Annotated in this window: 37 protein-coding genes (1 of these 37 running past the window's edge); 28 read left to right on the top strand and 9 right to left on the bottom strand. The window is 62.8% G+C overall.

The window, feature by feature from the left end:
* Positions 1 to 7,283: the 3' portion of an amino acid adenylation domain-containing protein gene (locus tag ACFQ6H_RS22015; protein WP_378648594.1), read on the top strand. 7,039 nt of this gene lie to the left of the window's left edge; the window shows 7,283 of its 14,322 coding nt (coding positions 7,040–14,322); its start codon lies off the left edge, out of view; it ends in the stop codon at positions 7,281 to 7,283.
* Positions 7,284 to 7,808: 525 nt separating this feature from the next.
* On the opposite strand, the gene ACFQ6H_RS22010 is transcribed toward ACFQ6H_RS22015, so the two are convergent.
* Positions 7,809 to 8,462, bottom strand: a complete 654-nt coding sequence (locus ACFQ6H_RS22010; protein WP_378547899.1) for a GNAT family N-acetyltransferase — start codon at positions 8,460 to 8,462, stop codon at positions 7,809 to 7,811.
* A 123-nt stretch (positions 8,463 to 8,585) separates the two neighbouring features.
* Here ACFQ6H_RS22010 and ACFQ6H_RS22005 point away from each other — a divergent pair, with 123 nt between their 5' ends.
* The 5 genes from ACFQ6H_RS22005 to ACFQ6H_RS21985 all read left to right on the top strand — a co-directional run bounded on the left by ACFQ6H_RS22005 (position 8,586) and on the right by ACFQ6H_RS21985 (position 15,066).
* Positions 8,586 to 9,983: an MFS transporter gene (locus ACFQ6H_RS22005; protein WP_378648588.1), complete on the top strand. Its 1,398-nt coding sequence runs from the start codon at positions 8,586 to 8,588 to the stop codon at positions 9,981 to 9,983.
* Positions 9,980 to 11,542 carry a pyridoxal phosphate-dependent decarboxylase family protein gene (locus ACFQ6H_RS22000; RefSeq protein WP_378648586.1) on the top strand — a complete coding sequence of 521 codons (1,563 nt, stop codon included), beginning with the start codon at positions 9,980 to 9,982 and terminating at the stop codon, positions 11,540 to 11,542. Before ACFQ6H_RS22005 ends, ACFQ6H_RS22000 begins: the two co-directional genes overlap by 4 nt.
* Positions 11,543 to 11,669: 127 nt before the next feature.
* Positions 11,670 to 13,001, top strand: coding sequence for a class I SAM-dependent methyltransferase (locus ACFQ6H_RS21995; protein WP_378648584.1), 1,332 nt, complete (start codon positions 11,670 to 11,672; stop codon positions 12,999 to 13,001).
* 20 nt (positions 13,002 to 13,021) lie between these two features.
* Positions 13,022 to 14,341, top strand: coding sequence for a lipase family protein (locus tag ACFQ6H_RS21990; protein WP_378648582.1), 1,320 nt, complete (start codon positions 13,022 to 13,024; stop codon positions 14,339 to 14,341).
* 53 nt (positions 14,342 to 14,394) lie between these two features.
* Positions 14,395 to 15,066: a DUF1345 domain-containing protein gene (locus ACFQ6H_RS21985; RefSeq protein WP_378538706.1), complete on the top strand. Its 672-nt coding sequence runs from the start codon at positions 14,395 to 14,397 to the stop codon at positions 15,064 to 15,066.
* A gap of 21 nt (positions 15,067 to 15,087) precedes the next feature.
* On the opposite strand, the gene ACFQ6H_RS21980 is transcribed toward ACFQ6H_RS21985, so the two are convergent.
* Positions 15,088 to 15,717: a LysE family transporter gene (locus ACFQ6H_RS21980; RefSeq protein WP_378449596.1), complete on the bottom strand. Its 630-nt coding sequence runs from the start codon at positions 15,715 to 15,717 to the stop codon at positions 15,088 to 15,090.
* Between the two features lie 112 nt (positions 15,718 to 15,829).
* Here ACFQ6H_RS21980 and ACFQ6H_RS21975 point away from each other — a divergent pair, with 112 nt between their 5' ends.
* Positions 15,830 to 16,486, top strand: a complete 657-nt coding sequence (locus ACFQ6H_RS21975) for a nitroreductase family protein (protein ID WP_378648580.1) — start codon at positions 15,830 to 15,832, stop codon at positions 16,484 to 16,486.
* Positions 16,480 to 17,085 (top strand): dihydrofolate reductase family protein, encoded by a 606-nt coding sequence (locus ACFQ6H_RS21970; protein WP_378648578.1) that lies wholly within the window; start codon positions 16,480 to 16,482, stop codon positions 17,083 to 17,085. Before ACFQ6H_RS21975 ends, ACFQ6H_RS21970 begins: the two co-directional genes overlap by 7 nt.
* On the opposite strand, the gene ACFQ6H_RS21965 is transcribed toward ACFQ6H_RS21970, so the two are convergent.
* Positions 17,082 to 17,885: a sulfite exporter TauE/SafE family protein gene (locus ACFQ6H_RS21965; protein ID WP_378648577.1), complete on the bottom strand. Its 804-nt coding sequence runs from the start codon at positions 17,883 to 17,885 to the stop codon at positions 17,082 to 17,084. The two genes, ACFQ6H_RS21970 and ACFQ6H_RS21965, sit on opposite strands and share 4 nt — an antisense overlap.
* Before the next feature lie 93 nt (positions 17,886 to 17,978).
* On the opposite strand from ACFQ6H_RS21965, the gene ACFQ6H_RS21960 reads away from it, so the two are divergent.
* The gene (locus tag ACFQ6H_RS21960; RefSeq protein ID WP_378648575.1) at positions 17,979 to 18,782 is read left to right on the top strand and encodes an AraC family transcriptional regulator; all 804 of its coding nucleotides are present in this window, start codon (positions 17,979 to 17,981) and stop codon (positions 18,780 to 18,782) included.
* On the opposite strand, the gene ACFQ6H_RS21955 is transcribed toward ACFQ6H_RS21960, so the two are convergent.
* The 3 genes from ACFQ6H_RS21955 to ACFQ6H_RS21945 all read right to left on the bottom strand — a co-directional run bounded on the left by ACFQ6H_RS21955 (position 18,760) and on the right by ACFQ6H_RS21945 (position 23,891).
* A complete protein-coding gene (locus ACFQ6H_RS21955) occupies positions 18,760 to 19,209 on the bottom strand; it encodes a hypothetical protein (RefSeq protein WP_378648573.1) in 450 nt (149 codons plus the stop codon). The genes ACFQ6H_RS21960 and ACFQ6H_RS21955 overlap by 23 nt on opposite strands.
* A 46-nt stretch (positions 19,210 to 19,255) precedes the next feature.
* Positions 19,256 to 20,509, bottom strand: coding sequence for a glycoside hydrolase family 1 protein (locus tag ACFQ6H_RS21950; protein ID WP_378648592.1), 1,254 nt, complete (start codon positions 20,507 to 20,509; stop codon positions 19,256 to 19,258).
* Positions 20,510 to 20,636: 127 nt separating this feature from the next.
* Complete coding sequence (locus tag ACFQ6H_RS21945) at positions 20,637 to 23,891, bottom strand: arabinosyltransferase domain-containing protein (RefSeq protein ID WP_378648590.1); 3,255 nt, start codon at positions 23,889 to 23,891, stop codon at positions 20,637 to 20,639.
* A 70-nt stretch (positions 23,892 to 23,961) separates the two neighbouring features.
* On the opposite strand from ACFQ6H_RS21945, the gene ACFQ6H_RS21940 reads away from it, so the two are divergent.
* From ACFQ6H_RS21940 to hisF, 11 genes are all read left to right on the top strand, one after another.
* Positions 23,962 to 24,507, top strand: a complete 546-nt coding sequence (locus ACFQ6H_RS21940) for a hypothetical protein (RefSeq protein WP_378648571.1) — start codon at positions 23,962 to 23,964, stop codon at positions 24,505 to 24,507.
* A 152-nt stretch (positions 24,508 to 24,659) separates the two neighbouring features.
* Positions 24,660 to 25,982 carry a histidinol dehydrogenase gene (gene hisD, locus ACFQ6H_RS21935; protein WP_378648569.1) on the top strand — a complete coding sequence of 441 codons (1,323 nt, stop codon included), beginning with the start codon at positions 24,660 to 24,662 and terminating at the stop codon, positions 25,980 to 25,982.
* Between the two features lie 26 nt (positions 25,983 to 26,008).
* Positions 26,009 to 27,151, top strand: a complete 1,143-nt coding sequence (locus ACFQ6H_RS21930) for a histidinol-phosphate transaminase (protein ID WP_378538689.1) — start codon at positions 26,009 to 26,011, stop codon at positions 27,149 to 27,151.
* Entirely contained in the window at positions 27,148 to 27,762 is a 615-nt protein-coding gene (gene hisB / locus ACFQ6H_RS21925; RefSeq protein WP_003942383.1) for an imidazoleglycerol-phosphate dehydratase HisB, read from the top strand. Before ACFQ6H_RS21930 ends, hisB begins: the two co-directional genes overlap by 4 nt.
* On the top strand, positions 27,759 to 27,908 hold the full coding sequence (locus ACFQ6H_RS21920; RefSeq protein ID WP_230813421.1) for a hypothetical protein: 150 nt from the start codon (positions 27,759 to 27,761) through the stop codon (positions 27,906 to 27,908). Before hisB ends, ACFQ6H_RS21920 begins: the two co-directional genes overlap by 4 nt.
* 89 nt (positions 27,909 to 27,997) lie before the next feature.
* Positions 27,998 to 29,119, top strand: coding sequence for an MFS transporter (locus ACFQ6H_RS21915; RefSeq protein WP_378449661.1), 1,122 nt, complete (start codon positions 27,998 to 28,000; stop codon positions 29,117 to 29,119).
* A gap of 9 nt (positions 29,120 to 29,128) precedes the next feature.
* Complete coding sequence (gene hisH, locus ACFQ6H_RS21910) at positions 29,129 to 29,764, top strand: imidazole glycerol phosphate synthase subunit HisH (protein ID WP_003942389.1); 636 nt, start codon at positions 29,129 to 29,131, stop codon at positions 29,762 to 29,764.
* Entirely contained in the window at positions 29,761 to 30,012 is a 252-nt protein-coding gene (locus tag ACFQ6H_RS21905) for a hypothetical protein (protein ID WP_378648567.1), read from the top strand. Before hisH ends, ACFQ6H_RS21905 begins: the two co-directional genes overlap by 4 nt.
* A 19-nt stretch (positions 30,013 to 30,031) precedes the next feature.
* A complete protein-coding gene (gene priA / locus ACFQ6H_RS21900; RefSeq protein WP_045070169.1) occupies positions 30,032 to 30,766 on the top strand; it encodes a bifunctional 1-(5-phosphoribosyl)-5-((5-phosphoribosylamino)methylideneamino)imidazole-4-carboxamide isomerase/phosphoribosylanthranilate isomerase PriA in 735 nt (244 codons plus the stop codon).
* Positions 30,767 to 30,775: 9 nt separating this feature from the next.
* A complete protein-coding gene (locus ACFQ6H_RS21895; RefSeq protein WP_378449586.1) occupies positions 30,776 to 31,609 on the top strand; it encodes an inositol monophosphatase family protein in 834 nt (277 codons plus the stop codon).
* Complete coding sequence (hisF, locus tag ACFQ6H_RS21890; protein WP_378648565.1) at positions 31,606 to 32,379, top strand: imidazole glycerol phosphate synthase subunit HisF; 774 nt, start codon at positions 31,606 to 31,608, stop codon at positions 32,377 to 32,379. The genes ACFQ6H_RS21895 and hisF overlap by 4 nt, the downstream gene beginning before the upstream one ends.
* Here hisF and ACFQ6H_RS21885 read toward each other — a convergent pair.
* Positions 32,376 to 32,993, bottom strand: coding sequence for a TetR/AcrR family transcriptional regulator (locus tag ACFQ6H_RS21885; protein ID WP_378449660.1), 618 nt, complete (start codon positions 32,991 to 32,993; stop codon positions 32,376 to 32,378). The genes hisF and ACFQ6H_RS21885 overlap by 4 nt on opposite strands.
* 103 nt (positions 32,994 to 33,096) lie before the next feature.
* Here ACFQ6H_RS21885 and ACFQ6H_RS21880 point away from each other — a divergent pair, with 103 nt between their 5' ends.
* Positions 33,097 to 34,578 (top strand): flavin-containing monooxygenase, encoded by a 1,482-nt coding sequence (locus ACFQ6H_RS21880; RefSeq protein WP_378648563.1) that lies wholly within the window; start codon positions 33,097 to 33,099, stop codon positions 34,576 to 34,578.
* 22 nt (positions 34,579 to 34,600) lie between these two features.
* On the opposite strand, the gene ACFQ6H_RS21875 is transcribed toward ACFQ6H_RS21880, so the two are convergent.
* On the bottom strand, positions 34,601 to 35,122 hold the full coding sequence (locus tag ACFQ6H_RS21875; protein ID WP_378648561.1) for a universal stress protein: 522 nt from the start codon (positions 35,120 to 35,122) through the stop codon (positions 34,601 to 34,603).
* A gap of 100 nt (positions 35,123 to 35,222) precedes the next feature.
* Here ACFQ6H_RS21875 and hisI point away from each other — a divergent pair, with 100 nt between their 5' ends.
* From hisI to ACFQ6H_RS21855, 4 genes are all read left to right on the top strand, one after another.
* Entirely contained in the window at positions 35,223 to 35,567 is a 345-nt protein-coding gene (hisI, locus tag ACFQ6H_RS21870; RefSeq protein ID WP_378449583.1) for a phosphoribosyl-AMP cyclohydrolase, read from the top strand.
* Between the two features lie 9 nt (positions 35,568 to 35,576).
* A complete protein-coding gene (locus tag ACFQ6H_RS21865; RefSeq protein WP_378648559.1) occupies positions 35,577 to 35,870 on the top strand; it encodes a DUF1905 domain-containing protein in 294 nt (97 codons plus the stop codon).
* Positions 35,871 to 35,895: 25 nt separating this feature from the next.
* Positions 35,896 to 36,522 carry an SRPBCC family protein gene (locus ACFQ6H_RS21860; protein ID WP_378648557.1) on the top strand — a complete coding sequence of 209 codons (627 nt, stop codon included), beginning with the start codon at positions 35,896 to 35,898 and terminating at the stop codon, positions 36,520 to 36,522.
* 73 nt (positions 36,523 to 36,595) lie between these two features.
* A complete protein-coding gene (locus ACFQ6H_RS21855) occupies positions 36,596 to 36,982 on the top strand; it encodes a DUF2784 domain-containing protein (RefSeq protein WP_378538669.1) in 387 nt (128 codons plus the stop codon).
* A gap of 62 nt (positions 36,983 to 37,044) precedes the next feature.
* Here the strand turns inward: ACFQ6H_RS21855 and ACFQ6H_RS21850 are convergent, their stop codons facing one another.
* The gene (locus tag ACFQ6H_RS21850; protein ID WP_378538666.1) at positions 37,045 to 37,470 is read right to left on the bottom strand and encodes a nitroreductase/quinone reductase family protein; all 426 of its coding nucleotides are present in this window, start codon (positions 37,468 to 37,470) and stop codon (positions 37,045 to 37,047) included.
* Between the two features lie 112 nt (positions 37,471 to 37,582).
* Between ACFQ6H_RS21850 and ACFQ6H_RS21845 the strand changes: the two genes are divergently transcribed.
* From ACFQ6H_RS21845 to ACFQ6H_RS21835, 3 genes are all read left to right on the top strand, one after another.
* Entirely contained in the window at positions 37,583 to 38,005 is a 423-nt protein-coding gene (locus ACFQ6H_RS21845) for an ArsR/SmtB family transcription factor (protein ID WP_378648555.1), read from the top strand.
* Positions 38,002 to 39,063, top strand: coding sequence for a cation diffusion facilitator family transporter (locus ACFQ6H_RS21840; protein ID WP_378648553.1), 1,062 nt, complete (start codon positions 38,002 to 38,004; stop codon positions 39,061 to 39,063). Before ACFQ6H_RS21845 ends, ACFQ6H_RS21840 begins: the two co-directional genes overlap by 4 nt.
* 210 nt (positions 39,064 to 39,273) lie before the next feature.
* Positions 39,274 to 57,671 (top strand): non-ribosomal peptide synthase/polyketide synthase (locus ACFQ6H_RS21835; RefSeq protein WP_378648551.1); only part of this gene is annotated, 18,398 nt, incomplete at its 3' end.

The raw sequence follows: 57,671 nt of genomic DNA, 5'->3' as shown, positions 1-57,671 counted from the left end.
GCGCCGAGAGAGTTGACACGGGTCGACTTCGCGCCACGGTCGCAGAAGTTCTTCCGACGTACATGGTTCCGCATGTCATCGTCGACATCGAGGGCGACCTTCCGATGCGGAACGGCAAGGTCGACTTCGCCGGTCTACCGTTGCCGGCACTCGATGCTTCCCGCATAGAGGGCCCGGACACTGACACTGAGCACCTGGTTGCTGCAGCTTTTGTCGCCGTTCTGGGCGGAGACGGGGACGATCGTGACGCAGACTTCTTCTCGCTCGGGGGCAACTCGCTCTCGGCCGCGGAGGTCACGTCACTCTTGAGTAGTTCTCTGGGACAGGTTGTTCCGCTGAGGACCGTATTCGAGCATCCGACGGTTGCGGCGTTGGCAGCCCGGCTCGATTCGCTCGAGCAGGACGACTCGGTGACCGATCTTGTCCGACTGGAACCGCGCCGCGATCCCACGCCCGCACCCCTGTCACGAAACCAGCGTGCGATGTGGGTACTCAATCAGCGGAACACAGCGAGCGGTGCGTACAACCTGCCGATCTGCATCGAGATCGACGGTGAACTCGACGTGTCCGCGCTGCGTCAAGCCGCGACCGATCTTGTCGGCCGGCATGAGGTCCTCAGAACCCGGTATCCGGGCACTCCACCGGTTCAGGTCGTAGATCCTCCGTCTTCGGTGGCAGTGGAAACGCGACTGGTCGGCGACGTCGAGGTCGAAGTGCTGCTGCGAGAGTTCGGCTCGCGCGGTTTCGACGTGGCCGCAGACTTGCCGGTGCGCTGGATGCTGCTCCAACTGTCGCCGGTCAGACATGTGCTGGCGGTAAGTTTTCACCACATCGCAGTCGACGGGGTGTCGATGCGAACTGTGGTCGGCGATCTCCTGACCGCTTACGGCAAGCGCCGAGCCGGACTGGATCCGCAGTGGCCTCCGCTGCCGATCCAGTACGGGGATTTTGCCGCGTGGGAGGCAGCGAGTGACGTTTCCCCTGTGGTCGAAGAGTTCTGGCGCCGAGCACTCGACGGCGTGACGTCTGTGTCACCGCTGACGGTGGATCACACTGACGACGGACCGGTTTCCGCGGCGCAGCGAGTGAACTTTTTGATACCAGCCGTCGTCACCTCGGCACTGCAGGCGCGAGCAGACCGGATGAAGGTCTCGCTGTTCGCGGTGGTTCATGCGGCACTGTCCGTGGTGCTTGCCAAGCTGAGCGGGAATCCCGACGTCGTGATCGCGACCGCGGTCGACGGACGGCGTACGCCCCAACTCGACGGCGTGGTCGGAATGTTCGTCGATACGGTGCCTCTGCGCCTGCGGATCGACGGGGACATGCCGATCGATCTTCTGTTGGCTACAGCTTTCGATGCTGACGTGGCAGCGTTCGAATACAGCTCTGTTCCTGCCGAATTGGTTGGTGAGTTGCTCGGTGGACGCACTCCCCAAGTTGCGCTGGGTCTGCAGAATTTTGCGCTCCCTGCCGTGGAGGTGGCCGGTCTCACGATCGAGGCTCGTGAAATCGAGACCGCAACAACGAAGTTCCCCATGCATGTCTCGCTCGCACCCGCTGTCGACGGATCATTGACCGGCGCTGTCGTCTATGCCGCGAGCGCGTTCGATCCGTCGAGCGCCGACGCGGTTACTCGACATCTGTCGAGAGTGCTCACCTCGATTGCCGAGGATGTGCCAGTACTCGTTTCGGATCTCGCGGTGGGCGCGGCGCCCAGTTGGACTGCTGTCGAGGTCGATTCGTCTCGGACACTCACCGAGATCTTTGCCTCCACAGCGGCGCGATTCCCGAACAACATTGCTCTCGACGACGGACAGAGCACGGTGTCGTATGCCGAACTCGACTCTGCCTCGGATGCTCAAGCCTGGGAACTGGTGGCTCGGGGAGCAGGGCCGGGCGCCGTGTACGAGATTCCGGCAGTGCGAACTATCGCTTACCTGGTCCGAATGTTGGCCATCACGAAAACGGGCGCGGCATTCGTGCCGATCGACCCTGACCTGCCGACGGCACGGTTGAAGCAGCTGCGCACAGTGCTCTCCGACCGCAGTCCTGTTCCCGGCCGGCAGTATCCGGATTCAGTTGCGTACGTCGTTCACACGTCCGGGTCGACCGGTGAACCGAAAGGCGTTGCAGTCACCCACCGAGGACTGGGCCTTCTGACCGACGACGCAATCCGGAAGTACGGGGTGACTTCGGACTCGGTTGTGCTGCACGGATACAAACCGACGTTCGATGCAGCGATCCTCGAGATGATGCTGGCGATCGGTGCCGGGGCTACCTTGGCGGTCGCGCCTCGTGAGGCTTTCGGCGGAAGGGCACTCGAAGAGTTTGTCGCAGAACGCGGCGTCACTCACATGTTGTCGACTCCGGCCGTACTCGACACCATGGCACCGGAGCGGTTCGACTCGCTCGAGGTAGTGGCAGTCGGTGGCGATGTGCTCTCACCTTCCACCGCGCGCGCGTGGAGTCGCCGTGCGCGAATGCTCAATGCGTACGGACCGACTGAATGCACCGTGGTCACGACTGTCGCCGAGGTGGATCATCGGGTCACCATCGGAGTTCCGCTCACCGGAATCGGTGCAGAGGTACTGGATACGCGACTGCATCCGGTGCCGTGGGCCGGGATCGGTGAGTTGTACGTCAGCGGACCCGGGTTGGCGATGGGCTACGCCGGAGATCCCGCCGGCACCGCCAGTTCGTTTGTCGCCGCACCAGGTGGGCGCCGCCGTTATCGGACCGGTGATCTGGTTCACCGCCGCACCGATGACACGCTCGGATTTGTCGGACGCTCCGACCGCCAGATGAGTGTGCGAGGAATCCGCGTCGAGCCTGCCGAGATCGAATCGGCCCTGCGTCGGTGCCTCGGCGTCGAGGCCGCTGCGGTTGTCCTCGTCGACGAGATCGCTGTGGCGTGTGCGGTTGGTGAGTCATTGGAGTCGGATCAGCTGACAATCGAGTTGGCAGCGATGTTGCCTGCATATCTGATGCCCGGCCGAGTAGTCGTGCTGGAGTCGATCCCGCTCACGTCGAACGGAAAGCTGGACGCAGACGCGTTGCGGCGCCATGTGTTCGAGAGCCAGGTACCCGACGCAGCAGTGACGGTTTCGGAGGAACTCGTCACCGCTGTCATGTCGGAACACGTGTCCGGAAGCTTCGGCGCTCTGCACAACCTGTTCGAATCGGGTGGTGATTCGTTGGCCGCGGCCGCGGTGGCAGGTCGACTCGCCTCGATCTTCGCCCGGGACGTGCCTGTTCGAGCGGTCTTCGACAATCCGTCACCGCGAGCGATGTCTCAATGGCTTTCGTCGAGCGCATCCGACGGCACGCGCCGCGAATTGACTCGACGCGATCCCGAGATGCCCGCGCCGCTGGCGCCCTCTCAACAGCGACTCTGGCTGATCAATCAGCTGCAGCCGGAATCGACCGCGTACAACCTGACGTTTGCAGTAATCCTGGCGGACGGCATCGATCGTTCGGTCTTGAGCAGCGCACTCGGTGACGTCGTCGATCGCCACGCCGTACTGCGAACTGTGTTGGTTCCAGGCGAATTCGGTCCACAGCAGGTCGAAATAGATTCTGTTGCATTCGATCTCACCCCGGTGCCGGTCGACGACATCCGTGCGAGCGCTCGAGCCTTCGCGAATGTGCAGTTCGATCTCGAACGAGACCTTCCGTTCCGAGTGCGTGTATTCGCCGAGGATGCAGGAGTCGTCTCTGCAGGATCGACTGTCCTGGTGATCGTTGTTCACCACATCGCAATCGACGGTGCCTCGATGGGCCCGATCCTGGCCGATTTCGCGGCAGCCTTCGAGGCCAGGGCAGTTGGAAGAGAATGGGATCGCTCCGCCGACGGGATCAGCTACGGCGATTACAGTCTGTGGGCGAGAGAGAGTTTGGGTGATCCCGAGGATTCTCTCAGCGTGGCTCACCGGCAGCTCGACTACTGGTCGAACGTCCTTCGTGGCGTCGAGGATGTGTTGGCTCTACCCGTCGACACACCCCGGAGTCCGCTGTCCTCACGATCCGACGAGATGGTGACGGAAGTCCTCGACGGCACCACCTACGACGCGTTGTCGGCGTTGGCCCGCTCGCACGGCGTCACGGTATTCATGGTCGTCCACAGCGTGATTGCCGTGCTGCTCGCTCGTGAGTGCGTCACGGATGATGTCGTTGTGGGAGCAGCGGTGAGTCTGCGCAACGATCCGGCGCTTCGCAATGTCGCCGGCATGATGGTGGGCACCGTCGCGTTGCGCACGAGGATCAACTCCGCCGACCACTTCACGGCAGTCTTGGACGAGGTTCGCCGCGTCGATCTGGAAGCGATGGCGAACGCGGACGTTTCGTTCGACGATGTAGTCGCGAAGGTCGATCCGCCGCGCAGGATGAACGAGCATCCACTGTTCACGGTCATGCTGGCATATCGACGAGCACTCGAGTTGCCGCAGATCGACGGGGTATCTGTCTTCGACCTCGACATCGCAGGGGCATCGACGGGCTACGACTTGACGTGGGATCTGGTCGACGCCGGTGACAGTCTGACCATTCGATTGTTGTACGCCACGGACAAGTTCCGGACGTCGACCGCGGAACTGTTCATGCAGCGGGTGACACGTATCGCCGAATCGGTGACAGCCGAACCCGAGATAGTGGTCGGGGAGATCGAATTGTTGTCCGGATTCGAACGCTCGGCGTTGACCGTTGCGAATCCCCGCAGCGTCGAACCCCTGACGATTGCCGACATTTTCGAACGTGCACTGCGTCAGTCACCCGACGCAGTAGCGCTGGAAGAGAACGGCCGACTCTGGACTTACCGCGACCTGCACGAGGCGTCGTCGCGCTGGACGCGCGAGTTGGTGGGCCGGGGAATCGGGCCTGACGACGTCGTCGCCGTTGCGCTCGGTCGCGGACATCTGTGGATCGTTGCGTTGTGGGCAGTGGCGCGGGCAGGCGCAGCGTGGCTGTCGCTCGATCCGGCGCTGCCGACAGTGCGCCGGCAGACGATGGTCGAGGAGTGCGGTTCGGTTGTCGGTTTGACAGCAGAAGGTGCAGCCGAGAGTTTGCCCGATTGCGTCGAGTGGTTGTCGATGGGTGAATCACGCACTGCGAGTGAGGCTACCGAGGTATCGGCAACGCCGGCTCTTCCCGACAACCTTGCCTATGTCATCTACACGTCGGGTTCGACGGGAAGACCCAAGGGCGTCGAGGTTTCACATCGCGGAATCATGAATGTCTACACCGCGCACGCCGAGATCGCCCAGCTCGATCGTGGCCCCCGTGTCCTGCAATTGGCGTCGTCGACCTTCGATGCGTCGGTGATAGAGATTCTTCTGGCGGCTGCGGGGTGTGGAACGTTGATTCTGGCTCCCGACTTCGTCTACGGGGGAGAGGAACTCACGAGTCTGCTGGTGACTGCCGACGTCACGCATTTGATCGTGACGCCGACCGTCCTGGCCACGGTCGATCCGGATTCAGTGCAACCGTTGATCGTCGAATCGATGGGTGAGCCGCTCTCTGCCCGCCTTGCGTCGGCCTGGTCGAGCCGACATCACATCGTCAACGGGTACGGACCGACCGAATCAACGGTCGCGGCATCGATTTCGCACCCGATCATCGATGGAGACGTCACTGTCGGCACTCCGGTACCTGGTACGACGGCACTTGTTCTCGACCAAAGGCTACGTCCGGTTCCGGATGGCGTGACGGGAGAACTCTTCCTCTCCGGTGAGAATTTGGCACGGGGGTATGTCGCATCCCCAGGTTTGACCGCTGATCGTTTCGTGGCCAATCCCTTTGTCACAAATCCCGCGGCGGTGGGGACTCGGATGTATCGCACGGGTGACCTCGTTCGTCGTCGGCGTCACGACCGAGCGCTCGAGTATCTGGGCCGCAACGACGCACAGGTGAAGGTCCGGGGTGTTCGCGTAGAACCGGCGGAGGTCGACGCGGCTCTGTCAAGCCATGGAGCAGTGACCTTCTCGGTTACCGTTGTCACCGACGACGGGCGCGGGCCCGCTGAGCTTCGGTCGTATGTAACTCTGGCGGAGAACAATTCTGTGACGGACAAGGAGCTGCGTGACTTTGTCTCCGGCTTGCTGCCGAAACACCTGCTGCCTTCCTCGGTAACGGTGGTGGTCCGGGCCCCGTTGCTCGCATCGGGGAAGATCGACGTCGCGGCTCTTCCTGCTCCTGCACCGCAGGTAGGGTCGAGTATGGATCGACCCGTCTCGGCTACCGAACGTCAAGTGGCACAGGCATTCGAGAGTGTCACAGGCGCGGTATCGGTGGGCCGTCATGACGACTTCTTCGAACTCGGCGGTACGTCCATGGGAGCCGTTCAGGTGGCTTCGCGAGTGCGTGAGGCCCTGAACAGAGATTTCCCTGTTCAATGGATTTTCACCGATCGAACTGTGGCCGAACTTGCCTCTCGGTTGGACCTCGATCATGCCGATGACTTGGAGGGTGATTCGTCTCGTTCGGATCCGCTGGACACGATCGTCATGTTGGGCGGCAATCCTGACGACGTACGGCCGCCGTTGTTCTGCGTGCATCCGGTCAGTGGAATTGCCTGGTGCTACGCCGGACTCGTCGGTCGGCTCGAAGGTCGACGGGTGTACGGCATACAGGCAACGGGAGCAGGTGAGCTACCCGGCACGGTGGCGGAGTTGGCGTCGGGGTATGTCGATGCCGTACGGATGGTGCAACCGTCGGGTGAATACCATCTGCTGGGGTGGTCTGCCGGCGGAACGATCGCGCTCGAGATGGCGAGCCAGCTCGAAGAGGCCGGCGACCTGGTCGGTTCTGTTGCAATGCTCGACGCACTGCTGCCGGAGATGATGCCGTCTGTACAAGCAGCCCCGGAGCCTTCCGAACTGTTCGCGCAGATCGGGCTGACTGAGGTTGAAACGGCCACCACAGCAGTGACTTTCGTAGACGTCGCAGCGGAAATCAGAAGGCAGACCGGTATGGATTTCCTCACCGATACGGTTCTCGAATCGGTAGTCGGCCGGGTGGAAAAACTGTCGCGAATCGTCCGGGATCACAGGCCGAGGCCCTTTTCGGGGTCAGTGGAACTCTTTGTGGCGCAGCATGATCTGCCTGAACATCGTCACTTGGTCGAAAAGTGGTCTGAACTGGTGGGCCCGTTGCGGACGTATCTGGTCGACTGCTCTCACTCGGAAATGTCGAGTATGGAGGTTTTGGCGAGCGTCGCAAAAGTCCTCGTCGACAATCGCCGAAGCATCGAATCCGAAGCGGGGGAGCGCAATCACACTGGGGTGCAGTAGATCTGCGGCGCCGGGACTTTGGTCCGGAGTTGTCACCCCCGGGGGTCCCCATGCTTCCGTTCCGCAAGTAGAACCCGTAGCATTTTCCTTGTGGCAGTAAGCCATTCAGAAACTATCTCCGGAGGATCGTATGTTGGGTTCCCTTTTTTCCATCAGCTCTGAAATCGGTGTCCCGTCCGTCGACGCGCTCTTCGAGGCTGCTCGGACCATCATCGGCGCGCTCTTCGGCCTGAGCTGACACGTCGCAGCGACCTTCCCCCGCGGTGAAGAAAGTCCCTGTTCTCCGACAAGGAGAACAGGGACTTTCGTGCAGCCTGCAGGTGAGCGTTTGCGTGGCGGTGAGTGGGTGACCTACCGGCCGTTCTGTTGATACGCGATCGCTGTCAGCGATCCGACTTCGACGTTCACGTCTGCGGTGCTGGTGAGCCCGATCCTGTGGGTCGACTGGCCGGGAGCTTTTGCAGGCACCAGAAAGTCGGAACCGGGGGCCTCGACAAAAGTTGTCGCTGTGCGCGGGTAGCTCGCTCAGTCGATGCCGAGCATCTGCTTGAGCTCGTGCACGCCTGTCACTTCGACGGGATACGGCGGTGCGACAAAGTCTTCGCGACTGAGGGTGAAGAGACGACGCACGGTCATTCGGCCGTCGGCAGCCAACTCCTCTATCGTGCCGTCTGCGCGGTACCCGACTTTGGTCGACACCGTGATCGAGGCGGGGTTGTCGGTGAACGCCGACGACGCGACGCTGCGTGCGCCCAAAGAGTCGAATGCGAATGCGCAGATAGCCTGTCGGGCGAGAGTACCGATACCCCGGCCTTGGAACTCACGCCCGATCCACGAGCCGGTTTCACCGGTACGACTGTTGGGGAAGTCCGTCGCGGCAAACGCCTGACAACCTACGATTTCCCCGTCGACAACGATGGCTGTTTCGAATTTCCAGTCGGCGACGCTCATCGCTCCGCGGACCGACCAGTGATATTGGATGAACCTTCGCGACACTTCGTCCGGCGTGCCCACAGTCCAGGGGACAAGAAAAGGCATCTGTTCGGCAGGGTGAATGCCGGCTCGAACCAGCGCATCGAGTTCGGGGAAATGGTCGTCGCGCACAGGGGTCAAGGTGACGGGCCCACACGTGATCGTTACTCCGTACGGAGGCCAGATCTCGTTCAGTGGATCAACCATCGTGCTCAGACTTTCGTTCGTGTGCGAATCGGGTCACAGTCTGGCATGCCAGGCCCGTCCGAGTGAGCGACTTCTGGTCATCGGGATTCTTTTGCCCTCGCGGTACGGAGTCGTGACATTAGTGTGTGGACGGTGACTACAGACAAACCGGTACGTCTTCGTGAAGGTAGATCGCCTGACAGGCTTTCGCGTGGTGTGGTGGCCGGATACGCAGCGGGAAGTGTCGGTACGGGTGGATTCGGTGTTCTGCCAGGTCTGGTACTGGCGTACTACCTGACCGACACCCTCGGGGTTGCCGCGGCGCTCGCGTCGCTCGTGGTCATCGTTCCGAAAATCGCCGATGTCCTGATCGACCCACTGATCGGGTCGATCAGCGATCGTGGCTCTCACCGAACTGGTACGCGAGTGCCACTCATGCTCGCAGGTGCTCTGGCTCTGCCCTTGCTCTTCATTCTCACGTTCTCGGCTCCCGTGTCTGCCGGCCCTGGAGTCGGGGCGTTGTGGGTGCTCGTCTTCTTCCTGCTCGCGGCCAGTGCCTACAGTCTCTTTCAGGTTCCGTACATCGCGTTGCCGACCGAGTTGACCGGCGATTATCACGAGCGCACTCGCTTGGTATCGGTTCGAATTGCTGTGTTGGCCCTGACAATTCTGGTCATCGGTGCCGGCGGCCCCGAGCTCCGCGATGCCGCCGGGGGTGGGGCGCGCGGCTATCTCGTCATGGCGATCGGGGTGTCGGCGTTGATGTGCGGGGCAATGATCTGGGCAGTTCGCGGAGCAGCGCGCCACACGGTGACTCACGCGGATGCCCCGACCGGCTCGTTGCTTGTGCAGTATCGGGACGGGTTCGACGCGATACGACACACTCGCTCGTTCCGATTGCTGGTCATCGTGTTCGTGCTCCAAGCTCTTGCGACCGCGGTGATGTTGGCTGGTGCGCAATACCTGGCGACGTATGTGATGGGGAACGAAGGTGCACTCACCGGGCTGTTCGTCGCACTCGTCGGGCCGGCCCTCGTCGTGATGCCGCTGTGGTATCGGTTCTCTCATCGGTACGGAAAGCTTCGCGGCTACGTCGTGTCTTCGGTTCTGTTCGTCGTCGCGACGGCGTTGTTGACGCTCGCTGCGCTCGACGCCGGCCCGTGGATCTACGGCGCCGTCGCCCTTGCCGGCGTTGCCTATGCCGGTATGCAGGTGTTCCCGCTGGCGATGCTCCCGGACGTCATCGAAGACGACGCGCGAATCGGTAGTCGCCAGCGTGGTGGCTCGCTCAGTGGTATCTGGACCGCCTCGGAAACCGCAGGCCTGGCCCTCGGACCCGCCGTGTTCTTGGGTGTTCTCGCAGCTACCGGGTTTGTCTCGAAAACAGCGGGGGAGAGCGTCGTACAACCTGAATCGGCGCTCACCGGTATCGCCCTGGGGTTCTCGATCGTGCCGGCAATCCTGGTTGCGATAAGCCTGGTCGTATTACGGAATTACCACACCGAACAAGAATCCACTCACGAGAACGCAGGTGAACGATGAGTTCCACTCAGTCCGAGGCACTTCAGGGCAAAATCCTCGAGAGCTCGAACCTCGAGAGCCGAGCCGCTGACATCTTGGGCCGGTTGCGTTCGCTCCGTGAACAGGATGCTCCGACGCACGGCGGCCGTGTTCTGTCGTACGTGTACGACAGCGGTCTCGCAGCCCTCGACGAGTTGGCAGCGGACGCAGCTCGATTGGTTCAGCCCGTCAACGGTCTCGATCCGACGGTGTTTCCCTCCACTGCGGTCATGGAGCGTGAACTGGTGGCGTTCGCGCGCGAGTTCCTCCATGGAACTTCGGACACAGCGACGGATACAGCCGCAGGAGCAGAAGGAGTGGTCGTCGGTAACGTCACCAGCGGCGGAACGGAGAGTTGTGTGTTGGCCGTCAAGGCCGCTCGCGACTTTCGCGGTCTCCCACCGGGGGAGGGCTCGCTGGTTCTTCCGACCACCGCGCATGCCGCTTTCCACAAGGCGGCGCACTTGCTCGGGCTGGAACTGATCCTGGTGCCGGTGGATCCCACGTCGGGGCGCGTCGACGCACAAGGTATTGCGGCAGCGGTGCGGGACGACACGGTATTGATCGTCGTCTCTGCGCCCAATTACCCGTTCGCGGCGCTCGATCCGATCGCCGAAGTCGCGGAAGTTGCTCGTGCACGGTCGATTCCATTGCATGTCGACGCCTGCATCGGCGGACTTGCGTTGCCGTGGTGGGGTGATCTGCCGCCCTGGGATTTCCGGGTGGCCGGTGTCACCAGCATGTCGGTCGACTTCCACAAGTACGGATACTCACCCAAAGGCGTCTCCGTGTTGCTGCACCGTGGGCGGGATCTGCATCGCAAGCAATATTTCGGACTCACGGACTGGCCGGGCTATCCGGTGGTCAATCCCACTCTTCTCGGTTCCAAATCCGTTGCTGCCCTGGCCGGGGCGTGGGCGATTTCGCAAGTCCTCGGTCAACCCGGGTATGCCGAATTGGTGTCCCGGGCGCAGTGGGCGACCCGTGCGCTCATCGACACGGTCCAGAGCGTCGACGGGCTTCGCGTCGTGGGCTCGCCGGTGGGACCGCTGTTCGCGGTCGCTGCCGACGATTCCGTGCCGCTCGAACGCCGAGTGGATCCGCATCGCTGGGTGAGCGCCGTCGGTGCCCGGGGTTTCGTCCTTCAAGGGCAGCCGGCGTCGACGCAATCCGACGGGACGACGTTGCCTCGAACAACCCACCTCACCGTCACCCCGGTAACGGAGTCTGTGCTCGGTGAGTTGACCAGCGCGCTCGTCCTCGGTGCCGACGACGTTCGCGGCCTGGCGGCAGCGCAGGCACCGCCGGCCCTGGCAGAGTTGGCCGGAGCATTCGAACGTGGCGATGTCACCGTCGCCGATGTACTCGCTTTGCCCAGTGACGCCGTTGCGGCAGCTTTGACGTCGGCGGGGCTGGATCCGCGGGGCTCTTCTGATTCTCCGCTGGACATGGCGGCGGTGCTGGCGGCAGTGGAATCGCTGCCACGCGAGGTAACCAAGCGGTTGTTGGTGGAGTTTCTCGCCGGACTGGTGGAGCCCTGAACTCAGCGACGAACACCGAAACCGTGATGAACACTGCCTAAAACTCGGACAAATGGCGCGAAAGTTTCGTGCATCGGGCGTAAGTTTTCTGTCATCGGCTAACCATCTTTTGTCGGAGGGTTGATTTGTGACTGGCGCCGCGACCAAGATTCTGACAGTTTTCGAGGACATGATCGGGGTTCCGCTTCCGATTCGAGTGCGTTGTTGGGACGGTTCCGAGGCGGGCCCGCCGGACGCCGCTGCACAGGTGCATTTCCGGAATCGGCGTGCATTGCGGCGAGTCCTCTACTCTCCCAACGAATTGGGGTTGGCGAGGGCGTACGTTTCCGGGGATCTTGACGTCGACGGCGATATCTTTGCGCTCCTCGACGTCCCGGACCTCGTCACGCGGCTCGGCGAGAATCGATTGTCGGCGTTGCCGTTGCGCTCGATCGTGCGCGCCGCCGGTACTTTTGCCGGCTTGGGGGCGCTGGGTCTACCGCCATCACCCCCGTCGATCGAGATGCGTCGTAAGCGAGGTAAACGGCACAGCAAATCGCGCGATTCTGCGACTGTCTCCCATCACTACGACGTCGGGAATCGCTTCTACGAACTGTTTCTCGGGTCGAGCGTGGTCTATTCGTGCGGATACTGGCCGGAGGGGGTCGAATCCCTCGAAGCCGCTCAGTTCGCGAAGCTGGACCTGATTTGCCGCAAGCTCGATCTGAAGCCGGGAATGCGACTGCTCGACGTCGGCTGTGGTTGGGGATCGATGGCACTGCACGCTGCCCAGAACTACGGGGTCGATGTCGTCGGGGTGTCACTGAGTAACGAGCAGGTCGAGTACGCCAAAGGGCGAGTTGCCGATGCAGGTTTGACCGACCGCATCGAGATTCGGGTGCAGGACTACCGCGACGTCGATGACGGCCCGTACGACGCGATTTCGAGTATCGGGATGTCCGAGCATGTGGGCCTGGTCAATTTGCCGGTGTACACGGCAAAACTCTACGACCTTCTCGTGCCGCAGGGGCGTCTGCTCAATCACGCCATCGCAGCGGTGAAGTCGTTGTCGGACAAGGCCGAAGACGGACCCAGTTTCATCGACAGCTACATCTTCCCGGACGGCGAGATACTTCCGCTGAGTAAAACCGTTGATGCGCTGGAACTTTCAGGTTTCGAGACACGTGACAGCGAAGCGTTGCGTGAGCATTACGCACTGACGCTGCGAGCGTGGGTGCAGAACCTTCGCGAGAACTGGGACGCGGCAGTCCTACAGGTCGGTGCTCCCCGAGTGCGAACCTGGTTGCTGTACCTCGCTGCCAGTGCGCTGGGTTTCGAGGAGCCACACAGGCTTACGATTCATCAGGTTCTGGCCGTGAAACCAGGGGATCGGGGGGCCAGCGGTATGGCCCGCTCGCGTAAGAGTTGGTACCGATCGATTGAAGTCCCGCAGATCGAAACCGGTCCGCGCATCGACTGAGGCCTATACGTTGGATTTCCATGAGCACCCGGAAGGTCGTCCTCGCGGCAGTGAAGATTTCGGCCGTGGCGATCTCGGCACTGTTGCCCACGTCGCTGCTGTTCACACCGATATCGAATGCCGAACCGGTGAGCGATTTCTACGACGCGAGTCCAGACGACGTCGGTGATCCGGGATCGGTGATCCGGACGGAACCACTTCCGCTTGCCGGCGCCGTCGGCGCAGTGCCTGGTGTGGGGACTCGGATCCTGTACGCGAGTACCGACACCCACGGATCCAAGGTGGCCGTGTCGGGCTCGTTCCTGGAACCGGCCGCCCCGTGGTCAGGGGCGGGGCCGCGCCCGACAGTCGTGATCGGTCCGGGCACGCAAGGCCAAGGTGATCAGTGTGCACCGTCGAGGATGTTCCCCACTGCCGGTCAGCTCCGCCTGGCGGAGCCTGGGAATCCGTCGAACTACGGTGCCGGGGTGGACAGTGTCGGTGTCAACTACGAGTCCGCCTTCGCATTCGCTTTCCTCGCCCAGGGCGTTCGCGTGTTTGTCACCGACTACATCGGACTCGGAACGCCAGGCGTCCACACCTACGTCAATCGCGCCGAGGAAGCCCACGCGATGTTGGACGGTGCACGCGCTGCCCGAACCCTGGCGAAGGCAGGGGCGGACGATCCGATAGCGCTCTGGGGGCATTCTCAGGGCGGCGGGGCCACTGCCGCAGCAACCGAACTGGCGCCCGAATACGCGCCTGAGGTGAATCTGGTCGGGAGCTACGCGAGCGCGCCCCCGGCCGACCTGGCAAGCGTTCTGCGTCATATCGACGGTACCGGTCTGATGGCCGCGATCGGCTACACGATCAACGGCGTCCTCGACCGCTATCCAGCGGCCCGCGAACCGATCGAATCTCGACTGAACGACTACGGCCGGTCCGTGCTCGCAGACGTAGCTGGGCAATGCCTCATCGATTCCCGAACCAAGTACGGGAAGCAGTCGACGGCGTCATGGACCACGGACGGACGACCCCTTGCCGACGTGGTGGAATCGGTACCGGAGATCCAGCAGGTGATCGAGGAACAACGCATCGGGCGTCGAACCCCGGCCTCACCGATCCTTGTCAACGGAGCGCTCAACGACGATTTCATCCCGTACGAGCAAACCCGGCGCCTGGTTCAGAACTGGTGTGCGCGTGGGGCCGAGGCGACGTTGTTCACCGACACCCTGCCCGCGGTGAATCCGGGGAGCGGCAACAATCATCTCGCACCGGCGGTGGCGGATTTCGGCGTCGGATTGCAGTACGTGCTGGACAGATTCAACGGCAAGCCGATAGTCGGCGCGTGCAACGCCTGAGTCGCCGTGTCACGTAACCACCGTCTCACTTCTAACAGTGGTTGACTGAGCCCGTGAACGATCGACCGCACGACCTTCCGATCAAGCCGGTTCCGCGGAGCGCCCTGGGTGCCGGGCCGGCGCTGAGAGTGTCGACGGGTCTGCTGCTCGGTGTGGCCGCAGGTGTCGTCACGGCGTTGGTCGGCTATCCCCGGTTCGCGTTTCTGATCGGCTGGGATGTGGCGGCGATGGTGTTCACGGTGTGGACGTGGATTCTGGTCTGGCCCTTCGACGCGACGCTCACAGCAAGCCACGCAACGCGCGAAGAGCCGGCCCGCAATGTCGCACATCTGCTGATTCTCGGCGCCGCCGTCGCGAGCCTGGTCGGTATCGCGTTCCTGCTCCTGGCGGCGCCCGACGGACATCACTACCAAGTCGTGGCGGCATCGGTTGCAGTCGGCAGCGTCGTGATCTCGTGGCTGGCGGTCCACACGCTCTTCGCCCTCGGATATGCGCGGCTGTATTACTCCGGCCCTGACGGCGGAATCGATTTCAATCAGGAAGAACCGCCGAGGTACAGCGATTTCGCCTACGTGGCGTACACGGTCGGGATGAGCTTCGCGATTTCCGACACCAACTTGAAGTCGTCGGACATGCGTGCGATGGCGCTCGGGCACGCATTGCTGTCGTACCTGTTCGGTTCGGTGATCGTGGCGTCCGTCGTCAACTTGATTGCGGGCCTGTGATCGATCAAGCCGTGTGACCGATCAAGCCGCCGCACGGCCGATGCTCGAGAGAAAGCCTGCAGCGCCGAAGAACAGACCGGCGAACACTCGATTGGTGGTTCGCTGCTGTTTGGGGGAGCGCATCAAGGTGAGCACCCGTGCGGCCAGCCCGGTGTACCCGGTCATCACGATCACGTCGACGGCGCACATCGTTGCAGCGATGATCAGATACTGCGGCAGCAGCGGCGCCGACGGATCGAGGAACTGCGGGAGCACTGCGAGCATGAAAACGACGGCTTTCGGGTTGCTCGCGTTCACGAGAAATCCGCGAAGCATCATCATCGGACCGGAACTGCTCGCGGCGGCTTCGTCGGTCTCCACCTCGGTGGGCGCCGATCGCCACTGCCTGATCCCCAGGTAGACGAGGTATGCGACACCGAACCACTTGATCAAGGAAAAGGCCACGGTCGAGCTGGCGAGAACGGCGCCGACGCCGGCCGCGACAATTCCGATCTGCAACAACAAACCCAACTGCAGCCCGAAAATGTTCCAATATCCGCGCCGCAGACCGTAGGCAAGCCCCGACGACATCGACGCAATGGCACCGGCCCCTGGTGACAGGCTGATCACCCAACTTGCTCCGAAGAACGCCAACCAGACGTGCCAACTCATGTCGAAAGTCCTTTGATCCGTGAATGCTCCCGACACACCAGCCACGTACGGGATCAGAAAAGTGTAGACGGACTGCCCTGCTCACGGCTCGCGACAGTGCAATGATCGGGAGATGACGTCGTATCCCGTGCTCGACCTGACACCCGACGAATTACTGACCACAACGCGAACGGTTCGAAAGCGTCTGGATCTGACCCGTCCGGTGCCCTTGGATCTGGTGAAGGAGTGTCTCCAGATCGCCCTGCAAGCGCCTTCCGGTTCGAATCGCCAGGGGTGGCAGTGGATGGTTGTGACAGATCCGGCACTGCGAGCAGCAGTTGGGCAGATCTACAAGGAAGTCACCGACGAGTACCTTGCTTCTCACGGTTCGGCGGCAAAGCTCTTCGCCGACGACCCCGATCGCGCGCCGATCCAACAGCGAGTAGGCACGAGCGTCGCGTGGCTCGGTGAGCACATGGGCGAGGTACCGGTTCTCCTCATTCCGTGCATCAAGGCGGGTAAGACGTTGCCGGAGGGGAACCAGGCGGGTCTGTGGGGTTCGCTACTGCCGGCCGCGTGGAGTTACGCGCTGGCAGCACGGGCACGTGGACTCGGTACGGCCTGGACAACGTTGCACCTGCAGCGTGAGGCGGAAGTTGCCGAGCTGCTGGGCATTCCGGCCGGATTCCATCAGGCGGCTCTGATCCCGACGGCGTACTTCACCGGCGGGACGTTCAAACCTGCCGCGCGCGAACCCGTCGACAACGTGCTGCACGTGGACCGATGGTGAGCCTGATCTACTCGGCGATCTGCTCGATCGACGGGTACGTGGCGGACAGGGACGGGAACTTCGACTGGGCTGTTCCCGACGCGCAGGTCCATTCGTTCGTCAACGAGCTCGAGAGGGGAGTCGGCACATACCTGCTCGGGCGCCGGATGTACGAGACGATGATTCCCTGGGAAACAATGGCAGCCGAGGACCTCGGGCGTTCGTCAGTGCCAGGAGGTTCTTCAGTTCCGGACGAGTTTGCCGGTATCGAGGCGGCGACCGTCGAATTCGCTCAGATCTGGCGTGGAATCGACAAGATCGTGTACTCCACGACGCTGAACGAGGTGTCGACTGCGCGCACCAGGATCGTCCCGCGCTTCGATGCAGACTTCGTCAGCACGATCAAGAGCGAAGCGGCACAAGATATCTCGATCGGTGGACCGACGGTTGCGGTTAGTGCTTTCGCGGCGGGTTTGGTCGATGAAGTCAGACTGTTCCTGTGTCCGGTCAATATCGGCGGCGGATTGCGAGCTCTCCCGGAAAGCCGGCTTGATCTGCAGCTGCTCGAGGAGAAAACCTTCGACGGCGGCGTGATCTACCTGCGGTACGCCGTCCGCTAGGCCGCCACCATCACTGCCGTGACGACGCAGAGTAGAGCGATGTAGGCGCCGGCATGGACGCGGTCCGGAATAGCACCGATTAGTCGCCGGCTCAGCACAATCGCAGGCAGAGAGCCGGCGAGAAGCGCGCAGACGGCCAGAAGGTCGACAGCGCCGACTCTGCCCGCCGACAGATCCGAAGCAGAGATGTGTCCGGATGCCGCCGTGTACACGGCAGTCGCGACGACGGCGACAGGCAGGCTCAACGGGTTGGCGCTCGCGGCGGCGTCGGCCATTTGAACTCCGCCGCGTCGCATCATCGGCACCGTCATGACGCTGCCGCCTACGCCGAGGAAACTTGCGACGGCACCGATTCCGATCCCGACTGTGCGGACCCCGTTTGGGCCGAGACGGTCGCGAGGTTCGGGAGGCGTCAGAAACCCTTGCCGCAGAAGGCTGTCCAGGATCGTCACGACGAGATAGAGGGCAAACAGGATCCGGACGATGCCGTCGTCGACGTGACCTGCCGCGACCGCTCCGAGCGCTGCTCCGACTGCTACGGGTCCGATCAGAGGTCGGATGTACTCCGTCCGAAGTCGTCCTGATTTCCTGAATGCCACTGTGGCACTGAGTGAATTGACCACCATCACGGCCGCTGAGGACGCGACGGCGACGTGCATCGGATCGGTGACGTCTGGCCGAAGTGCGGACGCAGCGTAAACGACTGGGACGGTGACGAACCCGCCACCGAATCCGAACAGAACAGTGGTGACTCCGGTCAGAGCGCCGAAAGCGAGCAGAATGAGGGCGTAGTGAAGCACGTGATGAACGGTAGCGATTTCCCTGCTGGCTCACATTCGAAGGTTCGCCAGATTCCATTGTCAATCGGACACCGACTCGGTAGGTTCTCTCGGGTGCGCAACATTGCGATCAAGGGCGTCGATCACTCACGTCGCAGTGTTCTCGCCATCGGAACCGACTACCCGCGCGGCCACGCGCTGGCTGCCCACGATCATCGGCGAGCCCAGTTCCTCTTCGCTGTGAACGGTGCGATGAACGTCGAAACCGAAGACGGTGAGTGGACGGTTCTGCCGTCCAATGCGGTCATGATTCCCGCCGGTGTCGTTCATGCGGTGACGATGGACGGCGTCAGCACACGAAGCCTCTACATCGAACCGTCCGCAGTTCCCTGGTTTCCGGTCAGGTGCCGAGTGGTCGCGGTCTCGCCGCTACTACGCGAGTTACTTGTCGCTGCGGTCGATATGGATGTCGAATTGAACGTAGAGGACGACTTCTCTGCTCACGGACGTGAGACCGCAGTAGTTCAGCTGATCCTCCACGAACTTCGCGATCTTGCACCCCTACCTGTGGAACTCCCACTGCCTCGGCACCCGGGATTGCGGGCGTTGTGTACGCGGTATCTCGCAGGCCCGTCGATTCACGACTCGCCCGCGCGGTGGGCCGGGCGACTTCACATCAGTGAACGAACGCTGCACCGCTTGCTGATCTCGGAGACGGGGATGAGCGCGTCGTCGTGGATGCAGCGTGCCTGCATTCTTCATGCGCTTCCGAAACTCTCCGCCGGCGTCAGTGTGACGTCCGTTGCGTCTGAACTCGGATACTCGACGCCGGCTGCTTTCGCGGCGATGTGCACCCGGGTCTCGGGTGCACCGCCCAGTAGCTATCGAGCGCGCGTCACGACACCGACACCGGGATGATGTCGGCGACGACGTCGTGGATGAGTCCGTCACGGACTTCGAAGGTTTCACGAATCTCCACGGTCATGAGGCGAGTGCCACCGATTCCCGCGTCCAGCAGGTAGGTGGTCGAGACGATGTCCCCGGCTTCCGACATCTCGAGGTCGCGTATGCCCTGGATGACGCGGTACTGGATGCCGTTTTCGAGGTCGGCGGTCATCTGCGGTCCGGAGAATCCGGTCTTGATTCCGGCTTCGACGCGCGTCGCGTCCGGGGCGAAATGCACATCGGAGACGTCATGGGAGACGAGGGCGTCGATGTAGGCACGTGCCTGCGCCTCACGGGGCGAATCGGCCGGGTTGGGGGCTGCCGTCGCAGCGCCTCCCGCAGCCAGGATCAGGGCAGCAGTGGCAGCAGCAGTTCCGGCGATCTTTTGCAGTGTTCGCATGGGGCATCCTAACGACGAGGAGTGGTGGAAATTCGGAAAACGGTTGTCATCGAGTAGCCGTGCAGCTGCGTGGAGGGTCGACGAGCGAGCAGAAAGCCGGGGCCATGACGGGCACGTAGTCGGCGCCGACGCCGTTGTCGCGAATGATCCGGCGGTAGGTGTCGACTCCGTCGGTCGGGATTCGGGCCGCGGTGGGATCGCCGAGAACATCTACGGTGTAGAGGCCGAATCGAGGTCGGTACGAACCCCATTCGTAGTTGTCGGTGATGGACCAGTAGTTGTAGCCGATCACGTCGGCACCGTCTTCTCGGGCGCGTTCCATCCAATAGATGTGATCGCGTAGGTGATTCGCGCGTGTGTATCCGTCGGCGCGCGGCGCTCCGTTGTCGGTGGGCATGCCGTTCTCGACGATGTAGAGGGGGAGTTCGGGATACTTGCCCGAGTAACGCATCAACGCGTCGTACAGGCCTTCGGGTTGAGGTGTGACGTTGTAGAACTCGTCGAGTGCGGCGTACGCGGCAGTCGGATTGTTCAGGGCCACACCGTAGTAGTAGTCGATCCCGAGAAAGTCGAGCTTGTCGCGCACTCGATCCGTGAACACCGAATCTATCGCCTCGGACACGCCGGGAATGAAGGAGAAATTACTGCTCACACGAGCGCCGGGATCGAGAACGTGTATCCGGTCGTAGATCGCCCGGTGAACCCGAACCAATGAGTCGAACATCGACGGTGCCTGGGTGAGAGCGATTCCGCCGTAGGTCAATTCGCGCTGAACATACACAGTCGGCTCGTTGATCGTGATCCACAGCGCACCGATCCCGGAGTACCGCTCGACTACCATCTCTGCGTTGACCAGCCAGTCGGCTTCGGTCTTCGGATTTGTCCATCCGCCTTGATCGACAACCCATCCCGGATACACCCAGTGGTCGAGCGTGATCATCGGAGTCATGCCCTGCGCGCGGATGTGCGTCACCACGTCGTCGTAGTACGCGAATTCGGTCTCGTTCCAGTTTCCCGGGGTGGGCTGAACCCGAGCCCACTCGACGCCGAAGCGGAAAACCTTCGACCCCAGATCGGCCGCCCGGTCGATGTCCTCGGCGTAGCGATGGCGGAAGTCGACCGAATCGCCGATCTTGTCGTGGGTTCGTCCGGAGTCGGAATATCGAGACCAGTTGCTGTCCGGCGACGATCCTTCCGATTGGAATCCGGAGGTGGCAACGCCCCAGAGGAAGTCATCCGGGACCTCAGCCGAGGCGGGAGTGGGGAGGGTGAGCGCCCCGAGCAGGCACGTCAGTGCCATCAGCGCGGGCGCGATAGACCGTGACAGGGCTCCCATGCCTGGGAGACTAAGTCATACAAGTGTCCAGTCGCAGGCGTTTCGTCCGATCCGCCCGCGACTGGACCGCGTCACTCAGTCACGCTGCCGCTCAGAAAACCATGGTCATCGATCCCGGGTTCCACGTCCCGGAGCGCTGAACGGTCGCTTCGTCGATCTGGGCAGGCACTGCGCTCGGATCGATCGGTGTGTACTTCTCGATCGAACCCCAGTCGCGAGCCCAGTCGTTGTCGAGGTACGACGGAATGGTCTGAGCGCTGAGCAGCAGATCGATCCACCCCAACGGTCCGCCGCCGTAGTGGTCCTGCCAGGCGCTGGTCACGAGCGCGCCGGAATGGTCGGGAAGGATCCGGTACTCGGGGACCTCGGCGATTCCGACCCGGTGATCGAAGGGGCGTTGGCACGGGAATGCCAGGCCGACAGCCCAATCCAGCATGACGGGCGTCTGCGAGCCGACGACGTCGTTGAGCTTCTGGGTCTTCGGAACGCGCGGCGGGGTAACGGCCACCCATTGGTCGGCCTTGCTGTCGTAGTCGCTGACGACAAGTCGAATGCTGTTGGCTTCGACGGGAATCTGATCCAGTGGCACTCGCAGGTTTCGCCATGACGGTGCCGGCCCGATGTCGAGGGGCGCGATTTTTCCGAGTGTCTCCACATCGTCTGCTTCCGCGTCGTCGACGCCGCGCGCTGTGCCGTACTCGACCTCGACGTTCTGGCCGTAGGTGACGATTCCGTCCTTGTCGACCGATCGGACACGACCAGCCGTTGCAATGGAGATGATGTCGCCACGGGTTGCGTCCTCACCCACGTCGGGGAGTTGGTACCAGTCGCTGATCAGAGTGCCGGGGGACGGTTGACCGTAACTGCCCATGACCGGTGTTGTCGCCGGGTCGAGGCCGAACGGCAACGCGACCGAACTGCCGTTGACTCCGGTCTGTCCGGCGCCACCACCGGTTCCGGCCGAGTTACCGGCGGTGTCCTCGGAGGTGTCGACGGTGTTCGCGCCGCCGGTAGCCGTGGCTTCCTTGTCGGCTCGAAGGTCGGAGGCGACACCATTCGGATCGAATCCTGTCGCCCCACCTGCGGAGAGCGCCGTGGCAACGTTGCCGGAGAGCGGGGTCAGCATCGAGGAGTTCGGATCGGTTTCGAGCAGAACGTCGTTGGCGAGTCCGCAGTGTTGGCCGAGAACGGCATCGACGTTCGCGCGGCCCACCGAATAGGCCGGGTATTGGGTGATCACGCCTTTGGACATGGACAGCACCTCGAAGAGGACCATGGCGCCTGCGGCGATCGTCAGTGGCGAGATGGCAAGCAGTCGAGCGTGCTTCGCGGACGGTTCCTTCCCGGCGGTGTACGGCTCACGGAAGAAGTACCACGCGGCGACGCCGAGCATCAGCACGGTCAATCCGAGGAGGACGGTGCTCGCACCGAGTCCGCCGATCGACACCGGCTTGTCCCACCACGGAACGCTGTAGCTGGACACGTAGTAATAGCTGTTGCTGCCGGTGAACGCGACCGCCAGCAGGAACAGGACTGCCGCCGCGAAGAGGGCCCGATTGCGCGGCGAGCGTAGGAGTTTCGTTCCCACGGCGACGGCCGTCATCATCGCCAGAACGGCGGTGAGTCCGGCAAAGATTCCGAAGTGGTGGGTCCACTTGGTCGGCGAGAACATCAGCAGTGGCAGTGCGCCGATCGTCAGCCCCACGACGCGGCGTGACGGGCCGGCCGCCAGACCGGGAATCCGGCCGCCCTTGCGCAGCATCATCGCGGTGCAGACGCCAAGGCACAGAACCATGACGAACACACCGAATCTGCGGGTCAGGGAACCGTCGACGGAGATGTTGAAGAGGTACTGATAGCGGAGGTACTCGTCGAACCAGGGCTGATTCGGCGAGATCGAGTGGACACGTTGCATCTCGATGACGGCGGCGAGGCTCTGATCGCCGAACGCGGGGATGAGGATCGAGAGTCCGGCAGCCAGCAGTGGCCCGACAGCTGCGACATAACCGGTGGTGCGGGCTCGCTCGATGATGATGCGCATGATCGGGCGTATGCCGGCGATGAGTGCGGCGAAGCAGATGAGGCCGGAGGGCCCGGCAGTCAAGGTGAATCCGGCGATCAGAATCGCGATTGCGACCGGTAGAAGTCGTCTCGTCGCGACGGCGCGTTCGATCGAGCACCACGTCAGCAGGACGCCGAGAGCAACGATCGGTTCGGGGCGCAGTCCGTTGTTGAAGGGAAGCCAGAATGCGAGGAAGACGAGCGCACCGGTCCAGAGAGCGAGCCGGTTTCCGCGAATTGCGGCGCCCAGTCGAGGCGCGACCTCCCGACTGATGACGAGCCAGGTGATGATGCCCGCCAGCAGAGCAGGCAGGCGGACCCAGGGGCTCGCAGTGCTGACGTGCGCCAGGAGTCCGAGGATGTTGTAGTACGGAGTCCCGAACGGGGTTTCGGGGACTGCGAACCACCGGAAGTAGTTGGACATGTAGCCGGATTGCTCGGACGCCCTGGCCATCGTGAACTGGTAGCCGTCGTCGGTCGTGGTAGCGCCGATGAAATGCCACAGCACCAGAGTTCCGACCACGACGCCGTCGAGGACGGTGAACTTCCACCACCGGGCGGGCAGGAATTTGCGTGTGCCCCGGCCGTCGCGGTTGTCGAGACGGTGCAGAGCGAAGAGGGAAACGACAGCAGTGAGCGCCCCGAGAATCATGGCGAGGGTTTTGATCACCGACGGGCTCGACGTGAAGCGAGAGTCTGTCTCGATCGAGACGTTCAAACCGGCTGCTGCCGAATCGAGGTCACTGAAGACGCCGACCACCTGTGGCCGGCTGTCGCCCTCGATGACGCGCGGTTCGGAACCGGTGGCATCGAAGGTGGTTCGAGTCGGCTCGGCTGAAAGTGTGAGCACGCATCCACTCGGCAGATCAGTGACCGGCGTCGAGAGCAACACTTGATCGCGTAGGACCACGTCCACCCGGGCGGGGGCGTCAGCGGATTCGGGGGAGACCGTGGCGACAAATCCGTAGCGCCGCGCGTCGGCGGCACCCGGGGGAGCAGTCGAGACGAGTGTTCCGCCGGCGGCGGTCAACTCGTTGATCGACGCGCACGGAATCGATGCCTCCATACGCAGCGGTGTGTACGAGACCAATGGCGCCTCGACGCTCGCCGTCGATCCGGACTGCGGCCAGTTGACAGCGGCGGTGTCCTGTTCGATCGGCAGGAACGGAACCGATCCGCATAAAACTATGCCGAGGATCGATGCGACAATCGCAACGATCCGCGCTCGGTTCGGTCCGCTGGATCGCTCGGGGGTCGGCAAGGCCGGAGGTGCGGTCGTGGCCACGTCACTGTCTGTCACGACTTTGGACCCTATCTGTGCGTGACGTATTTGTTATAAAAGCGGGAGTAACGGGATGGTCGTGTTCCCGGTGTCGTTCCTCGGGGGTGGGGTTGTCGGCGATCGAGGCGGGGGTGCTGTGCACGAAGTTCACGAGTCCATTCCGCTGAGCCCACTACTGCGGCGGTCGACGGTCGCATTGTGCGTCGTCCTCGGAATTATCTTGGTGATTGTCTGCGGGTTCGCGGTGATCGTGCAACGCGACCCAGCGGGCTACGTCGGGGCTGTGTTGTCCGCAACCCTTTGCTTCGGGTTGGCCACGTACATGTGGAAGGTGCGCGTGATCATCACCACAGACGCCGAACGGCTGACGATCGCGCTGTCTCCAGGGCTGCGTCAGGTTTTTCGGTGGGACGAAGTTGTGTCGGCAACTCCGGTCCATGTCGGGATGGGCTCCGGGATCGGTTATCGGATGACCGGCCCCGGGATGCGGGTAATTCTCGCGTCTCCCGGCGACGGGGTCCGCTTTCGTCTGCATGACGGCCGTGAAATCTCGGTGGCGACACCTCGAAGGGACGAGCTGATCGAACTTGCCAGGCGGCGGGCGCCGGACCTGCAGTGAGCGTCGCAGGTGGACCGGTGAAAAATGGGGTGCGCCTATCCTGGATAATTGACGTCAGTTCTGTGTTTCGGGTCCGTAGTTCAGCCCTGTAATGCCGGACCGGTTTGCTGCCGCTTGCACAGGCACCCCGTTTGCGTACGAGAGGAACTCTCATGCTTGCCCGCACCGACCTGCGTGGTCGTACCCCATCCACGGCCGAACTTCGCGCCGCGCTTCCCCGAGGTGGAGTGGATGTGGACGCGGTACTGCATCAGGTTCGCCCGATGGTCGAAACCGTTCGTGATCGCGGTGCAGAAGCCGCGCTCGAATTCGGCGAGAAGTTCGACGGTGTTCGTCCGTCTTCGGTTCGGGTTCCGGCTGCAGAGCTCGAGCGCGCACTTCGTGAACTCGACCCCGCCGTCAAGGAAGCCCTCGAGGTTGCGATCGAGCGCACCCGCAAGGTGCACGCCGATCAGCGTCGTAAGGACACCGTCACTGAGGTAGTCCCCGGCGGCACGGTCACCGAGCGGTGGGTTCCGGTCGAGCGCGTCGGGCTGTACGTCCCCGGCGGCAATGCCGTGTACCCGTCGAGTGTTGTCATGAACGTCGTGCCGGCTCAGACGGCCGGCGTCGGATCACTTGTTGTCGCCTCGCCGCCCCAAGCCGACTTCGGCGGATTGCCGCACCCGACCATCCTTGCCGCAGCAGCCATGCTCGGCGTCGACGAGGTGTGGGCCGTCGGCGGCGGGCAGGGCGTCGCCCTCCTTACCTACGGCGGCACCGATACCGATGGCTCCGAGTTGGTGCCGGTAGACCTGATCACCGGTCCCGGCAACATCTACGTCACCGCCGCCAAGCGTCTGTGCCGTGGCCTGGTCGGCATCGACGCCGAGGCCGGACCCACCGAGATCGCGATCCTCGCCGACCACACGGCTGATCCGGTTCACGTTGCCGCCGATCTCATCAGCCAAGCCGAGCACGACGTCATGGCTGCCAGCGTCCTCGTCACCACCAGCGTCGAATTGGCCGACGCTGTCGACAAAGCTCTGGCCGCGCAGCTCGAGATCACCAAGCACCGCGAGCGCGTCACCACCGCACTGAGCGGCAGTCAGTCGGGCACCGTGCTGGTCTCCGATGTTTCCGCCGGTTTGCGCGTCGTCAACGCCTATGCGGCCGAGCACCTCGAGATCCAGACCGAGGACGCAACCGGTGTCGCAGCTCAGGTCACCAGTGCTGGTGCCGTGTTCGTCGGCCCATGGGCGCCGGTCAGCCTCGGCGACTACTGCGCCGGCTCCAACCACGTTCTGCCGACTGCTGGGTGTGCGCGTCACTCTTCCGGTCTGAGTGTGCAGACGTTCCTTCGTGGGATCCACGTGATCGACTACTCCGAGTCGGCTCTGAAAGATGTTGCCGGACACGTCATCACGCTTGCCAATGCCGAAGACCTGCCCGCGCACGGTGAAGCTGTGCGCCTGCGATTCGAGGCATTGCGATGAGTAGCTCTGCGATGAGTAGCTCTGCGATGAATAGTGCTCCTGGAGGATCGATTTCGGTCGACGCACTTCCGATTCGTGAGAACCTGCGTGGCAAGTCGGCGTACGGCGCACCGCAGTTGACGGTTCCGGTTCAGCTGAACACCAACGAGAACCCGCATCCGCCGACACAGGCGCTCATCGACGACGTCGCCGAGTCCGTGCGCGAGGCCGCGAAAGAACTGCACCGCTACCCCGACCGCGATGCCGTGGCTCTGCGGACGGATCTCGCTGCGTACCTGTCGAAGCAGACCGGAGTGCCGGTCACCGTCGACAACCTCTGGGCGGCAAACGGATCGAACGAGATTCTTCAGCAGTTGTTGCAGGCGTTCGCAGGTCCGGGACGTAGCGCGATGGGGTTTGTGCCCTCGTACTCCATGCACCCGATCATCGCCGACGGGACCGATACCGAGTGGGTCGAGGTCTTCCGTCGGGACGATTTCGCACTCGACGTGGATGCTGCCGTCACCGTAATCGGTGAACGTCGGCCCGATGTCGTGTTCGTGACCAGCCCCAACAACCCGACCGGACACAGCGTCGGCATCGCGGAACTGCGACGCATCCTCGACGTGGCGCCGGGCATCGTGATCGTCGACGAGGCGTACGCGGAGTTCTCTGCTGCGCCGAGTGCGATGACGCTGATCGACGAGTTCCCGGCCAAGCTGGTTGTCACTCGCACCATGAGCAAGGCTTTCGCGTTTGCCGGTGGCCGACTCGGCTACCTCGCCGCCGCGCCCGCGTTCATCGACGCACTGTTGTTGGTGCGCTTGCCGTATCACCTGTCGGTGGTCACGCAGGCGGCGGCGCGCGCGGCCCTGCGTCACGCCGACGAGACCCTCGGCAGCGTCCATGCCCTGTCGGCCGAGCGTGATCGGGTGTCGAAGGCGCTGGCGGACACCGGTTTCAGAGTGATTCCCAGCGACGCGAACTTCATCTTGTTCGGTCAGTTCACCGACAGTGCGCAGGCGTGGAAGGAATACCTCGACCGCGGAGTTCTCATCCGCGACATCGGCATCCCCGGGTATCTGCGGGCCACCGTGGGGCTCGAGGCCGAGAACGACGCGTTCATCAAGGCCAGCGACGAGATCGCAGGCACCCAGCTGGTCGACACGAATTCAGGAGAGACGGCATGAGCGATCGCATCGCGCGGATCGAACGGACAACTCGGGAATCAAGCATCGTCGTCGAACTGAATCTGGACGGGACCGGCATCGTCGACGTCTCCACCGGCGTTCCGTTCTTCGACCACATGCTCAACGCGTTGGGTACGCACGCCAGCTTCGATCTCGACGTCAAGGCGAAGGGTGACGTCGAGATCGACGCTCACCACACCGTCGAGGACACCGCGATCGTTTTCGGCCAGGCGCTCGGCCAGGCTCTCGGCGACAAGAAGGGCATCCGTCGTTTCGGTGACGCCTTCATCCCGATGGACGAAACGCTGGCGCACGCGTCGGTCGACGTCTCCGGTCGCCCGTACTGCGTGCACACCGGCGAGCCCGACTACATGGTGCATTCCGTCATCGGCGGGTACCCGGGCGTGCCGTATCACGCGGTGATCAATCGTCACGTGTTCGAGTCGATCGCCTTGAATGCGCGTATCGCACTGCACGTTCGGGTTCTGTACGGTCGCGATCAGCACCACATCACCGAGGCCGAGTACAAGGCCGTTGCGCGCGCTCTGCGTGAGGCGGTCGAGCCGGATCCGCGCGTGAGCGGCGTGCCGTCGACGAAGGGCACACTGTGAGCGTCCTCTTCACCTATCTGCTGTTCATCGGTGCGGGAATTGCTGTGGGCGGCGCCTACTCGATGTTCAAGGTCAATAAGCTGGCGTCGGGAATCCTCCTCGCGATGGCGGTTCTGGCCGCGGTAGCGGGCGCACTGCGTCTGTGACGCGAAGAGTTACTGCGTCTGTGACGCGAAAAGTTACCGCGTCTGTGACGGGGAAAGAGGCGGGTCCGGGGTTGCTTCGTACTCCGGGCATGGTCGGTGTCCTGATCATGGCGGCAGCAGCTTTCGGCGGCTGGTCGTTGCTGTTGCCGGTGGTGCCGTTGCTGGTTGCGCAATCCGGTGGATCGGATGCGCTTGCCGGATCGGTGACCGGTGTCTTCATGGCGGCCACGGTCTTGACCCAACTGCTCGTGCCTCGGTTGTTGCGGACGCAGGGCTACCGGCGCGTGCTTGCGGTCGGGTGTCTGCTCCTCGGTCCGCCGTCGTTGGTGCTGCTGATCTCGGCCGACGCCGGTCCTGTTCTGGCCGTTTCGGCTGTGCGTGGCATCGGTTTCGGCATGCTGACGGTGGCCGGCAGTGCACTGGTGGCGGAGTTGGCACCCAAGCGAATTCTCGGCCGTGCCACGGGCGCTCAGGGGATCGCGATCGCAGCGTCGCAGATGGCTGGGCTGCCGCTGGGGCTTGCGCTCATGGAGCGGTGGTCGGCGACACCGGTGTTCGTTCTCGGTGCGCTGATCCCGGCACTCGCACTGGTGGCCATTGCCCGGTTACCGAAGATCTTCGCCCAGCCCACCGGGGAATCCGCTCGGTTGAGCGTGTTCGCAGTCTTGGTTCCGGTGCTCGCTTTGGCGTGCGTGTCCGCGTCGTTCGGCGGATTGTCGTCGCTGCTGCCGATCGCAATTTCGGAGCGTGCGGCCGTTGCAGGTGTGGTGTTGGCGACGGCCAGTGGGTCGATGTTGGTCGGCCGGTACTCGGCGGGACTGATCGCCGACCGTCTCGGCAGTGGTCGAACACTCGCACCGGCATTGGCGTCGTCGACCATCGGGTTGGTGCTGTTCGCGATCAACGTGGACGGCGGTTCGACGCCGGTCTTGTTCTGCGCGGCGGTCCTTTTCGGGCTCGGGTTCGGTGCGGTGCAGAACGAATCATTGGTCATGGCGTTTCAGGCTGCCGGCCCGAGGCAACTCGGATCCGCGAGCGCGATCTGGAACATCGGCTATGACGCCGGCACCGGAATCGGAGCGCTGGCGTTGGGATTCGTGGCTACTGCAGCCGGCTATGCGTGGGTGTTCGCGGTGTCCGCGGTAGTTGTCGCTCTCCTCCCGGCACTGGCCGCGGGCGGCAAAGTGATCGGCGCCAGGGTTGCCCGATAGAGTTGGGGCATGAGCGCTTCCACGATCGCTGTACTCGATTACGGCTCCGGCAATCTGCATTCGGCCACTCGCGCCTTGGCGCGCACCGGGGCGCAGGTGGAGGTGACCAACGACATGAAGGTGGCACTGGCGGCGGACGGTCTGGTGGTGCCCGGCGTCGGCGCGTTCGCGGCCTGCATGGAAGGTCTGCGTGCAGTCCAGGGTGACCGAATCATCGGCAGACGCCTGGCCGGTGGCCGACCGGTGCTGGGCATCTGCGTCGGCATGCAGATTCTGTTCGACCGGGGAGTCGAATTCGGTGTCGAGGCGGAGGGCTGCGGCGAATGGCCCGGCACCGTCGAGAGGCTGCAAGCAGAGGTCCTGCCGCACATGGGCTGGAACACCGTGGAGGCTCCGGAGTCCAGCACCCTGTTCAAGGGTATCGACGCCGATACCCGCTTCTACTTCGTCCACTCGTACGGCGTGCAGAGTTGGGAACTCGCGCCGTCCGAGCACATTGCGCCCCCGAAGCTGACGTGGGCCGATCACGGCGGAAAGTTCCTCGCTGCCGTCGAGAACGGTGCGTTGTCCGCGACGCAGTTCCACCCCGAGAAGTCCGGCGATGCAGGCGCCGAGTTGCTGAGCAATTGGGTGCAGAGTTTGTGACCGGGGGATCCGGACCGAACCGCGGCGACGATTTCTCCCTCGCTCGTCTGGCGTTGTTCTCGCTCGGCGCCGCGGTGGCTGCGCTGGCGGTCGCCACGGTCGTCATCGTTGTGCTCAAACCCTCGCCGGGCGTCGGCCTCGTGATCGGTCTCGTGGGGGTCGTCGCCGCGATTGCGGCAATGGGCGTCGTATCCAAGCGGATGACCCGAAATGCGTTCGGTGACCCGGAGGACGGTTCGAGGTCCTGACCTACTAGGGTTACCGCACGTGAGCCTGGTCCTTTTGCCTGCTGTAGATGTCGTCAACGGTGAAGCTGTTCGCCTCGTGCAAGGAGAGGCGGGAAGTGAGACCGGTTACGGGTCGCCCCGCGACGCCGCTCTTGCCTGGCAGAACGACGGTGCCGAATGGGTGCACCTCGTCGACCTCGACGCCGCTTTCGGGCGTGGATCCAACAGCGAACTGCTGGCCGGCGTCATCGGCGACCTGACGGTCAAGGTGGAACTCTCCGGAGGAATCCGCGACGACGCCTCCCTGGAAGCTGCGCTGGCCACCGGCTGTGCTCGCGTGAATCTCGGTACCGCCGCAATCGAAGATCCCGAGTGGTGTGCACGAGCCTTGGCCAAGTACGGCGACAAGATCGCCGTCGGCCTCGATGTTCGTCTCGTCGACGGCCAGTACCGCACCCGTGGTCGCGGCTGGGTCACCGACGGCGGGGATCTGTGGGAGACCCTCGCGCGTTTGGACCGTGACGGCTGCACCCGTTACGTCGTCACCGACGTCTCCAAGGACGGCACTCTCACCGGGCCCAATCTCGAACTTCTCAGCCAGGTCTGCGCGGTCACCGACGCGCACGTCGTCGCCTCCGGCGGTGTGTCGACCATCGACGATCTCCTCGCTATTTCCAGCCTGGTAGATCAGGGTGTCGAGGGCGCGATCGTCGGCAAGGCGCTCTACGCGGGTCGCTTCACTCTCCCCGAAGCACTGGCAGCAGTTTCCGGATAGATTTTCCAGATGACTCCGACGCGTGACCTCGACGAACTTCTCGCGATTGCGGGTCGGCTTCTCGACGGCGTCCACGATCAGTTCGTCTCCGGTGTCGGTGCCCCGAGCGCGGTCCGCAAGGGTTGGGGCGATTTTGCCACCGAGGTCGATCTCGCGCTGGAGAAGCGGTTGAGCGCGGAGTTGTTCGAGCAGACCGGCATCGAGGTGCACGGCGAGGAATTCGGTGGCCCCGACGTCGGTTCGGGACTTGTCTGGGTTCTCGACCCCGTCGACGGCACTTTCAACTACTCGGCCGGATTACCTACTGCCGGAACGCTGTTGGCGCTGCTCGACGACGGTGTCCCGGTGCTCGGATTGACCTGGCTTCCGTTGATCGGTCACACGTACGCCACTCGCGCAGGCGGTCCGTTGTTGGTCAACGGAATCGCCGTACCGCCACTGGAGCCGACCGATCTGGCGTCGTCGATCGTCGGCTTGGGCGCACTCAACGTCAACAGTCGTGGCCGGATTCCCGGTAGCTTCCGACTCGACCTGCTCGCCGAGATCAGCAAGGTGTCCTCGCGGATCCGGATACACGGCTCCACCGGAGTCGATCTGGCCTTCACCGCGGCCGGCATCCTGGGCGGTGCGATCGTCTACGGCCGCAACGCGTGGGACAACGCGGCCGGGGTCGCACTCGTTCGCGGTGCGGGCGGGGTGGTCACCGATCTGGCCGGCAATCCGTGGACCGTAGAATCGGAGTCGGTGCTCGCCGCCGCTCCGGGCATCCACGGTGAGATTCTCGATATCCTCAACGCGCTCGGTGATCCGCGCGCTTCGTCCTCAGGAGGACCACAGTCATGACCCTCGCAGTTCGTGTGATTCCGTGCCTCGACGTCGACGCCGGACGAGTGGTCAAGGGTGTCAATTTCGAGAATCTTCGCGACGCCGGAGATCCCGTGGAACTCGCGGCAGCGTACGACGCTCAGGGTGCCGACGAACTGACGTTCCTGGACGTGACCGCATCCACGTCGGATAGAGGAACGATGCTCGAAGTCGTAAGTCGTACTGCCGAGCAGGTTTTCATTCCCCTCACCGTCGGCGGCGGGGTGCGCACGGTCGCGGACGTCGATCGTCTGCTGCGTGCCGGTGCCGACAAGGTCAGCGTCAATACCGCGGCGATCGCGCGCCCGGAACTGCTCAAGGAACTGAGTGAGCGTTTCGGCTCGCAGTGCATCGTCCTCTCGGTCGATGCCCGCACCGTTCCCCAGGGGCAGCCGGATACTCCGTCGGGCTGGGAGGTCACCACGCACGGAGGCAAACGCGGCACCGGGATCGACGCGGTGGAGTGGGCCGAGCGTGGCGCGGAGTTGGGAGTGGGGGAGGTCCTGCTGAACTCGATGGATGCCGACGGCACCAAGGCCGGCTTCGACCTGCTGATGATCCGCGCTGTCCGTGCAGCGGTCCACGTACCGGTGATCGCCAGTGGCGGCGCCGGCCTGGTCGAGCACTTCGCCCCGGCTGTCGAAGCGGGCGCGGACGCAGTTCTCGCAGCAAGCGTCTTCCACTTCGGCGATCTGAGCATCCCGCAGGTCAAGGATGCGATGCGTGCCGAGGGAATCGTCGTTCGCTAGGCGTTCTCGGCGCGGATTCCGTCGAACATGAGGCGGCTGATGGCCTGGTTCAATGCCGTGCAGTCGACGGACGAATCGGCTCGCAATCCTTGAATCGCGCTTGCCAGCATCATGCCGTTGACGGCCTGTGCAGTGTTGTCGACGTCGAGGTCGGCGCGTAGATAGCCACATTCGACGCCGTGATGCAGATACGCCGCTGTCAACGATGCCGACTGATCGAGTAGATCGAGCATCCGGCCGGTGAGATCGGCGTCGACGCCTGTCGTCTCGAAAAGCAGCACCCGCGGGATGCGTGGGTCGTCGAAGAAGATGCGGGGGAGTGCTTCGGCGATCCGTCCCACTTGAGCGCGGTACTCGTCCAGAGTGCTTGCTGCGTCAGGTGAATTCTCGGTGGCCAGTGCGCTGATGATCTTGGCGATCAGGTCGTCGATGACGTGGTCGATGATGTCGCGCTTGTTCTCGAAGTACCGGTAGAAGGTCCCGTGGCCGATTCCGAGAGTTGTTGCGATGTCGGCAATTCCGGTTGCGTGATAGCCGCGCTCGGCGAAGCATTCGAATGATGCGTCGATGATCTCGCGGCGTAATTCCGCCTTTTTTCGTTCCGCTCTGGTCATGGCCTTCGTCACGTCAGGAATGATACCGTTCTCCATAACGGAATGGCACGTCATTTTCTGATGTGCAGTTCATGAGTGCGTAGTTCATGAGAGGGATTCTCCGATGGCAGTGCAGTACGACGCAGTAGTGGTGGGGGCGGGCTTCGGCGGAATGGGTGCGGCCATTCAACTCAAGCGGCTGGGCCTGAACAAGCTGGCGATCCTCGAGCGCGAGGACGATTTGGGTGGAACGTGGCACGTCAACCGCTATCCCGGGTTGGCTGTCGACATCGCGTCGGTCACGTACTCGTATTCGTTCGAGCCCAATCCGAACTGGTCCAGGCTCTTTGCGCCGGGCGCCGAACTCAAGAAGTACGCCGATCACGTCGCAGACAAATACGACCTGCGCAAGCACATGACGTTCGGTGCCGTGGTGGACGGAGCCCGCTGGGACGAGGATTCCTCGCACTGGGTCGTATCCGTGAAGGGGGCGCCGGACATCACTACCAAGTACCTCCTGACTGCGACGGGTTTCCTGTCGCAACCGCATCGGCCGGACATCTCCGGTATCGACGACTTCGCCGGCAAGATCATTCACACCACTGCCTGGGACGATTCCTACGATCTGTCCGGCACCAAGACCGCAATCATCGGAACCGGTGCTACCGCTGTGCAGTTGATCCCCGAGGTCGCGCGTCAGGCCGCAGAGTTGACCGTCTACCAGCGCACGCCGATCTGGGTGGTACCCAAGATCGACGTCCCCATCCCGAACGCAGTGCAGAAGCTGTTCTCGCGCATTCCGCTCACGCAGCGAATCGCCCGCGCCGTCAGTTCGTCGATTCTCGAAATGATCATGGTCAGCGCAGTCCTGCACTACAAGCAGGTCAAGCTGTTGAACAAGGGAGCGTCGGCCGCATCACGCGCGTTCCTGCGGTCCCAGGTCCGAGACGCGACCCTGCGCAAGCAACTCACACCGGACTACGACTTCGGGTGCAAGCGACCCACGTTCTCCAACAGCTACTTCCGTACGTTCACCAAAGACAACGTGCATCTCGAAACGACGTCGATCGACCATATTGCTGCCGACGGAATCGTCACCGCCGACGGCCGCAAGACCGAGATCGACACCTTGGTGCTGGCAACGGGATTCAACCTCTGGGACGTGAACTTTCCGGCCATCGAGGTTATCGGCCGTGAGGGCCGAAACCTCGGTAAGTGGTGGCGTGACAACCGTTTCCAGGCCTACGAAGGGGTTGCGGTTCCCTACTTCCCTAATTTCCTCACGCTCGCCAGTCCGTACTCGTACAGCGGATTGTCCTACTTCACGACGATCGAATCCCAGATGCAGCACATGGATCGACTGTTCGGAGAGGTGAAACGGCGCGGCGCGGAGACATTCGAGGTCACCGAAACCGCCAACGCCGAGTTCCTCGACCGGATGACCGAGAACTTGGCGGACTCCGTCTTCTACGGTGGCAGTTGCCAGACTGCGCGAAGCTATTACTTCAATCAGCACGGTGAGGCTGCGATCCTGCGGCCCACATCGACACGCAACGCTTTCATCGAAGCGAAACGCTTTCCGCTCGAAGACTATTCGATCATCTAGGCGAACATGTAGCGGTGTTGGGCTATCTGGCTGATCTGACGCCGTCGGGAACCGATATCACGGGATAGCGGTTCTGCCGGTTCAGTCGGGAAGAGACCGAACTGTGAATCAGTTGGCTCACCGCGGAGGCAGCGCCTTTTCGCGGTGAGCCGATCACGATGGTGAAGGCGTCGTATTTGTCCGCTGTCGCGAGGATGACACCGGCTGGATCTCCGTAGGTGCAGTCGTACGTCCAGGCGTCGGTGTGTGAGGCGAGTGTCGAGGTTGTCTGCTCGCGTTGCGCCACCATCTCGTCGTGCAGGCGTGTTTCGAACTGTGGTGAGTCGGTTTCGACAGGCAGGTCCTCGGACGTGATGCAGTGAACGACGTGGAGGGCTGAATCCTCCTTCGCGGCAAGCGTCAGTGCGTAGCTGAGTACATTCTTGCTGGTAGTACCTGGGCCGATGCCGAGAACGATGTGGCGGGTTCGGACGCGATCGGTACTCGGGTTCGCGAGATGGCAGGTGTACTCCGGGTGCGGACCGTCATGATGCTGATGGTTCATGTCGGATCTTCTTCCACGGTGACGGCGAAGGAACTTCCATTCTAGGGCGGCCGTGCAGGGGAATTCCACGGAAGTCACAGGTGGAAGGTATAAACGTCATATGAGCCTTGATCCCGCAATCGCGGCGAAGCTGAAGCGAAACGACGCCGGACTGTTCAGCGCGGTTGCGCAGGAGAAGTCGACCGGTGATGTGCTGATGGTCGCGTGGATGGACGACGAAGCGCTCGCGCGAACACTGGAAACCCGTAAGGGGACGTACTATTCGCGCTCGCGGCAGCAGTACTGGGTCAAGGGAGAGACCTCCGGGCACACCCAGTACGTACACGAGGTGCGCCTCGACTGTGACGGCGATTCCGTCTTGCTGATCGTCGATCAGGAGGGCGCAGCATGCCACACCGGCACTCACACGTGTTTCGACACCGACGTCCTGCTCGCCGCTCAGTAGTGACGCGACATGGCCACTGACAAGACTCCACAACCGCTCGACTACTCGTTCACCTCATCCATCGAGAAAGACGGGGCGTTCGCAACGTTCTTGACCGTGCCCGGCTCGGCGGAACTTCTGGGAACCAGACGCGCTGTCAAAGTGGTGGGGACCCTCGATGGTGAGCATCCCTTCGAGGTGACGCTGATGCCCTCCGGCGACGGACCTCACTGGCTTCCGCTGCGCGTGGCACTCTGCAAGGCGATCGGCAAGAGCGCCGCTGGAGAAGAAGTATCAGTACATCTACAGCAGCGACTGAGCTGAAGTTTCGCTCGAACCGAGGAGCCTCATGGTCGACAAGGCAGTTGATTCGTTGCAGTTGGTGGCGCGAGAGCTGAGCCCGTTCGGCGGTGACGAAGGGAAAACACGCACGCTCCGCATGTCGCGGACGCTCGCGGCACCCATCGGCACGGTGTGGGCGGCGGCCACCGAGTTCGACCGCATCCCGCTGTGGTTCATGCCGGTGTCGGGGGAGGCTCGGATCGGCGGGCGCTACCAACTCGACGGCAACGCCGGCGGCGAAATTCTGGTGTGTGATGCTCCACGAACCCTCCGCATCACCTGGGAATACGGCGGTGACGTGAGCTATGTGACGGTGAACCTCACCAAAAAAGACGGCAGTGCAACACTGTTCGACTTCGAACACACCGCGGACGTCGAGGCGGATCGGTGGGCCGAGTACGGTCCTGGCGCCGTCGGCGTCGGGTGGGACATGGGATTGCTCGGGTTGGCTCGACACGTGGAACTCGGGATTGCGACGCCGCTCGAGACACCCGAATGGTCGGCGAGTGACGAGGCCAAGGCATTCATCGCGGGAAGCAGCGAATCATGGGCCGCTGCCGCAATCGCATCGGGCGACGACCCGGATGCCGCCCGCGCCGCCGCTGCCCGCACGACGGCTGCATACACCGGGTAGATCGCCGCTACGGGGACTAACATCGGAATAGTCTGGTTGTTGCGGGACTTCCGCGCCACGAGCGGAGACGACGATGGTGTATCGGCTCATCGAAGTAGTGACGGTGTTCGTTCACTTCGGGTTTGTTCTCTATGTGGTGCTGGGTGGATTCGTGGCGTGGAAGTGGCGTCGTACCATTGCATTCCATCTTGTTGCGGTTGTCTGGGGAGCCGGCTCGATAGCGGTCGGATATGACTGCCCGCTGACCAATCTCGAGAATTGGGCCCGCCGGATGGCCGGAATCGCGGAATTGCCGTCCACCGGATTCATCTCGCACTACATCACCGGTGTGTTCTATCCAGTGAGTATCGAAGGCCTTGTGCAAGCGTTCGCGGCGACGGTGGTTGTCGGATCCTGGGTGGGATACGTGCTGCTCGGACGGCATGCGAAGGCTGAGGTCAAAGCGTCGTCAGTGTCGTGATTCCGTTTCGAACGACCCCTGCCGTTTCGTGATGGAAACGGCAGGGCGGCGCATCGCAGGATTTACACGCGAGTCAGTGCCACAACCGGGATGGTGCGGATTCCGGCTGTCTTCTCCGCGTACTCGGCAAATCCGGGATATCGGCTGGCCTGTTCGTCGTAGATTCGGTCGCGCTTCTCGCCGGTTACTTCGCTGACGGAGACCCGATACGTTTCGGTGCCGACCTCGACCTCGGCCTGGTCGGCGGCAACAAGGTTGTAGTACCAGTCGGGGTTGGTCGGGGCGCCGGCCTTCGACGCGAAGACGTAAACGGTGTTCGGATCCTGCTCGTCTGCCAGATACATCATCGGGCTCACGAACTCGCGTCCCGACTTGCGCCCGGTGTGATGGACCAACACCATGGGCGCACCTTCGAAAGGTCCGCCAACTTTGCCTTCGTTCGCGCGGAATTCCGCAATGATGCCGGCGTTCCAGTCGTCAGGACTCATCTCTGGTGTCTCCCTGTCTGCGAGTGGAGAAGTGCTTTGCCGCCAAGCTTTGCACAACTGGTGAATCGAGGAGAGGTCATCTTCGACGTCTCTGATGATCTACTATCTACGTATGAACGCAGATAGTGGTGTTTGTCGCCGAAAACTTCCCGATGATCAAGTCGACCTCGTTGTGGAGGTGTTCCGCATGCTGGCCGACGCAACCCGTGTGCAGGTGTTGTGGGCATTGGTCGACCGAGAGTGCTCGGTGAACGAACTGGCAGAGCGCGTCGGCAAGCCGGCGCCTTCGGTGTCGCAGCACTTGGCAAAGCTGCGCATGGCGAGGTTGGTCCGAACGCGCCGCGACGGTACGACGGTCTTCTATCGTCTCGAGAACGACCATGTGCGCCAACTGGTTACGGATGCGGTGTTCAATGCCGAGCATGCCGGACCTGGGTTGCCGGGCCATCACCGTAGTGAGGGTGAGCTTCGGAAGATTCACCCGGAGCGCTCCGCGAAGGCCGAGCGGACCGATCGAGAAGAAGGTGCGTCATGACGCACGAGCCCAGAACATCCCATGGTCATGGTCATGGTCATGGTCACGGTCACGGTCACGGTCATGGACACGGATACGGGCCGAAGGGATTTCGATCGGCAGTCAGGGAAGTGTTCTCTCCGCACAGTCATGACGCCGCGGACAGCGTCGACGATGCACTGGAATCGAGTGAGATCGGCATCCGGGCGGTCAAGATCAGTCTTGTCGCTCTCGGTGTCACCGCGGTGGCTCAGGTTGCAATCGTGGCAATTTCGGGTTCGGTGGCCCTGCTGGCGGACACCATTCACAACTTCTCCGATGCGCTTACGGCAGTTCCACTCTGGATTGCGTTTGCACTCGGTCGGCGAGCTGCGACCAGGCGCTATACCTACGGTTTCGGGCGTGCAGAGGACCTGGCCGGATTGTTCGTGCTTGCGATGATCGCGCTGTCGGCGGTGATTGCCGGTGTGGAGGCGGTACGGCGATTGATCAATCCGGTAGAGATCGAGCATCTCGGTTGGGTAGCGGCGGCAGGGTTGATCGGTTTCATCGGCAATGAACTCGTGGCGTTGTATCGGATCCGAGTCGGAAGGCAGATCGGCTCAGCTGCATTGGTCGCTGATGGACTGCATGCTCGGACAGATGGATTCACCTCGCTCGCAGTCCTTCTGGGCGCTGGGGGAGTCGCTCTGGGGTTCCCGTTGGCAGATCCGATCATCGGTCTTGTCATCACAGTGGCGATCGTGGCCGTGCTGCGGACCGCGGCACGAGACGTTTTCCGGCGACTGATGGACGGTGTCGAACCGGAGTTGTTGGACGATGCCGAACATGCGCTACAGCGCGAGCCCGGGGTTCTCGGCGTACGTGATTTGAAGATGCGGTGGATCGGACACCGATTGCATGCCGATGCAGAACTCGACATCGATCCCCGGGCAACCCTTGCCGAAGCCCATGCGATCGCGCATAGCGCCGAGCATTCGCTCACCCACGCGGTGCCCAAGCTCGCTACTGCCCTTGTTCACGCCTATCCGGGGCATGATTCGCCGAACCTCGAGGCGGCGCGCGGATTGCAGGCCTGAACGGCAAAAACAGACCCCGCGGAATCCTTTGCGGAATTTCTCGGGAACCTCGCGCTGCCATTTGACGGAATGGATAGGTTATGCAACCCTATCTTTGATCAATCGGCGGACTGTGTCGAGTGGCAGCCGGTTCGGTTATTTCGCGCCGCAAGACCACAGCAATCGACGCAGGCCGTCGGTACTTTTTTCGGCAGATGAGAGAACGACGCTGTGCATGCTGATCGACGTTTCGAGCCCTTTCCGCTGACCAGCGCGCAACGCGGAATCTGGTTTGCCCAGCTACTGCGCAGTGATGTGCCGATCACGATCGCGCAGTACGTCGTCGTCGACGGGTCCCTCGACGCGGCGGTGCTCGAAAAGGCCTGCGTCACAGCAGCGCACGAGTTCGGCTCCGGAATGCTGAAACTGCTCGAGGTGGACGGCGAACCATTTCAGCAGATCGATCCTGAGCTCAGCCAGAGCGTCGAGGTCGTCGATCTGCGCGGTGAGCTCGAGCCGGAAACTGCTGCACACGAGTGGATGCGGAACGAGTACACCCGCCCATTTGACCTTCTCACCGACCGATTGGTGAAGTCTGCCGTCCTGCGCGTGGGCGTAAACCGCCACTTCTGGTACTGCCGAATCCATCACCTGGTCCTCGACGGCTACGGTGCCATGAACTTCATGACACGCATCGCCGAGTTGTACTCAGCCGATGTCGCCGGCCTCGAGGTCCGAGAATCCTCGGCGCATGATTTGGGTGCCGTGTACGCGACCGAGGCCGCGTATCAGCGCTCGCCGCGATTCGTCAGGGATCGAGATTACTGGGCAGCCAAGACGGCAGAGCTTCCCGAAGTGGGGAGCCTGGCCGGCAGGCGAATGGACGCCACGGCGGGTGCGGTCGTGGTCGGCCGACCACTTGACGGCGCGAGTGCGGTGGTGAGCGCGGACGGATTCTCTTCCGCGGCAGCGGTGGCTGCCTTCGCGCTCTACTTTGCCCGCGTGATCGGCACCGAAGACGTCGTCCTGAGTTTGCCGGTGACCGCGCGAACGAACAAGGTTCTTCGTGGTTCGGGTGGAATGATCTCCAATGTCGTTCCGCTGCGAGTCTCGGTGACTGCGACGACCACGGTTGCCGAACTGAGCGCGGCAGTCCAGCTGGAACTGACCGGTGCGCTCAGGCATCAGCGATATCGCACCGAAGACATGAGACGTGATCGAGGCGTCGGCGGCGAGCGTGGATTCTTCGGTCCCGCGATCAACATCATGAACTTTCACCCCGAAGTGGTTCTTGGGTCGGTGACCGGTCGATTCCACGTGCTGTCGACGGGTTCGGTGGAAGACCTGTCGGTCAACATCTATCCGAGTGCTTCGGGCGAGGCACCGCGAATCGATTTCGAAGCCAATCCCCATCTGTACGACGCGGATGACCTGGGCGTGCATGTTCGCCGATACGTCGACCTGCTGACTCGGTACAACCAAGCGCTGCCAGGCACTCGCGTTCTCGATCTCGAGATCCTGAGCGAAGCAGAGCGGGTGTCGCTCGTCCCGGCACGCGGATCGGCAGCGTTGAAGCCGATGACACTGCCCTCGATTCTCGCGCGCGGTGTCACGGCGTCGCCGGAGGGGATCGCACTGCGCTGCGGTACTGAGCAACTCACCTACCGCGAACTCGATCGACGTTCCAATGTCCTTGCTCGAATACTCGTCCGACGCGGAGTCGGCCCCAGTGACGGTGTGGCGATCGCGCTACCCCGATCGATCGATGCCGTCATAGCGTGGTGGTCCGTTGCCAAGACCGGCGCCGCGTGTGTTCCGGTTGATCCGACGTACCCGATCGAACGAATCGCTCGCATGGTGAGCGACAGTAATGCCGTTGTGGGACTCACTGATTCGACTGTCCGTCAGGCGCTGCCCGGTGATCTGGACTGGATCTCGATCGACGGTTTCAGCTATGTCGGGGACGAGTCCGTTGTCGACGATGCCGCCCGCACGGCGCCTCTGCGAAGTGATCACACCGCGTATCTGATCTACACGTCCGGTTCCACCGGTACGCCGAAAGGTGTTGCCGTCACGCACAATGCGTTGGTCGATTTCACTGCCTGGGGTCGTCCCGAACTCGGGGTCGGCGTGCATTCGCGCGTTCTGCGATTCTCCTCGGCGAGTTTCGACGCGTCCGTCTTCGAGATGGTCCAGGCGTTCAGTGCCGGGGCGACGATGGTCATCGCTCCGGCCGATGTCTACGGCGGCGACGAACTGACCGAACTGCTGCGCAGCGAGCGCGTCACCCACATCATCAGTGCACCGGCAATTTTGAGCACCGTGGACGCCACAGGTCTGCCGGATCTCGAAGCGGTGGTTGTCGGTGGCGACGTGTGCCCGCCGGATCTGGTTCGGCGCTTCGGCCCGATCTGCCGGTTCTACAACAGCTACGGCCCTACCGAGTCGACCATCGTCATCACCACGACGCCTCCGCTGTCGTCGGATGAAGCAATCACGATCGGTTCACCCATTCAGGGCGCACATCTGATGGTTCTGGACCGCTGGTTGCGACCCGTGCCCGTCGGGGTGGCCGGTGAACTGTATCTCGGTGGCCCCGGATTGGCTCAGGGATACCACGCACGTTCGGCGCTGACCGCTGCGAGTTTTGTCGCCGATCCCCTCGGTGGTGGAACCCGGTTGTACCGTACCGGTGACGTAGTGCGCTGGAGCAGGGAGCTCACCCTCGAGTATGTCGGCCGCTCTGATTTTCAGGTGCAGGTCAACGGACTTCGGATCGAACTCGGTGAGATCGACGCAGTACTTGCACAACATGAATCCGTCGATTTCGTCGTGACGCTGGCCCGCGGCACCGTGTACTCGTACGTGAAGATCAAGCCGGGTTACAGCCTCGACGAAGAGGCTCTGACCGCGCACGCCTCTCGATTCCTGCCCGCTCACATGGTTCCCTCCCAGCTGGTACCGCTTGCCGAAGTACCACTGACCCCGGCTGGAAAGGTCGATCGCCGAGCACTACCGGAGCCTGACCTTCGTTCGGAGGCTCAGCACTACCGGGCGCCGAGCGGCCCGGTTGAGCGCATCATCGCCGATGCCGCTGCGTCTGTCCTCGGCGTCGAGCGAGTCGGTGTCGACGATTCGTTCTTCGCGCTGGGCGGAGACAGCATCGTCGCGATCTCACTCGTCTCACGCGCAAAAGCTGCCGGAGTCGTCTTCACGCCGCGTGATGTGTTCGAACGCAAGACGGTGGCTCGATTGGCCGAAATTGCGCTCCCGGCAGATGAATCCGTTGTACTCAAGGAACTGCCAGGTGGGGGAGTGGGGTTTGTCCCCCTTACCCCGATCGCAACCAAGATATTGAGCATGGCGGGCAGCATCGATGCCTTCTATCAGGCAGTGTCGGTCAGTATTCCTGCCGGACTTGATCTCTCGCGCCTCGCCGCGACTCTTCAAGTGGTTGTCGATCGACATGACGCTCTTCGCGCGCGCTTGCTGCCCGACAACTCCGGATTCGACATCGCCCCCAGTTGTGTCGTCGACACGTGGGTTCGGCGAACGGTCACCGAAGCGCAACCCGGTACCTCGGAGTTCGAGGAAGCTCTCACCGCGGCGGCCACGGACGCTGCCTCGCGGCTCGATCCGTACCGCGGCGTTACTGCGCAGATCGTCTGGCTCGATTCGGCGCACGATTCGGGCCGATTGGTCATCGTCATCCACCACCTTGTCGTCGACGGTGTCTCCTGGCGGATTCTGCTTCCCGACTTCGCCGCTGTGTGGCTACAGATCATTCACGGTGCCACTCCGGAATTGATGCCGGTCGGGACTTCGCTGCGCCGCTGGTCGCACGGACTCACCGACGTGGCACCGTCGGCGGAGCTCGAATATTGGCGCGAGATCGTCGCCGCCGATGTGTCACCCATCGGTTCACGAACTCTCGATTCGGACCGAGACCGGGGATCGTCCCTCCGTCGCGTGCGGGTCGACATCGACCATGACACGACGGATCACCTGTTGCGCTCGGTACCGTCGCACTATCGGGCCGGTGTCAACGACGGACTACTCAGCGCACTGGCCCTGGCATTTCGCACCTGGAGCGGATCGCAGCGAGTGCTCGTTTCGCTCGAAGGCCACGGACGAGACGAAGACGTGCTGCCCGGCTCGGACCTGTCCCGGACCGTCGGCTGGTTCACGGCGGCGTACCCGGTCCGCATGGATCTCACGGGACTCGGAGCGGACGCAGTTGCGGTCGTGAAATCCGTCAAGGAACAGCTGCGAGCCACACCGGGATCCGGGATCGGTTACGGGCTGCTCCGACGCGCAGGGTTGCTGACCGGTCCGGAGCCGCAAATCGGTTTCAACTATCTGGGCAAGATGTCCACCGCCGAGTTCAGCGACGAACTGAGGGCTGCCGGCTGGATTCCCGATGCCGGAATCGATCTCAACAACGGCAGTGGAAGCGATCTCGCGGTCAGCCACGCCATCGATATCAATGCCGTCGTCATGGACGGACCACAAGGCGAGTTCCTTTCGGCGACATTTGCTTTCCCTGAAGGCATCTTCGAACCCGGTGCAGTCGAGGAGCTTGCGCGGGCGTGGCGCGTCGAATTGGAGAAGATTGTCGCCTCCGTCGGAGATCATGCCGGTCTCACACCGTCCGACGTTCCCCTGGTCTCGGCTTCGCAGGACGAAATAGAACTGTGGGAGAAGCAGTTCGGCTACCTGGAGGACATCTGGTCGCTGTCGCCGCTGCAAGCGGGATTCCAGTTTCACGCCAGCCTCACCGCCGATACCGTCGATGTCTACACCGGGCAGATCGTTCTTTCCCTGGGCGGGATCGTCGACAGCGAACGACTTCACCGGTCGCTCGCGAGATTGTTCGAGCGCCACGCCGCACTTCGGACCGCCTTCGTGTACGACTCGAACGGCGTTGCAGCACAGCTCGTTCTCGATTCCGTGACGACTCCATGGCGGGAGGTGCTCGGCAGTGATCCGCACGCCGTCGCGGAACTCGAGCGCACAACGCCGTTCGATCTGAGCGCGCCCCCGCTGCTTCGTGCAGTTCTGGTTCGCGAGAGTGTGGACTCCGCGCACCTGATCGTCACCAATCACCACATTCTCTTCGACGGTTGGTCCATGCCGTTGTTGGTGCGCGACCTGCTTTCGCTCTACGCCGCCGACACATCGCTGTCGGTTCCCGCGCGCTCGTACCGCACCTATCTGGACTGGCTTGCCGAACAGGACAACGGCGAGGCAGTGGAAAGGTGGGTCGGCGCGCTGTCGGGGGCAGACGAACCGACGGTGATTGCACCACAGCGCGCAGAGTCCTCCGTGCACGCAGTTCCCGTGGACGTCGACGTTCCGCTGGAAGCCTCGTCGACCGAGGCGATCGTCGCGTTGGCAAGGCGCACCGGGGTCACGGTCAACACCGTCGTCCAGACTGCATGGGGCCTGCTGCTGAGCCGAATGCTCGGGCGCGACGACGTCGTGTTCGGCGCCACCGTGTCCGGTCGACCCGCGTCGCTGACCGGGGTCGAAGACATTCTCGGGTTGTTCATCAACACTGTTCCGGTTCGAGTTCGAGTGAACCCGGATGATTCGGTATCCGAACTGCTCGAACAAGTTCAGTCCGAGCAGGTTCGGGTGCTCGACAGCCATCACGTCGGCCTTGCCGAGGTGCAGTCGGCGGTGGGTGCCGGCGCCATGTTCGACACGTTGACGGTGTTCGAGTCGTATCCCGTGGACCGTTCGGCGCTCGAATCCGCGACGGATATCGCAGGGATGCGTGTCACGGGCATCGAGGTCGCAGATGCGACTCACTACCCGCTCGCGCTGGTCACCGTCCTCGAACCGAGCCTTCGTCTCACCATCGAGTACGCACCCGATGCGATGGACCACGACTCCACCCAGCGTCTGGGCCGACGCCTCGCATTGATTCTCGCTGCGATGACCGACGAGAGTATCCGCATCCGCGACATCGACTATCTCGACGATGCCGAGCGTCGGCTCGTACTCGACGAGTGGAACGACACGTCCCACACCCTGGTTGACGCTACGCTGCTCGATCTACTCTTCACTGACGCGGGCGTCGTCGAGATGTCTGATGATGCACTGACGTTCGGAGACACGACAGTCAGCCACCGCGAATTCCGTTCGCAGGTCAACGCCCTCGCTCGTCACCTCGTCGACTGTGGGGTCGGACCCGAGTCTCTGGTCGCGATCGCCCTGCAACGGAGTGCGCACTACGTGGTCGCGGTCCACGCCGTCATCGCAGCAGGCGGAGCCTATCTTCCGATCGATCCGAAGCATCCCGGCGAGCGGATCCGGCACGTGCTCGACATCGGAGCACCGTCGGTAGTCCTTTCGACGAGAGAGGATGCGGCTTCTCTGCCTGCGGGGATCAAGCCGGTGCTCCTCGACGAGATCGATCTCTCGCGGTACTCCACCGGGCAGATCCAAGACGTCGAGCGCCTCGGCAGCGTATCTCCGGATCACATCGCCTACGTGATCTTCACGTCCGGCTCCACCGGGAAGCCCAAGGGCGTTGCAGTATCGCACCGTGCGATAGTCAATCGTCTGCTGTGGATGCAACATCAATACCCGCTCGCGCCGCGCGATGTCGTGCTGCACAAGACACCGGCCACCTTCGACGTCTCGGTGTGGGAGTTGTTCTGGCCGTTCGTCACCGGTTCGAGACTGGTCGTGGCCGAACCCGACGGACACCGCGATGCTCGGTACCTGTCCGAGCTGATCGCTCGCGAAGGTGTCACCACCTTGCACTTCGTCCCGTCGATGCTCGACGTCTTCCTCGTCGACGGAGACCTCGAGCAGCTTCACTCCGTTCGTCAGGTGTTCGCCAGCGGCGAGGCACTTTCGCGTGCGACGGTCGTTCGTTTCCACGAGCGAATCGGTGCACGTCTGCACAATCTTTACGGTCCCACTGAAGCTGCCGTGGACGTGACGTTCCACGAGACGGATTCCGCCGTGGCAGGCCCGGTGCCGATCGGCGCTCCGGTCTGGAACACGCGGACCTACGTGCTGGATCGCCTTCTGGCGCCCAGCCCGATCGGCGTTCCGGGGGAGCTGTATCTCGCGGGAGTGCAGCTCGCTCGTGGCTATGTCGACCGTCCTGATCTGACAGCAGATCGCTTTGTGGCCAACCCTTTCGGTTCCGGGCGCTTGTACCGGACCGGCGATCTGGTCAAGTGGAATCCCATCGGCGAGATCGAGTATCTGGGCCGTACCGACTTTCAGGTGAAGCTTCGCGGACAGCGCTTGGAGCTCGGCGAAATCGACGCTGTCCTGTTGGAACTCTCGGGAGTTCTCTCCGCCGTCACCGTCGTACGTGAGGAACGCCTCGTCGCCTACATCACGGCTGATTCGGCGACCGACATAGCGCTTCTCGCCGGTCATTCGCAGGCGAAGCTGCCCGCCTACATGGTTCCTTCCGTCTTCGTGTTCCTGGATTCGATGCCACTCGGCCCCAACGGAAAACTCGACAGGCGAGCACTGCCGGAACCGGATGTGGCGCTGGGCGACTATGTTGCTCCGTCCACCGAATCCGAAAAGACGATCGCCGCAATCTTTTCCGAGCTGCTCGGAGTGGACAACATCGGCGTGACCGCCGATTACTTTGCGCTCGGTGGCAACTCGCTCACGGCTACGCGGGTCGTGGCGAGAATCAATGCGACGCTGGGATCCTCGCTGGGGGTTCGAGAACTGTTCGATGCTCCGACGGTCGGTGCGCTGGCTGAATTGGTCGCAGGCGGCGACCGACCCGGATTGCCCGGTCTCGGCCCGCGCCCGCGACCGGAACGGATTCCGCTCTCGCCGGCTCAGCAGAGAATGTGGTTCCTCAACCGATTCGATCCGGATTCCGGTGCTTACAACATCGCGGCAGCGCTCTCGTTGGCCGGCGACGTGAACATCGATGTTCTGCGCCAGGCGATCAGTGACGTCGTCGACCGGCACGAGGTGCTGCGCACTCTCTACCCGGATTCTTCGAGCGGGCCGTACCAGCACATTCTCGCGCATGTGCCGGTGGTGCTCGAACCGGTTGATGTCAGCGACCCTGTTGCGGCGATCGGGGAATTGGTCGGCGCCGGGTTCGACGTCACCACTGAAGTCCCCCTGCGGGTCGCGCTCCTGCGGACTGCTGCGTCGGAGCATATTCTCGTTCTTGTCGTCCACCACATCGGTGGCGACGGATGGTCGATGCAGCCGCTGGCCGCGGACGTGATGGCGGCGTACGCATCAAGGCTCGCGGGCATTGCACCACAATGGTCGCCGTTGAGCGTCCACTACGCGGACTACACGCTCTGGAAGATCGATTCTCTCGGCGCCGAGGACGATCCGGATTCGGAGGCATCGCGCCAGATCGACTACTGGCGCGGTGCATTGGCGAACATGTCGACCCGCCTCGATTTCCCGACGGATCGGCCGCATCCCGCGGTCGCGTCCTATCGAGGTGCGACGGTGTCATCGGTCATTTCCGCGCAGACGTACAGCTTTGTCGAATCTCTGGCTCGTCGCACGCGGTCAACACCGTTCATGGTGTTGCACACTGCCTTGTCGGTGTTGCTGTCGCGGATGGCGGGGGAGACCGACATCGCGATCGGCACCCCGGTCAGCGGACGTGGGGATCAGGCCATCGACAACCTCGTCGGCATGTTCGTCGGGACCGTGGTTCTTCGGACACAGGTGGATCCGGCTGCATCCTTCCGTGTTTTGCTCGAGACGACCCGCAACGCAGACCTCTCGGCATTTGCCCACGCCGACATTCCCTTCGAGCGTCTGGTGGAGGTACTCGACCCACCTCGCTCGACGGCGCACCACCCATTCTTCCAGGTGGTACTCGCGACCGGCGATCTTCCGACTCCATCCGTGCAGCTTCCGGGCCTTGTCGTCTCGCAGGTTGAGCTGGACACGCCGATCTCGAAATTCGATCTTCAACTGGATGTTTCGTCGCCAGGCCCGGACGGATCGGCGACCGCGACGTGGACCTATGCCGTCGACATCTTCGAAGAGCGGACTGTGCGCGAGCTCGCGGCTCGGTTTGCCGCCATTCTCGACACGGTTGTCGTCGAACCTGAATCAGTGGTCGGCGACCTCGATCTGCGGACGATGCCAGAGATCGAACGTCAGGGAGCTGCCTCTACGGTCGCGCTGACGGAACTGACGCTGCCCGAGATTCTTGCCGCCGGGGTTACCAAGTCGAACGGCGGTTCGGCCATGCTGTACGGCGACTTCGAACTCTCGTACGACGACGTCGACCGGCGAACCAATCGGTGGGCGCGGGCACTCCTCGCGCGAGGAATCGGCCCCGAATCTGTAGTGGCGATCGCCATTCCGCGATCAGCGACGTCCGTCCTCGCGACCTGGGCCGTCGCCAAGACCGGAGCCGCTTTTGTACCCGTCGACCCGAGCTATCCGGCCGAGCGGATCGATCACATGCTCACCGATTCGGGCGCGGCCCTGACGCTGACGGAAGAAGCGGCTGAGTCGTTGGATCGCGCCGACGTCAGCGACGCTGGAATTCTCGATTCCGATCGCACGTCACCGATTCGGATGGATCACACTGCGTACGTCATCTACACGTCGGGATCGACCGGCACCCCCAAGGGCGTCGCCGTCTCGCATGCGGGGCTGGCGGCGTTGGTCGACGAACAGATTCAGCGATACGAACTCGACAACCACAGTCGCACGATGCATTTCGCTTCGCCCAGCTTCGACGCTTCGGTTCTCGAATTGGCCATGGCTGTCGGTGCTGGTGCCGCAATGCTTGTTGTCCCCACCGGCATCTACGGTGGCAGTGAGCTTGCAGATCTCATGCAGGCGTCGAAGATCACCCACGCGTTTGTGACCCCGGCAGCTCTGGCCACGGTCGAACCGTCGGATGTTCCCGATCTCGGTGTCGTGATCGTCGGCGGTGAAGCCTGCGACGCCGCGTTGGTCGCGGTGTGGGCGCCGACGCGAAAGATGTTCAACGCGTACGGTCCCACCGAGTCCACCGTCATGGCAACCCTCGCTGGGCCCCTGTCGGCGACTGATCGGATCACCATCGGTACTCCCGTTCTCGGTACCGTCGCACATGTTCTCGACTCTCGCCTTCGTCCCGTTCCGGACGGTGTGACAGGAGAGCTGTATCTGAGCGGGCGTGGACTTGCCCGCGGTTACCACCACCGCGGCGACCTGACGGCTGCTCGGTTCGTTGCCGATCCCTCGCGTTCGGGGCTGCGGATGTATCGCACGGGCGACCTCGTGCGACGACGTGGAACGGAACTCGAGTATCTCGGCCGCAGCGATTCACAGGTCAAGATTCGTGGATTCCGCATCGAACTCGGAGAGATCGACGCGGTGCTCGCCGCCCACGCGGGAGTGCGAACTGCGGTGACGACTGCAGACGACACCGTCGGGCTGACCTCGTACGTGGTCGGTGAGCATCTGGATCCGGAGGAGGTACGCACCTTCGTCTCCGGCCGACTTCCTGCACACATGGTTCCCGCCTCGGTGATCGTTCTCGAGGAAATCCCGCTGACGCCGGCAGGCAAAGTCGACTACCGCGCACTGCCGGCGCCGACGGTGCGCCGGAATGCGTACGTCGCACCGATCACGAAGACGGAGACGGTGATCAGCCGGATCTTCGGTGACGTTCTGGCCGTCGACAGGGTGAGCGTGGTGGACGACTTCTTCGACATCGGTGGAAACTCTCTCAGTGCTACCCGAGTGATGGGACGGATCTGCACCGAACTTTCAGTTTCCCTCCCGGTTCGGGTCCTCTTCGACGCCAGGACGGTCGCGGCCCTCGCCGCGGCAGTCGACGGTGCGCACAGTAGTACCCGGCCCGCTCTGACGGCCGGGCCTCGGCCAGAGCGTATCCCGCTCTCGCCGGCGCAATCGCGTATGTGGATTCTCAATCGATACGATCCAGAATCACCTGCGTACAACATCCCGCTCGTCCTTCGTCTGCAAGGGCAGCTCGATTCCTCGGCTCTGCGAGAAGCATTGTCGGACATCGTTCTTCGTCACGAGTCCCTGCGAACCATCTTTCCCGAAGATACCGCTGGGCCTTACCAGTCCATTCTCGGAGCCGTAGACGTACCCTTCCAGCACACCGTGGTTTCTCCCGAACAGGTTGCCGAGCGGATTGTCGACGCTGTGCGTGAGGGCTTCGACGTCACCCGAGCAATTCCGTTGCGGGTAAACCTGTTCGAACTCTCGGCGGACGAGCACATCCTGGTCGCCGTGGTTCACCACATCGCCGCGGACGGTGCCTCAGTGGCGCCGCTCGCCCGGGATCTTGTTCTCGCCTACTCGGCACGGCGTTCGGGAACCGAGCCGTCACTGGCCCCGTTGGTTGTTCAGTATCCCGACTACAGCCTCTGGCAGCACCAGGTCCTCGGTTCGGAAAGTGACCGGACCAGTGTTGCTTCCGCGCAGGCCGAGTACTGGCGTGACCAGTTGGCCGGAGCGCCGGAGCTTCTCGAACTGCCCACCGACTTCCCGCGCCCAGCGCTTGCGTCGCTGCGCGGAGCGAGCACCGAACTGGTGTTGGCTCCCGAGATGGTCAGTGCGCTCCAGCAGGTGGGCCGCACACACGGCGCCACAACCTTCATGGTGCTCCATGCCGCCCTCGCGGTACTTCTGTCCAACCTCGGTGCGACCGATGACGTGGTGATCGGGACACCGATTTCCGGACGCGGCGAACCGGCGCTCGACGACGTGGTCGGAATGTTCGTCGGAACGGTGGCCCTGCGTAGCCGTCTCACGCCCGCGTTGTCGTTCCTGGATCTGTTGGCGCAGGTGCGAGCCACCGACCTCGCCGCATTCGAAAATGCGGACCTACCTTTCGAGCGGCTGATCGACATACTGCAGCCCGCTCGATCCCAGGCCCACTCGCCGATCTTTCAGGTGGCGCTCTCCCAGGAGCAGGAGGGAACCGCGGCGTTCGCACTGCCCGGTCTCGAGATCGAAGCTGTGGACACCGCAGTCGTTCCGGCAAAGTTCGACATCCAGATCACGATGGTCGAGCACGCTGATTCGATGAATCTCACCTGGACGTACGCCACAGATCTCTTCACCGGCGCGTCCGTGGACGGATTTGCACACCGGTTCCGACGGATTCTCGCGCAGATTGTCACGGCCCCCGAAACGGCAATCGCGGATATCGACCTACTGGACGAGGACGAATACACCAGGCTCACCTCCGTAACCGGTCCGGCAGCCACCCCGATCCTCACTCTCGCGGATCTGTTGACCACACACTCGGAATCCGCAGATGTGGCAATCGTCTCCGAGTCGTGTGGTGAGATGACGTACAGCGAACTGGATTCGCGGTCCTCCCAGCTGGCACGGATCCTCATCGAGCGCGGCGCCGGCCCCGAAACGGCCGTTGCTGTCTCTCTTGCGCGGTCGGCTGAATCCATACTCGCGCTGTGGGCCGTTGCCAAGAGCGGCGCAACGTACGTTCCGGTGGATCCGACGTACCCCGACGAGCGCATTGCTCACATGCTTCGAGACTCCGCCGCGCTGGTCGTCGTCACCGACTCGGAGACAGCACCAACACTTCCGAGTGGTATCGACACGATCGAGATCGACGATCTCGACCTTGATCGCTACTCCGCGGCGCAGGTCACCGATGCCGATCGGATCCGCACGCTACACGCGGATCATGTTGCCTACCTGATCTACACGTCAGGCTCGACCGGTCTGCCGAAGGGTGTCGCTGTCACCCACCGAGGACTGTCTGTGTTCTCCGCTCGGACCCGCACCGATCTGACGGCATCTCGACTCTCACGGGTTCTGCGACTCTCGTCGTCGAGTTTCGACGCCTCCATGTTCGAGATGATCCTCGCGTTCACCGCCGGTGCGACGATGGTGATCACACCGCCATCGGTCATCGCCGGCGACGAACTCACCGACGTCATCCGCCGTCACCGCGTCACCCACGTGGTGACAGCGCCGGCGGCTATGACCACCGTCGAGGCTGGAACGCTCTCCGACCTCGAAACCGTCGTGCTCGGTGGCGACGTCTTCCCACCACAGCTGCTGGGTCGCTTTCACAGCAAGACACGACTCTTCAACAGCTACGGGCCGACCGAGAGCACCATCGTCATCACCAAGACCGGGGCGCTTCTCGGTACCACGGCTCCGGTGGGTGACGGTGTGCAACACCATGACCGTTCACTCTCGACCGTCACGATTGGTACTCCGCTCGAAGGTGCCCACGTTCTGGTCCTCGATTCCGCCCTCGGACCCGTACCCGTCGGGGTCAGGGGCGAGCTGTATCTGTCGGGCCCCGGCTTGGCACGCGGGTACCACCGACGCGAGGGGCTGACCGCAGAACGCTTCGTTGCGAACCCCTTCGGTGCACCAGGCGCGCGGATGTACCGGACCGGCGACATGGTCACCTGGACCGACCAGGGCGAACTGGCGTACATCGGACGATCCGACGCCCAGGTTCAGCTTCGCGGACTCCGCATCGAACTGGGGGAGATCGAATCAGCGCTCGCCTCCGTCCGTGGAGTGAGTGCCGCCGCTGCCGCCGTTCATCGTCACGACACTCTCGGCGATCAACTCGTCGGATACGTGATCGTCGCGGACGCGGTGTCGGCAGAGTCCATCCTCGACGCCGTCGCAGCGATCCTGCCCCGTGCCACGGTGCCCACCGCTGTCATCGTGCTGGAATCGCTACCCCTGACTCCGGCCGGGAAGCTCGATCGCGCAGCACTTCCCGCTCCGGAGTTCATCGCCTCGGCGACGTTCCGGACGCCGACCACACATGCAGAGATTCGTGTCGCCAGCGCTTTTGCCGAGGTTCTCGGAACCGACGCCGTCGGAGCAGAAGACAGTTTCTTAGAGCTGGGTGGAAATTCGCTCAGTGCCACTCGGGCGATTGCCCGCGTCAACACCTCGTTCGGGATCAAACTCGGCGTTCGAGCGCTGTTCGAGGCTCCCACTGTCGCAGAACTCGCTCTGCTGGCGGACTCGGCAGAACGCGATGATCAGCCTCGATTGGAAGCGCGACCGCGACCCGAACGTATTCCGCTCTCGCCGGCGCAGACTCGGATGTGGTTCCTCAATCGATTCGACACCGCGGCAGCCACGGACAACCTACCGCTCGCACTTCGCATGAGCGGAACCCTGGACGCGCCGGCATTGGCGCTCGCGCTTCTCGACGTCGTCGAACGCCACGAGTCCCTGCGCACCTACTATCCCGATACCGCGGACGGACCCCGTCAGGAGATCCTGTCAACGTCTTCGGTGGATCTCGATCTGGTACCGCACGACGTCACCGAAGCCGAAGCGTTGGAACGGCTTTTCGCTCTTGCCCGCACCGGATTCGACGTGACGACTGCCGTACCAATGCGGACGGCTCTGTATCGAATCTCGGAGACCGAGCATGTTCTCGCCGTCGTGATGCATCACATCGCATCCGACGGATCGTCACTCGGACCCCTGGCCACCGACGTCATGGGTGCCTACGTCTCACGTTCTCGGGGTGACGCGCCGCAGTGGGCGCCGCTGCCCGTGCAGTACGCGGATTACGCTCTCTGGCAACACGATCTGCTCGGGACCGAATCCGAACCCTCGGGTGATGCTCAGGCGCAAATTCAGTTCTGGACGTCCACGCTCGCCGGAATTCCGGACCTGCTGAATCTGCCGACGGACCGGCAGCGTCCGCCCCGTCAGAGCTATCGCGGCAAGGAGATTCACTTCACGATCGGCTCGGACACCGCCGATCGACTGCGTGATCTTGCCGTCGGATCAGGCTCGAGCCTGTTCATGGTCGTCCACGCCGCATTCGCCGTACTTCTCGCAAGGCTGGGAGACAGCGCCGACATCACCATCGGTTCGCCCATCGCGGGACGAGGACACGAGTCGCTCGACGCACTAGTGGGGATGTTCGTGAACACCTTGGCGCTTCGAACCCAGGTGAACACGGCTGCGCCGTTCACGGAACTTCTGAACCACACCCGCGATCAGGATCTCGCCGCCTTCGCACACGCGGACCTGCCGTTCGAGCGGCTCGTCGAGATCATCGATCCGCTCAGATCGACAGCCCGCCATCCGTTGTTCCAGGTGGCACTGTCCTTCCAGAACCTCACGCCGACAATGTTTGCACTACCCGGACTGCAGATCGCGGCAGTTGGCGCCCCAGTCGAGACGGCGAAGTTCGACCTCCACCTGACCGTCACCCCTGGGGACTCGGGTTCGATGTCGGCGTCGTTCACCTATGCAACAGATCTGTTCGACCAATCCACGGTGGCGACATTCGCCAACCGGCTGCTGCGCGTTCTCGATTCGATCGGGCGTGACCCGGGCGTTCCGGTGGGCGACATCGCTCTGCTCGGCGACGAAGAGGTCGCGGCCACCGTCGACACGTGGAACAACACCGACGCCGTCGTTCCGGAGACGACCCTCGCGGATCTGTTCGACGCCCAGGTACGCAGAACACCGAGCGCCGAAGCACTGGTTCTCGGTGACCGTCGTCTGACCTATGCCGAGTTCGATGCCGAATGCAACCGCCTGGCGCGGTATTTGATCGGAATCGGTGTCGGTCCGGAAGTGACTGTCGCGCTGAATCTTCGGCGCTCCGTCGAACTGGTCGTTGCCATGTACGCGGTGGTGAAGGCAGGCGGGGCCTACGTTCCGCTCGACCCGGATCAGCCGGCAGAACGCACGGCTCACATCCTCGAATCCGCAGCGCCCGCAGTTGTTCTGAACACTTCTCACGATTCGCTCGGCGAGCAGTACCCCGGCGTGAACATCGACACTCTCGGGCTGGACGGTATCGACGGATCGCCGATTCGGGACTCGGAACGCCTCGCGGGCCTGAGCCCGGACAACATCGCGTATGCGATTTACACCTCCGGATCCACCGGAAAGCCCAAGGGCGTAGCGATCTCCCATCGAGCGATCACCAATCAACTCTTGTGGAAGCAGGATCAGTTCCCTCTCGGTGCCGATGACCGTGTGCTCGTCAAAACCGCAGCCACCTTCGATCTGTCCGTCTGGGAGTACTGGTGGGCGTTGCAAACCGGTGCCTGCCTGATTCTCGCCGAGCCAGGAGCACAGCTGGACGGTGATTACCTCACGTTGCTGATGGAGCGCGAGCAGGTGACGACGCTGCATGCCGTTCCCTCGATGTTGTCACTGCTCAGTGCATCCGAGCGTCGGCTGCCAAGTTCTCTCACCCGGATTCTGTGCATCGGTGAGACCCTGCCGGTACAGACCGCCAAGCATGTGCGAGATCAGAGTTCGGCGCAGGTCTACAACCTGTACGGCCCCACGGAGGCTGCGGTCAGTGTCACGGCACACCGAACGAGCGATGTCGACGTGGCAACCGTTCCGATCGGAACTCCCGCGTGGAACACGAGACTGCATGTACTCGACGACCGCCTTCACCCGGTTCCGGTCGGTGTTGCAGGTGAGCTCTATCTCGCGGGAGTTCAGCTGGCCCGTGGGTACATCGGGGATCCGGGGCAGAACGCGACCCGTTTCGTCGCCGATCCGAACGGATCGGGTGAGCGCCTCTATCGAACCGGCGATCTGGTTCGGTGGAATGCCTCGGGCAGTCTCGAATACCTCGAGCGTGCAGACTTCCAGGTCAAGGTCCGAGGCTTCCGCATCGAACTCGGTGAGATCGAAACAGCGCTTCGTGCCGACCCCTCGATTCAGGATGCGGTAGTCACAGTCACGACATCTGATAACGGCGAACAACACCTGATCGGTTACGTCACTGCGGCCGCGGGCTCGGCCGTCGAGAAGTCGACCATCCTGACCAGACTGCGCGCCGCCCTGCCCGGCTACATGGTGCCGACAGTCCTGATGACACTCGACGCCCTGCCGCTGGGGAGTACGGGCAAGGTAGATCGACATGCGCTACCGGAGCCGGTTTTCGAGGCGCGTTGTTTCCGCGCACCGACCACACCGGCCGAATTGTCGGTAGCCGTCGCTTTTGCCGAGGTCCTCGGTGACGGAAAGACTGATGAAGTGGGTGTCGACGACGACTTCTTCGAACGCGGCGGCAATTCGCTCAGTGCAACTCGGTTGCTCGGGCGGATCAACGCCGTCGCAGGCACCGACTTGCCGGTGCGTGTGGTCTTCGAGTCGCCCACCGTCGCAGAGTTGGCAGCCGTGGTGGAAACCGCCGAGCTTTCGCGCCGACCCGCGCTGCGCTCACAGCCGAGGCCGACAAGGATTCCGCTCTCTCCGGCGCAGACTCGTATGTGGTTCCTCAACCGCTTCGATCCCGACTCGTCGGCGTACAACATCCCGGTGGTTCTTCGATTCGCCGGTCCGTTGGATGTCGAGGCGTTGCGCGCAAGTATCGCCGACGTGGTCGCTCGTCACGAGGTCTTGAGAACCGTGTACCCGGAGCATGACGGGACGGGATACCAGGAGGTTGTCGAAGCACCTGACGCTCTCGACGTTCTCGACATCATTGCGGTGGAGAAGGATTCGCTCCACGACGTGCTGGCCGGTGTACTGGGTGTGTCGTTCGACCTCACATCCGAGATTCCGGTTCGAGCGTCGCTGGTGCAGTTGGCGGAGTTCGAGTTCGTTCTGGCGATGACGGTGCATCACATTGCGGGTGACGGTTTCTCGATGGGGCCGTTGACGCGTGATGTGATGGTGGCGTACGAGGCGCGGTCCAGGGGTGCGGTGCCGTCGTGGGCGCCGCTGGAGGTGCAGTATGCGGATTATGCGTTGTGGCAGCTCGAGACGTTGGGTTCGGAAGAATCGTCGACCTCGCTGATCTCGCGACAACTCGCGTTCTGGTCGGACACACTCGACGGATTGCCGTCCGTCCTCGAACTCCCGTTGGATCGCCCCCGCCCCGCGGTGGCTTCCGGTCGTGGAGCGGTTCTGAACGCTCGTCTCGAACCTGCACTGCAACAAGCGATTTCCGAACTGGCCAGGCAGCACCGCGCTACGCCGTTCATGGTGTTGCATGCGGCTCTGGCTGTTGTACTGTCGCGGTTCACCGGCGATCTCGACTTTGCCGTCGGGACGCCGACGGCCGGCCGCGGAGAACGCGTGCTCGACGACCTGGTCGGCATGTTCGTGGGGACCGTCGTGTTGCGCACCACTGTCGACCCAGGTGAGCAGTTCACCGACTTGCTCTCCCGAGTCCGCGACGCCGATCTGCAGGCTTTTGCCCACAGTGACGTTCCGTTCGAGCGCTTGGTGGAGGCACTCGATCCGCTTCGTTCGCAGTCGTATTCACCGCTCTTCCAGGTCGGCCTCGCACTACAGAACCATCTCGATTCACAGTTGACTCTCAACGGGCTGCACATCGAGAGCATCGAACCTGCGGTGGTGAGCACTCAGTTCGACCTCGATTTTGTTGCGGCCGAACAGTTCGACAACGACGGTCGACCTTCCGGGCTCGTCGTTGCGCTGACGTACGCCACGGATCTGTTCGAGGAATCCACTGCCTCACGTCTCATGTTCGCGTTCGAGTCGGTCTTGACTACCGCTGTCGCAGAACCGGATCGGCGAGTGGAACTGTTTGCCGTGGAGTCTGTGGTTGAACGTGGGTTGGTGTTGGGGGGTGTGAATGTTACGGATCGTTGTGTTGATGATGTGACGTTGGCGGGTTTGGTGGCGGCTGCGGTTGAGGTGTCGTC

Source organism: Rhodococcus sp. NPDC056506 (assembly GCF_042794945.1).
Taxonomy (GTDB): Bacteria; Actinomycetota; Actinomycetes; order Mycobacteriales; family Mycobacteriaceae; genus Rhodococcus_F.
Note: the sequence above shows the minus strand (reverse complement) of the source record. Positions and strands in the feature narration are given on the sequence as shown.

Bases quoted from the DNA above. Each gene is read 5' to 3' on its own strand.
- ACFQ6H_RS21875 (WP_378648561.1), bottom strand. From the start codon at position 35,122: ATGAACCATCAGCATCATGACGGTCCGCACCCGGAGTACACCTGCCAT.
- ACFQ6H_RS22010 (WP_378547899.1), bottom strand. From the start codon at position 8,462: ATGGTTGATCCACTGAACGAGATCTGGCCTCCGTACGGAGTAACGATC.
- ACFQ6H_RS21915 (WP_378449661.1), top strand. From the start codon at position 27,998: ATGGTCGGTGTCCTGATCATGGCGGCAGCAGCTTTCGGCGGCTGGTCG.
- ACFQ6H_RS21840 (WP_378648553.1), top strand. From the start codon at position 38,002: ATGACGCACGAGCCCAGAACATCCCATGGTCATGGTCATGGTCATGGT.
- ACFQ6H_RS21865 (WP_378648559.1), top strand. From the start codon at position 35,577: ATGGCCACTGACAAGACTCCACAACCGCTCGACTACTCGTTCACCTCA.
- ACFQ6H_RS21860 (WP_378648557.1), top strand. From the start codon at position 35,896: ATGGTCGACAAGGCAGTTGATTCGTTGCAGTTGGTGGCGCGAGAGCTG.
- ACFQ6H_RS21880 (WP_378648563.1), top strand. From the start codon at position 33,097: ATGGCAGTGCAGTACGACGCAGTAGTGGTGGGGGCGGGCTTCGGCGGA.
- hisH (WP_003942389.1), top strand. From the start codon at position 29,129: ATGAGCGCTTCCACGATCGCTGTACTCGATTACGGCTCCGGCAATCTG.
- hisD (WP_378648569.1), top strand. From the start codon at position 24,660: ATGCTTGCCCGCACCGACCTGCGTGGTCGTACCCCATCCACGGCCGAA.
- ACFQ6H_RS21950 (WP_378648592.1), bottom strand. From the start codon at position 20,509: ATGGCACTGACGTGCCTGCTCGGGGCGCTCACCCTCCCCACTCCCGCC.
- hisF (WP_378648565.1), top strand. From the start codon at position 31,606: ATGACCCTCGCAGTTCGTGTGATTCCGTGCCTCGACGTCGACGCCGGA.
- ACFQ6H_RS22000 (WP_378648586.1), top strand. From the start codon at position 9,980: ATGAGTTCCACTCAGTCCGAGGCACTTCAGGGCAAAATCCTCGAGAGC.
- ACFQ6H_RS21855 (WP_378538669.1), top strand. From the start codon at position 36,596: ATGGTGTATCGGCTCATCGAAGTAGTGACGGTGTTCGTTCACTTCGGG.
- ACFQ6H_RS21940 (WP_378648571.1), top strand. From the start codon at position 23,962: ATGGTCGTGTTCCCGGTGTCGTTCCTCGGGGGTGGGGTTGTCGGCGAT.
- ACFQ6H_RS21970 (WP_378648578.1), top strand. From the start codon at position 16,480: ATGGTGAGCCTGATCTACTCGGCGATCTGCTCGATCGACGGGTACGTG.
- ACFQ6H_RS21930 (WP_378538689.1), top strand. From the start codon at position 26,009: ATGAATAGTGCTCCTGGAGGATCGATTTCGGTCGACGCACTTCCGATT.
- ACFQ6H_RS21980 (WP_378449596.1), bottom strand. From the start codon at position 15,717: ATGAGTTGGCACGTCTGGTTGGCGTTCTTCGGAGCAAGTTGGGTGATC.
- ACFQ6H_RS21895 (WP_378449586.1), top strand. From the start codon at position 30,776: ATGACTCCGACGCGTGACCTCGACGAACTTCTCGCGATTGCGGGTCGG.
- ACFQ6H_RS21955 (WP_378648573.1), bottom strand. From the start codon at position 19,209: ATGCGAACACTGCAAAAGATCGCCGGAACTGCTGCTGCCACTGCTGCC.
- hisB (WP_003942383.1), top strand. From the start codon at position 27,148: ATGAGCGATCGCATCGCGCGGATCGAACGGACAACTCGGGAATCAAGC.
- ACFQ6H_RS21850 (WP_378538666.1), bottom strand. From the start codon at position 37,470: ATGAGTCCTGACGACTGGAACGCCGGCATCATTGCGGAATTCCGCGCG.
- ACFQ6H_RS21975 (WP_378648580.1), top strand. From the start codon at position 15,830: ATGACGTCGTATCCCGTGCTCGACCTGACACCCGACGAATTACTGACC.
- ACFQ6H_RS21845 (WP_378648555.1), top strand. From the start codon at position 37,583: ATGAACGCAGATAGTGGTGTTTGTCGCCGAAAACTTCCCGATGATCAA.
- ACFQ6H_RS21990 (WP_378648582.1), top strand. From the start codon at position 13,022: ATGAGCACCCGGAAGGTCGTCCTCGCGGCAGTGAAGATTTCGGCCGTG.
- ACFQ6H_RS21885 (WP_378449660.1), bottom strand. From the start codon at position 32,993: ATGACCAGAGCGGAACGAAAAAAGGCGGAATTACGCCGCGAGATCATC.
- hisI (WP_378449583.1), top strand. From the start codon at position 35,223: ATGAGCCTTGATCCCGCAATCGCGGCGAAGCTGAAGCGAAACGACGCC.